50 protein-coding genes (1 of these 50 running past the window's edge) are annotated in these 57671 nt (G+C 63.7%); 30 read left to right on the top strand and 20 right to left on the bottom strand.

Translation table 11 applies throughout. The features are described from left to right. On the top strand, window positions 1-1661 hold the 3' portion of the coding sequence (locus ENJ19_05860) for an HAD-IIB family hydrolase (protein HHM05252.1). 502 nt of this gene lie to the left of the window's left edge; the window shows 1661 of its 2163 coding nt (coding positions 503-2163); its start codon lies beyond the left edge, outside the window; the stop codon is at window positions 1659-1661. Then, window positions 1658-4054, top strand: a complete 2397-nt coding sequence (locus ENJ19_05855) for a sucrose synthase (GenBank protein HHM05251.1) — start codon at window positions 1658-1660, stop codon at window positions 4052-4054. The genes ENJ19_05860 and ENJ19_05855 overlap by 4 nt, the downstream gene beginning before the upstream one ends. Before the next feature lie 2 nt (window positions 4055-4056). On the opposite strand, the gene ENJ19_05850 is transcribed toward ENJ19_05855, so the two are convergent. Together ENJ19_05850 and ENJ19_05845 are read right to left on the bottom strand one after the other, a co-directional pair. Beyond that, window positions 4057-4692: a hypothetical protein gene (locus tag ENJ19_05850; GenBank protein HHM05250.1), complete on the bottom strand. Its 636-nt coding sequence runs from the start codon at window positions 4690-4692 to the stop codon at window positions 4057-4059. A 5-nt stretch (window positions 4693-4697) separates the two neighbouring features. Then, complete coding sequence (locus ENJ19_05845; protein ID HHM05249.1) at window positions 4698-7109, bottom strand: penicillin-binding protein 1A; 2412 nt, start codon at window positions 7107-7109, stop codon at window positions 4698-4700. Between the two features lie 315 nt (window positions 7110-7424). Here ENJ19_05845 and ENJ19_05840 point away from each other — a divergent pair, with 315 nt between their 5' ends. The 20 genes from ENJ19_05840 to ENJ19_05745 all read left to right on the top strand — a co-directional run bounded on the left by ENJ19_05840 (window position 7425) and on the right by ENJ19_05745 (window position 32028). Then, on the top strand, window positions 7425-8492 hold the full coding sequence (locus tag ENJ19_05840; protein ID HHM05248.1) for a pilus assembly protein PilM: 1068 nt from the start codon (window positions 7425-7427) through the stop codon (window positions 8490-8492). Then, window positions 8489-9064 (top strand): pilus assembly protein PilN, encoded by a 576-nt coding sequence (locus ENJ19_05835; protein HHM05247.1) that lies wholly within the window; start codon window positions 8489-8491, stop codon window positions 9062-9064. The genes ENJ19_05840 and ENJ19_05835 overlap by 4 nt, the downstream gene beginning before the upstream one ends. Beyond that, complete coding sequence (locus ENJ19_05830) at window positions 9064-9672, top strand: pilus assembly protein PilO (GenBank protein HHM05246.1); 609 nt, start codon at window positions 9064-9066, stop codon at window positions 9670-9672. Before ENJ19_05835 ends, ENJ19_05830 begins: the two co-directional genes overlap by 1 nt. After that, entirely contained in the window at window positions 9672-10214 is a 543-nt protein-coding gene (locus ENJ19_05825) for a pilus assembly protein PilP (protein ID HHM05245.1), read from the top strand. Before ENJ19_05830 ends, ENJ19_05825 begins: the two co-directional genes overlap by 1 nt. Window positions 10215-10235: 21 nt before the next feature. Beyond that, window positions 10236-12404 (top strand): type IV pilus secretin PilQ, encoded by a 2169-nt coding sequence (locus ENJ19_05820; GenBank protein HHM05244.1) that lies wholly within the window; start codon window positions 10236-10238, stop codon window positions 12402-12404. Between the two features lie 94 nt (window positions 12405-12498). Further along, window positions 12499-14799: a DUF11 domain-containing protein gene (locus ENJ19_05815; protein ID HHM05243.1), complete on the top strand. Its 2301-nt coding sequence runs from the start codon at window positions 12499-12501 to the stop codon at window positions 14797-14799. 100 nt (window positions 14800-14899) lie between these two features. Then, a complete protein-coding gene (aroK, locus tag ENJ19_05810) occupies window positions 14900-15448 on the top strand; it encodes a shikimate kinase AroK (GenBank protein HHM05242.1) in 549 nt (182 codons plus the stop codon). Window positions 15449-15477: 29 nt separating this feature from the next. After that, on the top strand, window positions 15478-16560 hold the full coding sequence (locus ENJ19_05805; GenBank protein HHM05241.1) for a 3-dehydroquinate synthase: 1083 nt from the start codon (window positions 15478-15480) through the stop codon (window positions 16558-16560). Between the two features lie 4 nt (window positions 16561-16564). Continuing rightward, window positions 16565-17713 (top strand): deoxyguanosinetriphosphate triphosphohydrolase, encoded by a 1149-nt coding sequence (locus ENJ19_05800; GenBank protein HHM05240.1) that lies wholly within the window; start codon window positions 16565-16567, stop codon window positions 17711-17713. Between the two features lie 14 nt (window positions 17714-17727). After that, window positions 17728-17988, top strand: a complete 261-nt coding sequence (locus tag ENJ19_05795) for a hypothetical protein (GenBank protein ID HHM05239.1) — start codon at window positions 17728-17730, stop codon at window positions 17986-17988. 22 nt (window positions 17989-18010) lie between these two features. After that, window positions 18011-19591: a hypothetical protein gene (locus tag ENJ19_05790; protein ID HHM05238.1), complete on the top strand. Its 1581-nt coding sequence runs from the start codon at window positions 18011-18013 to the stop codon at window positions 19589-19591. A 148-nt stretch (window positions 19592-19739) separates the two neighbouring features. Then, window positions 19740-24209: a glutamate synthase large subunit gene (gltB, locus tag ENJ19_05785; protein HHM05237.1), complete on the top strand. Its 4470-nt coding sequence runs from the start codon at window positions 19740-19742 to the stop codon at window positions 24207-24209. A 101-nt stretch (window positions 24210-24310) separates the two neighbouring features. Then, window positions 24311-25765, top strand: coding sequence for a glutamate synthase small subunit (locus tag ENJ19_05780; protein HHM05236.1), 1455 nt, complete (start codon window positions 24311-24313; stop codon window positions 25763-25765). Between the two features lie 12 nt (window positions 25766-25777). Beyond that, a complete protein-coding gene (locus tag ENJ19_05775) occupies window positions 25778-26122 on the top strand; it encodes a hypothetical protein (protein ID HHM05235.1) in 345 nt (114 codons plus the stop codon). 79 nt (window positions 26123-26201) lie between these two features. Next, window positions 26202-26756, top strand: coding sequence for a hypothetical protein (locus ENJ19_05770; protein ID HHM05234.1), 555 nt, complete (start codon window positions 26202-26204; stop codon window positions 26754-26756). A 64-nt stretch (window positions 26757-26820) separates the two neighbouring features. Beyond that, window positions 26821-27885, top strand: coding sequence for a uroporphyrinogen decarboxylase (locus ENJ19_05765; GenBank protein HHM05233.1), 1065 nt, complete (start codon window positions 26821-26823; stop codon window positions 27883-27885). A gap of 34 nt (window positions 27886-27919) precedes the next feature. Further along, entirely contained in the window at window positions 27920-28780 is an 861-nt protein-coding gene (locus ENJ19_05760) for a hypothetical protein (GenBank protein HHM05232.1), read from the top strand. A gap of 48 nt (window positions 28781-28828) precedes the next feature. After that, window positions 28829-31114, top strand: coding sequence for an EAL domain-containing protein (locus ENJ19_05755; GenBank protein ID HHM05231.1), 2286 nt, complete (start codon window positions 28829-28831; stop codon window positions 31112-31114). Next, complete coding sequence (locus ENJ19_05750) at window positions 30933-31550, top strand: PilZ domain-containing protein (protein ID HHM05230.1); 618 nt, start codon at window positions 30933-30935, stop codon at window positions 31548-31550. Before ENJ19_05755 ends, ENJ19_05750 begins: the two co-directional genes overlap by 182 nt. Window positions 31551-31665: 115 nt before the next feature. After that, a complete protein-coding gene (locus ENJ19_05745; GenBank protein ID HHM05229.1) occupies window positions 31666-32028 on the top strand; it encodes a PilZ domain-containing protein in 363 nt (120 codons plus the stop codon). A 29-nt stretch (window positions 32029-32057) separates the two neighbouring features. On the opposite strand, the gene ENJ19_05740 is transcribed toward ENJ19_05745, so the two are convergent. Beyond that, a complete protein-coding gene (locus tag ENJ19_05740) occupies window positions 32058-33188 on the bottom strand; it encodes a sensor domain-containing diguanylate cyclase (protein ID HHM05228.1) in 1131 nt (376 codons plus the stop codon). 117 nt (window positions 33189-33305) lie between these two features. On the opposite strand from ENJ19_05740, the gene ENJ19_05735 reads away from it, so the two are divergent. Genes ENJ19_05735 through ENJ19_05725 form a run of 3 tightly spaced genes read left to right on the top strand, consistent with a single transcriptional unit; the run spans window position 33306 to window position 37201 of the window. Continuing rightward, window positions 33306-34850 carry a glycosyltransferase family 39 protein gene (locus ENJ19_05735; protein HHM05227.1) on the top strand — a complete coding sequence of 515 codons (1545 nt, stop codon included), beginning with the start codon at window positions 33306-33308 and terminating at the stop codon, window positions 34848-34850. An 18-nt stretch (window positions 34851-34868) separates the two neighbouring features. After that, a complete protein-coding gene (locus ENJ19_05730) occupies window positions 34869-36842 on the top strand; it encodes a membrane-associated protein (GenBank protein HHM05226.1) in 1974 nt (657 codons plus the stop codon). After that, complete coding sequence (locus ENJ19_05725; protein HHM05225.1) at window positions 36839-37201, top strand: diacylglycerol kinase; 363 nt, start codon at window positions 36839-36841, stop codon at window positions 37199-37201. The genes ENJ19_05730 and ENJ19_05725 overlap by 4 nt, the downstream gene beginning before the upstream one ends. Before the next feature lie 120 nt (window positions 37202-37321). Here ENJ19_05725 and ENJ19_05720 read toward each other — a convergent pair whose 3' ends face one another. From ENJ19_05720 to ENJ19_05705, 4 genes are read right to left on the bottom strand one after another with little or no spacing between them, the layout of a single operon-like run. Next, on the bottom strand, window positions 37322-37915 hold the full coding sequence (locus ENJ19_05720; protein ID HHM05224.1) for a peptidase S16: 594 nt from the start codon (window positions 37913-37915) through the stop codon (window positions 37322-37324). 2 nt (window positions 37916-37917) lie between these two features. After that, a complete protein-coding gene (locus ENJ19_05715) occupies window positions 37918-38520 on the bottom strand; it encodes a UbiX family flavin prenyltransferase (protein ID HHM05223.1) in 603 nt (200 codons plus the stop codon). Beyond that, window positions 38517-39890 carry a UDP-N-acetylmuramate:L-alanyl-gamma-D-glutamyl-meso-diaminopimelate ligase gene (gene mpl / locus ENJ19_05710; protein ID HHM05222.1) on the bottom strand — a complete coding sequence of 458 codons (1374 nt, stop codon included), beginning with the start codon at window positions 39888-39890 and terminating at the stop codon, window positions 38517-38519. The genes ENJ19_05715 and mpl overlap by 4 nt, the downstream gene beginning before the upstream one ends. 10 nt (window positions 39891-39900) lie before the next feature. After that, the gene (locus ENJ19_05705) at window positions 39901-40410 is read right to left on the bottom strand and encodes a hypothetical protein (protein ID HHM05221.1); all 510 of its coding nucleotides are present in this window, start codon (window positions 40408-40410) and stop codon (window positions 39901-39903) included. A 240-nt stretch (window positions 40411-40650) separates the two neighbouring features. Between ENJ19_05705 and ENJ19_05700 the strand changes: the two genes are divergently transcribed. Then, window positions 40651-41826: a phosphatidylserine/phosphatidylglycerophosphate/cardiolipin synthase family protein gene (locus ENJ19_05700; protein ID HHM05220.1), complete on the top strand. Its 1176-nt coding sequence runs from the start codon at window positions 40651-40653 to the stop codon at window positions 41824-41826. Between the two features lie 247 nt (window positions 41827-42073). After that, entirely contained in the window at window positions 42074-42331 is a 258-nt protein-coding gene (locus ENJ19_05695) for a DUF2892 domain-containing protein (GenBank protein HHM05219.1), read from the top strand. Here ENJ19_05695 and ENJ19_05690 read toward each other — a convergent pair. After that, complete coding sequence (locus ENJ19_05690; GenBank protein ID HHM05218.1) at window positions 42304-42768, bottom strand: hypothetical protein; 465 nt, start codon at window positions 42766-42768, stop codon at window positions 42304-42306. The two genes, ENJ19_05695 and ENJ19_05690, sit on opposite strands and share 28 nt — an antisense overlap. Before the next feature lie 157 nt (window positions 42769-42925). After that, complete coding sequence (locus tag ENJ19_05685; protein HHM05217.1) at window positions 42926-43135, bottom strand: acetyltransferase; 210 nt, start codon at window positions 43133-43135, stop codon at window positions 42926-42928. Window positions 43136-43485: 350 nt separating this feature from the next. Here ENJ19_05685 and tal point away from each other — a divergent pair, with 350 nt between their 5' ends. The 3 genes from tal (at window position 43486) to ENJ19_05670 (ending at window position 46107) form a co-directional block, all read left to right on the top strand. Further along, entirely contained in the window at window positions 43486-44628 is a 1143-nt protein-coding gene (gene tal / locus ENJ19_05680) for a transaldolase (protein HHM05216.1), read from the top strand. A gap of 75 nt (window positions 44629-44703) precedes the next feature. Beyond that, window positions 44704-45582 (top strand): fructosamine kinase family protein, encoded by an 879-nt coding sequence (locus tag ENJ19_05675; GenBank protein ID HHM05215.1) that lies wholly within the window; start codon window positions 44704-44706, stop codon window positions 45580-45582. A gap of 180 nt (window positions 45583-45762) precedes the next feature. Then, a complete protein-coding gene (locus ENJ19_05670) occupies window positions 45763-46107 on the top strand; it encodes a DUF1820 family protein (protein HHM05214.1) in 345 nt (114 codons plus the stop codon). 32 nt (window positions 46108-46139) lie between these two features. Here ENJ19_05670 and ENJ19_05665 read toward each other — a convergent pair whose 3' ends face one another. The 11 genes from ENJ19_05665 to hslV form a co-directional block, all read right to left on the bottom strand. Continuing rightward, window positions 46140-46583 carry an NUDIX domain-containing protein gene (locus tag ENJ19_05665; GenBank protein ID HHM05213.1) on the bottom strand — a complete coding sequence of 148 codons (444 nt, stop codon included), beginning with the start codon at window positions 46581-46583 and terminating at the stop codon, window positions 46140-46142. Continuing rightward, the gene (locus ENJ19_05660; GenBank protein HHM05212.1) at window positions 46555-47673 is read right to left on the bottom strand and encodes an ATP-binding cassette domain-containing protein; all 1119 of its coding nucleotides are present in this window, start codon (window positions 47671-47673) and stop codon (window positions 46555-46557) included. Before ENJ19_05660 ends, ENJ19_05665 begins: the two co-directional genes overlap by 29 nt. Window positions 47674-47678: 5 nt before the next feature. Next, a complete protein-coding gene (locus tag ENJ19_05655) occupies window positions 47679-48497 on the bottom strand; it encodes a carbohydrate ABC transporter permease (protein HHM05211.1) in 819 nt (272 codons plus the stop codon). After that, window positions 48494-49384, bottom strand: coding sequence for a sugar ABC transporter permease (locus ENJ19_05650; GenBank protein HHM05210.1), 891 nt, complete (start codon window positions 49382-49384; stop codon window positions 48494-48496). The genes ENJ19_05655 and ENJ19_05650 overlap by 4 nt, the downstream gene beginning before the upstream one ends. Then, window positions 49381-50688, bottom strand: a complete 1308-nt coding sequence (locus tag ENJ19_05645) for a sugar ABC transporter substrate-binding protein (GenBank protein ID HHM05209.1) — start codon at window positions 50686-50688, stop codon at window positions 49381-49383. The genes ENJ19_05650 and ENJ19_05645 overlap by 4 nt, the downstream gene beginning before the upstream one ends. A 39-nt stretch (window positions 50689-50727) precedes the next feature. Further along, window positions 50728-52389: a ubiquinone biosynthesis regulatory protein kinase UbiB gene (gene ubiB, locus ENJ19_05640; GenBank protein ID HHM05208.1), complete on the bottom strand. Its 1662-nt coding sequence runs from the start codon at window positions 52387-52389 to the stop codon at window positions 50728-50730. Between the two features lie 155 nt (window positions 52390-52544). Beyond that, window positions 52545-53240, bottom strand: coding sequence for a sterol-binding protein (locus ENJ19_05635; protein ID HHM05207.1), 696 nt, complete (start codon window positions 53238-53240; stop codon window positions 52545-52547). Further along, on the bottom strand, window positions 53180-53929 hold the full coding sequence (gene ubiE, locus ENJ19_05630; protein ID HHM05206.1) for a bifunctional demethylmenaquinone methyltransferase/2-methoxy-6-polyprenyl-1,4-benzoquinol methylase UbiE: 750 nt from the start codon (window positions 53927-53929) through the stop codon (window positions 53180-53182). Before ubiE ends, ENJ19_05635 begins: the two co-directional genes overlap by 61 nt. A gap of 2 nt (window positions 53930-53931) precedes the next feature. Beyond that, a complete protein-coding gene (locus tag ENJ19_05625; GenBank protein HHM05205.1) occupies window positions 53932-54300 on the bottom strand; it encodes a DUF971 domain-containing protein in 369 nt (122 codons plus the stop codon). Between the two features lie 146 nt (window positions 54301-54446). Then, window positions 54447-55772 carry an ATP-dependent protease ATPase subunit HslU gene (hslU, locus tag ENJ19_05620; protein HHM05204.1) on the bottom strand — a complete coding sequence of 442 codons (1326 nt, stop codon included), beginning with the start codon at window positions 55770-55772 and terminating at the stop codon, window positions 54447-54449. Between the two features lie 117 nt (window positions 55773-55889). Further along, the gene (gene hslV, locus ENJ19_05615; protein HHM05203.1) at window positions 55890-56438 is read right to left on the bottom strand and encodes an ATP-dependent protease subunit HslV; all 549 of its coding nucleotides are present in this window, start codon (window positions 56436-56438) and stop codon (window positions 55890-55892) included. Window positions 56439-57671: the final 1233 nt, after the last annotated feature.

The following is a 57671-nucleotide window of genomic DNA, read 5'->3' as shown; positions in this document are numbered from 1 at the left end:
GGCCGGAAACCATCGAACGTCAGTACAACATCACCCAGCGCATCGAGGCGGAAGAGTTCGCCCTGGACAATGCTGCTGTGGTGGTGGCCAGCACCAGCCAGGAAGTGGAGGGCCAATACGCCATCTACGACAATTACGATCCCAAGGCCATGGTGGTCATCCCCCCCGGCATCGATCTGGACCGCTTCTACCCGCCGCGCCGGGGGCGTTTCAGGCCGCCCGTCTTCGAGGAACTCAGCCGCTTTCTCAAAGAGCCGCGCAAACCCATGATCCTGGCCCTGTCCCGGGCCGATCCACGCAAAAACATCGCTACCCTGGTGCGGGCCTACGGCGAGCATCCCGGGCTGCGCGAGATCGCCAATCTGGTACTGATTGCCGGCAACCGGGATGACATCGAGGCGCTGGACAAGGGTGCCCGCACCGTGCTCAAGGAACTGCTGTTGTTGATCGACCGCTACGATTTGTACGGCCGGACAGCCTATCCCAAGCACCACCAATCCCAGGATGTGCCGCTGCTCTACCGCCTGGCCGCCAAGTCCCGCGGGGTGTTTGTCAATCCCGCCCTCACCGAGCCCTTCGGCCTGACCCTGATCGAGGCGGCGGCCAGCGGCCTGCCGGTGGTGGCCACCGAGGACGGCGGGCCCAAAGATATCCTCCGCTACTGCAAGAACGGTGTCCTTATTGACCCCCTGGACGCCGACGAACTGGGACGCGCTCTGTATGAGGCCTTGAGCGACAGCCGTCGCTGGACGCGCTGGTCCCGGGCGGGCCTGGCGGGCGTGGCGCGGCACTTCTCCTGGCAGGGGCACGTGGCCACCTATCTGCGCGCCATCAGAAAAGTGATCAAAAAGTCCCAGCGCAAACGCCTGACCACCCCGGCCAAGAGCAAGCTGCCGGTGTCCGACCGTTTTCTTATCTGCGATGTGGACAATACCCTGATCGGCGAGGAAGAGGCGCTCCGCGCCTTGTTGGCCCGGCTGCGGGAGCACGATGCCGAGTTCGGTTTTGGCATCGCCACCGGCCGTCGCCTGGACAGCGCGTTGAAAGCCTTGAAAGAATGGCACGTGCCGCCACCGGACATCATCATCACCTCGGTGGGCACCGAGATTCACTATGGCGCGCGCCTGATTCCCGACGTGGGCTATCAGCGCCATATCGATTACCGTTGGGAGCCCGAGCGTGTGCGCGCGGCGATGCAGGGCATCCCCGGTTTGCGTCTGCAGGGGGCGGAAGAGCAGCGCACTTATAAAATCAGTTATTTCATCGATACCAAGAAGGCCCCCTCGGTGGCCGACATCAGCCGCCATTTGCGTCAGCAGGGTTTGCATGTCAACGTGGTCTGCTCCCACCGCATGTTTCTGGACCTCCTGCCGGTGCGTGCCTCCAAGGGGGGGGCGGTGCGGTATCTGGCCATGAAATGGGCTCTGCCGGTGGATCGTATCCTGGTGGTCGGTGACGCCGGCAACGACGAGGAAATGCTCAGCGGCAACACCCTGGGGGTGGTGGTGGCCAACCACAGTCCGGAACTGGACCGTCTGCGCGGCCATGAGCGCATTTATTTCGCCGAAAAACCCTACGCCTGGGGTATTTTGGAAGGCTTGGACCATTACGATTTCTTTGGCGCCCTGCGGGCGCCGGAAGAGCAAAGCGAGGACGCATGATCGAAGCATCCATAACACAATTCATGCAGCGTTACCGCGAATCCGCTTATTTGTTGATGCGGCGCTACCTGGGCATAGGCCGGCCGTTTTTGTTGCGTTCGGAGCTGTGGGACACTTTCATTTCCTTTTGTGAAACGGAAAATGAAACCGCGCTGCTGGATTCACCCCTGGCCGAAACCATCCACAGCACCCAGGAGGCGGCGGTGGGCGCTCCGTGGATGTATATCGCCACCCGCCGCTATGTGGCGCGCTGGCGTTATTTCCGCATTCACGCCGAGACCCTGAAAGCCGAAGCGGTGTCGGTGTCGGATTACCTGCAGTTCAAAGAGCAGCTGGTATCGGGCCATCAGTCTCAACCCTGGACACTGGAATTCGACATCGGTCCCTTCAACCGGGAATTCCCCCGCCTGCGCGAGTCCCGTTCCATCGGCCGGGGAGTGGAGTTTTTGAACCGCCGTCTGTCCAGCGGCCTGTTCGAGGAGCTGGGCAAGGGCAACAGCCGTTTGCTGGACTTCTTGCGGGTGCATCAATGTCACGGTCAGCAGTTGATGCTCAACGAGCGCGTCAAAGACCTCTCCGAGCTGCGCCGCCGCCTGCGCCACGCCGACGAGTATCTGCGCAAGCACAGTGCCGACGACACCTGGGACACCGTGGGCCATCACCTCCAGGGGCTGGGGCTGGAGCCGGGCTGGGGGCGCACGGTGGAGCGCATGCGCGACACCCTGAGCCTGCTGTCCGACATTCTGGAAGCCCCTGATCCGACCCAGCTGGAGCGCTTCCTCAGCCGGGTGCCCATGATTTTCAACCTGGTCATCCTCTCGCCCCACGGCTATTTCGGTCAGGCCAATGTGCTGGGCTTGCCCGACACCGGCGGCCAGGTGGTCTACATTCTCGACCAGGTGCGGGCGGTTGAAAAGGAAATGCGCCGCCGCTTGCAGGAGCAGGGCCTGGATATTGAGCCGCAAATACTGGTGGTGACCCGTCTGATACCGGAGGCGCCGGAGAACACCAGTTGTCATCAGCGTCTGGAGGACATTCACGGCACCCGGAATGCCCGCATCCTGCGGGTGCCCTTTCGCAGCGAGAGTGGCGAGATCATTCCCCAGTGGATTTCCCGCTTCGAGATCTGGCCTTATGTGGAGCGTTTCGCCGAAGAAGTGGAGACCGAAATCCTGGCGGAACTGGGCCACCGGCCGGATTTGATCATCGGCAACTATTCCGACGGCAATCTGGTGGCCACCCTGCTGGCCCAGCGCCTGCGGGTCACCCAGTGCAACATCGCCCATGCGCTGGAAAAAACCAAATACCTCATGTCCGATCTGTACTGGCGGGACAATGAGCCCCAGTACCATTTCAGCTGCCAGTTCACCGCCGACCTCATCGCCATGAACGCGGCCGACTTCATTATTACCAGCACCTACCAGGAAATCGCCGGGCGCGAAGACAGCGTGGGGCAGTATGAAAGCTACAGCGCCTTTACCATGCCCGGTCTCTACCGGGTGGTGCGGGGCATGGATCCCTTCGATCCCAAATTCAACATCGTCTCCCCCGGGGCCGACGCCGAGGTGTATTTCCCTTACAGCGACAGCGAGCGGCGCCTGCACCGTCTGCATGAAGATATCGAAGCGCTGATTTTTCACCCCGGCCAGCCCCACAGCCGCGGCCAGCTAAGCGAACCGGACAAGCCCATAATCTTCACCATGGCCCGGCTGGACCGGATCAAGAACATCACCGGCCTGGTGGACTGGTACGGCCGTTCCGCGGCCTTGCGGGAACAGGCCAACCTGGTGCTGGTGGCCGGCTATGTGGACCCGGCAGAATCCGGCGACGCTGAAGAGCAGGCGCAGATCCACCGCATGCACGAGTTGTTCGACCAGCACGGCCTGGACGGCCAGGTGCGCTGGCTGGGCCTGCGGCTGGAGAAGCGTCTGACCGGCGAGTTGTATCGCTACGTGGCCGACCGCCGGGGCGCCTTCGTGCAGCCGGCACTGTTCGAGGCCTTCGGCCTGACCGTCATCGAAGCCATGGCCTCGGGACTGCCCACCTTCGCCACCCTCTACGGCGGTCCTTTGGAGATCATCGAAAACGGCGTCTCCGGTTTCCACATCGACCCCAACCACGGCGATATCGCCGCCGAGATCATGGCCGGTTTTTTCCAGCGCTCGGCCACGGAGCCGGATTACTGGCGGCAGATCTCTGAGGGCGCCCTCAGGCGGGTGGAAAGCCGATACACCTGGAAGCTGTACGCTGAACGGATGATGACCCTGTCACGGATCTACGGGTTTTGGAAATACGTGACCAATCTGGAGCGCGACGAGACCCGCCGCTATCTGGAGATGTTCTACGGCCTGCAATACCGCCCACTGGCCGCGCAGCTGCTGGAGCCGGGCTGAGTTCAGCCGCCCTTGTCGTCACACTCTTCCAGCAGCGCCCGCACCTCCCTGGCCGGGGCCCGCCGCTCAGCCCGCCCGTCCACCGGGCTGCGCAAAGGGCGGCTGATCCAGGTGGTGGGAAAGACCACCAGCTCCATGTCCACGTCGTTTGCCGCGACGCTGAAGGCCAGGGCCGTGCCGGCCGCGCCGCTCATCAGCGTGAAAGACTGTTCGTGATGAGCAAAGGGGATGTTGTTATTCAGCAAAAAGACGCTGACCTCTTCCGGGGTGTCGGCAAACAGGTGCAGGGTGACGGGGCTGTGCACCGTGGCGGTGCCCCGCAGCACCGGCCCCGTCAGCCGTGGCTGGAAGGCCTGAAAAAAGGCCATGGCTTCCAGGGCGACCCGGCGCAGCTGTTGGACCAGGGCGTGTTGGTCCTCCCCGAAAAACAGGCGCTGATAGTCCACCAGCGCCTGTTCGATCTCTTCGTTGCGGGGCAGATGGCGGGTATTGCTTGCCTGCAGTCGCACCGCGGCCCTGTGCTTGGCGCGATAAAAGTCCCCTTCCCCTTCCTCCGCCATGATGCGCGCCGCCTCCCGGGCCAGCAGCCGGCGCATGCGGCTGTCGCGGCCTGCGTCCCCGGAAGCATGCCTGCTCATGGGCGTCAGAACAGCTGTTCCGGGGCGGGGCTGCCGGTGCCGCCGCCGGACTGCGAATCCGGCTCAAGCTCCACCGCGCGGGCGCGGGGACTTCTGCGGGGTGGCACATGGCCGGCGCGGAATGTCTCAAACATCGCCTTGGGATCCGCCGCGTCAGTGACCAGGCCGGTGGCCGGGTCGATGCGCACCGTGACCAGGCCCGGCGGCTGTTCCAACGGCCGTTGGCGCAGATTGCGCAGGGCCACGCGCATGTAGTCGATCCACATGGGCAACGCGGCGCGGCCACCGGTCTCCCGGCCACCCAGGGGGCGGGTGTCGTCGAAACCCACCCAGGCCACTGCCACCACCCGGGGATTGAAGCCGGCGAACCAGGCATCCCGCTGGTCGTTGGTGGTACCGGTTTTGCCGGCGATATCCGTACGCCCCAGGCTGCGGGCGTGGCGTCCGGTGCCGCGGCGGATCACGTCCCGCATCATGGTGGTCATGAGATAGGCGTTCTGCGGGCTGATGACCCGCGGTGCCAGCGGCAGGCCGCGGCGGCCGGTGTCGCTCACATGCAGGGCCTCGCATTCCTTGCACACCGTGGCGGGGTGGGCCTGCTCCAGAGTCTGGCCATTTTCGTCCTCCACCCGCTGGATGTAATAGGGTTCCACCGCGAAACCACCGTTGGCGAACACGGCGTAAGCCCGGGCCAGCGTGATGGGCGCCACGGCACCGCTGCCCAGGGCCAGGGACAAATTGCGGGGCAGTTCCGCCTTGTTGAAGCCGAAGCGGGCGACGTGGTCCAGCGTGTTGTCGATGCCTACGGCACGCAACACCCGGATGGATACCAGATTACGGGAGTTCACCAGGGCCTCGCGCAAGCGGGTGGGGCCGAAAATCCGGCCGCTGTAATTCTCGGGTCGCCAGGCTTGTTCCAGGCTGGCGTCATTGAACACCACCGGGGCGTCGTTGATCAGCGTGGCGGGGGTCATGCCGTGTTCCAGCGCCGAGGAGTAGATGAAAGGCTTGAAACTGGAACCGGGCTGGCGCCGGGCCTGGGTGGCACGGTTGAACTTGTTGCGGTCGAAGTCGAACCCCCCCACCAGGGCCAGCACCGCGCCGTCGTCGGCCCGCAGCGAGACCAGTGCGCCCTCCACTTCGGGGATCTGGGCCAGCATGGGGGGCTTGCCCTGTTCCACCCGGATCACATCCCCCACCGCCAGCACGTCGGCGGCCGTTTTCGGCGCGCGTCCCATGCGTTTTTTGTCGATGCGCGGCCGGGCCCATTTCAGGCCCTTCCAGGGTATGATCACCGACTCCCCGGACGGCAGGTAGGCGACCGCCTGCTTTTGTTCGACGGCAATCACCACCGCGGGTTGCAGTCCTCCCACCACCCGGCGCGAGGCCAGAATCTTGTCCCACTGCTCAGGCCCGCTTTCGCGGCTCAGTTTTGCATGGCCTTCCGGGCCACGGTAGCCATGGCGGCGGTCGTAGGCCAGCAGCGCTTTGTGAAGGGCCTTGTTGGCGGCCGTCTGACGGTCGCCGTCCAGGGTGGTGTACACCCGGTAGCCGGCGGTGTAGGCGGCATTTTCGCCGTAGCGCGCCACAATGTCGGCCCGCACCTGCTCGGCTACAAAGGCGGCGTCCACTTCGATGGGCAGGCTGTGGAGGCGGGCGACGATGGGGCGGGCCCTGGCCTGCTCATACGCCTCCTGATCGATATGGCCCACCTCCAGCATGCGCCTGAGCACGTGGTTGCGGCGCTTGAGGGCGGCTGCGGGGTCCGTCACCGGGTTGTACAGCGAGGGCGCCTGGGGAATACCCGCCAGCATGGCCATTTCCGCCAGGGACAGTTCTTTCAGCGGTTTTCCGTAGTACACTTGTGCGGCGGCGCCGGCGCCGTAGGCCCGGTGGCCGTAGAAGATTTTGTTGAGATAAAGTTCCAGAATTTCCGTTTTGCTCAACTGGCGCTCAATTTTGAACGCCAGCAGAATCTCCGTGAGCTTACGCAGATAAGTTTTTTCCCTGGTGAGAAAAAAGTTGCGCGCAACCTGCATGGTGATGGTGCTGCCCCCCTGGGTTTTCTTGCCGGTCAGCAGCAATTTCCACGCCGCCCGCATCAAACCCTGGTAGTCGACGCCGGGATGATGGAAAAAGCGGTCGTCCTCCACCGCGGTGACCGCGTTGATCATGCCCGCGGGGACGTCCGCGATGGTGATAGGGGTGCGCTTCATTTCGCCGAACTCGCCAATCAGCCGTCCCTCGCGGGTGTACACCCTGAGAGGGACCTGGAAACGCACATCTTTGAGTTGTTCAATATCGGGGAGCTGGGGCGCCAGGTAGTAATATACCCCGGCTGCCGTGACGGCGCCGAGCAGCATCAATCCCAGCGCCATGTACACAGCGAAGCGGAAGACTTTGACTAGGGGACTCATAATGTGGGGATTGTGAACCGCATCAAGGGATAAGTATGCCGTCTCGTATTAAATAGCCCCGTCGGTCACCCGGCCGCCCGCTTTTCGCGGCAGTGCGACGTTGCGGCTCCGGCCTCTTGCCTGGGCCGGTGAGCGCGACAGCGACAGGGTCCATGCAGCAGGAGACAACACACTAGGAACTAAGGTTTAGTATAAAGGTTCCGATAACTTTCGGCGAACCGGATTGCAGCGGTTCTGTTAAGATTCATTATCTTGGAGCGATGGACGCCATGCGCAAGCCAACATTGCGTACAGAGGGAATTACGAAAGGGAGTTGTGGTGCAGCTCTTTAGCAGGAAGGCGTCGTCCATACTGGGTCTGGATATCAGTTCGACGGCGGTCAAACTGCTGGAGCTGGGCCAAAGCGGCTCCCGTTACCGGGTTGAAAGCTATGCCGTCGTTCCCCTCCCCCCCCACGCTGTGGTTGAAAAAAGCGTCGCCGATGTTGAAGCCGTGGGCCAGGCCATCGGCCGTGCAGTAAACCGCTCGGGCACCCGCGTCAGGCAGGCCGCTGTGGCGGTGGCCGGTTCCGCCGTGATCACCAAAGTCATCACCATGCCGGCGACCCTGTCGGAACATGAAATGGAAGGCCAGATTCAACTGGAGGCCGACCAATACATCCCCTACCCCATGGAAGAGGTCAATCTCGATTTCCAGGTGCTCGGACCCTCGGAAAAAAAGCAGGATATGGTGGACGTGCTGCTGGCCGCCTCGCGCAGTGAGAATGTGGACGTCAGGGTGGCGGCGGTGGAGCTGGGGGGGCTGGGCTGCAAAATCGTCGATGTGGAAGCCTTCGCTATGGAAACGGCGGTGGGCCTGCTGGGTCCCCAACTGCCGGAAGGGGGTGAGGGCAAGACCGTGGCGGTGGCCGACATCGGCGCCACCATGACCACCTTGAACGTTTTTCACGATTACAAAATCATCTACACCCGGGAGCAGGTCTTCGGCGGCAAGCAGCTCACCGAAGAAATCCAGCGCCGTTACGGCCTTTCTTATGAGGAAGCCGGCATGGCCAAAAAACAAGGGGGCCTGCCGGACAACTACGGCCCCGAGGTGCTGGAGCCGTTCAAAGAGGCCATGGTTCAGCAAGTGAGTCGCTCGTTGCAGTTCTTTTTTTCCTCCAGCCAGTACAACAATGTGGATTGCATTGTGCTTGCCGGTGGTTGCGCCGCCATTCCCGGTATTGAGGAACTGGTGGAGGAAAAAATTGGCACCACTGCCCTGGTTGCCAATCCTTTCGCTGACATGGCCCTGGCTTCAAGGGTCAAGCCCCACGAGCTGGCTGGTGACGCCCCTGCCCTGATGATCGCCTGCGGCCTGGCCATGCGGAGTTTTGATCAGTGACCCGCATCAATCTGCTCCCCTGGCGTGAACAACAGCGCAAAGAAAAAGAGCGCGAGTTCTACTCCATCGCCGGCGGCGCCGCTGTGCTGATGGTGCTGGTGGTGGTGTATGTGCATTTCCATATCTCCGGTCTTATTGATGAGCAGCATGTGCGCAATGAGTTTCTGGCCAAGGAAATCAAAGCGGTTGAGGGCAAGATCAAGGAAATCAAAGAGCTGGAGACTGCCAAGGATCAATTGCTGGCGCGCATGCAAATCATCGAGCAATTGCAGCGCCAGCGTCCCCTGGTGGTGCATCTGTTTGACGAACTGGTGAAAACCATTCCCGACGGTGTGTACCTGACCAGCATCAGGCAGGAGGGGGCAACCATCACGCTGGTGGGGGTGGCCCAGTCCAATGCCCGCGTGTCGGCCTTCATGCGCAACATCGATGCCTCCCCCTGGCTGGCCAACCCGCGCCTGGACGTGATCGAGGCCCTGGAACAGGCGGACAACGCCCGCGCCAGCAAATTCGTGCTGAACGTCACCCAGGTTTCGGGTGCCGGTGACGATGCCGCGGAGGACGCGGAATAATGGCCGTCAATATCGACGAACTCCGGCAGCAGCTCAGCAATCTGGACTTCAGCGATGTCGGCGGCTGGCCCATTGTCGCCAAAGGCATCGCCATCGTGGTCTTGTGTGCGGCGGTGCTGGGTCTGGGCTTTTACCTGGACACCAGCAACCAGCTGGACTTGTTGCAAAGCGCCCGTGATGAAGAGGAAAAACTGAAAAAAGACTTTGAGAAAAAACAGCACAAAGCGGCCAACCTGGGCGTTTATCAACGGCAGATGGAAGAAATGCGCGAATCCTTCGGCGCCATGCTGCGCCAGCTTCCCTCCAAGACGGAGATCGCCGAGCTGCTGGTGGACATTTCCCAGACCGGCCTGGCCAATGGCCTGGAGTTTCAGCTGTTCAAACCGGAAAAAGAAGCGCCGGCGGAGTTTTACGCCGAACTGCCCATCAAGATCAAAGTGACCGGTGACTACCATCAGTTTGGCAATTTCGTCAGCGGTGTGGCCGTCCTGCCGCGTATCGTGACCTTGCATGACATCAAGATCGAACATGCCAAAAACCCCGGCGGGCAACTGGTCATGGAAGCCACCGCCAAGACCTACCGCTATCTTGAGGAAGGGGCGGAATAATGAGGTGTTATCGCAAGGGGTGGCGGCAGGTCCTGGGGGTGGTGGGCCTGGGGCTGCTGCTCGCCGCCTGCAGCGGGGACAAGCTGGACGACCTGCGGCAATACGTTGCCGCGGTGAAAGCCAAAAAAGGCGGGCGGATCGAACCCATCCCCGAGGTGGCCCCTTTTGAGACCTTCGCCTACCACACCTTGGGGCGCAAGTCCCCCTTTGAGCCCTGGGTGACCGGGGTGACCAAGACCACCACCGAGAAAAAAACCAGCTCCACGGTGCGCCCGGATTTAGACCGCCGCAAAGAGCCCCTGGAGGCCTTTGCCCTGGACACGCTGAAAATGGTGGGCACGCTGGAGCGGGAGGGCCGGCGCTGGGCCATTGTGCTGGCACCTGACGGTTTGGTGTACCGGGTCACCCAGGGCAACTACCTGGGACAGAATCACGGACGAATACTGAGCGTCAACGAAGACAGAGTTGATTTGACGGAAATCGTGCCGGACGGCTTGGGAGGCTGGCAAGAGCGCCGCACCAAGCTGGCCCTGGCTGAGTGATCCAAAAGAGGGCTGGAACCCATGAGCGCACGAGTGGAGACGAGGTATCAACACACCGCGGGCAGCCGTGTCCGGTCGCGCCCGCGTCCGCCATGGGCCGCGGCTTTGCATCTGCTGTTGCTTTGTCTGCCGGCTGTGACCGTGGCGGCCAAGGAAGCCGCGCCTGCCGCTGCGCAATTGCTCAGCATCGGCTATTCCTCCCTGCCGGGGAACCGGGTGCAGGTGGAGCTGACCCTGGACGGGCCGGTGCAGCCTCCCCGCAGTTTTACCACCGACAATCCCGCCCGCGTCGCACTGGATTTTCCCGCCACCACCAGCGCCCTTAAGAAAAAAACGGAGACCATCGGCATCGGCGCGGTGCGCAGCATCACCGCCGTGCAGGGCAAGGGGCGGACCCGGGTGGTTGTGAATCTGGTGCGCATGGTCCCTTTCCAGACGCGGATCAATGACAACCGCTTCATCATCACCGTCGAAAGTGACACCGCCGCTTCCGCCGGTGCCGCCCCGCCCCCGGCGGGGTCCACGGTGGCGGTGCAGCCCTTCCGTCTGGAAGGCGTGGATTTTCGCCGTGGCGAACAAGGCGAGGGCCGGATTATCACCACCCTTTCTGATCCGGCGACACCGGTGAACATCCGGGAAGAGGGGGACAAGGTCATCGTCGAATTCGCCGGCACCTCGGTGCCGGAGGAACTGGAGCGCCGCCTGGACGTGGTGGATTTCGCCACGCCCGTAACCCAGGTGGATACCTTTGCCCGGGGGAATGACGTGCGTATGGTGATCAGCGCCACGCCGCCTTTCGAGCACCTGGCCTATCAGACGGACCGCCAGTTCACCATTGAACTCAAACCCATCAGCGAAGAGGAATTGCGCGCCGCTGAGGAGGCCAAGAAAGATTTCACCGGCGACAAGCTGTCGCTGACTTTTCAGGACATCCCCGTGCGCGCCGCCTTGCAGGTGATCGCGGATTTCACCGGCCTCAACATGGTGGTCAGTGACACAGTGAGCGGTTCCATGAGTCTGCGTTTGAAAGACGTGCCCTGGGACCAGGCCCTGGATATCATTTTGCGGACCAAAGGCCTGGGCATGCGCCGTCACGACAACATCATGCTGGTAGCGCCGGCGGAAGAAATTGCTGCCCGCGAACAGCAAGAGCTGGAGTCGCGCAAGAAAATTGTCGAGTTGGAACCCTTGCGCTCTGAAATCATTCAGGTGAATTACGCCAAGGCCCAGGATCTGGCTGACCTGCTGCAATCGAAGGATTCGTCTTTGCTCTCAGAGCGGGGCACCGCGACGGTGGATGAGCGCACCAATACCCTGCTGTTGCGGGATACCGCCTCCAACCTGGACGAAATCCGCAAAGTGGTGGCCACCTTGGACAAACCCGTGCGCCAGGTATTGATCGAATCGCGCGTGGTCATTGCCAACGACGACTTCACCCGTGAGCTGGGGGTGCGCTTTGGTGGCACGGTGATCAAGGAAAACGGCAGCAGCGGCATCGTCGGTCTGACCGGCTCCGCCCAAGGCAATGACGGCATCGTCAACAATGCCCTCACCAATCTGCAAAGCACCGGCCAGCAGTTCCCCGTCAGCGCGCCGTCCCTCAATGACCGGCTCAGCGTCAACCTGCCCGTGGCCTCGCCGGCCGGGGCCCTGGGGCTGGCCATATTGGGTCAGGACTATCTGGTGGATCTGGAATTGTCCGCCCTGCAGGCCGAAGGCCGGGGCGAGGTCATCTCCAATCCCAGGGTGATCACGGCCAATCAGAAAGAGGCCTTGATCGAACAGGGGGTGGAGATTCCCTACCAGCAGGCCACGTCCAGCGGTGCCACCGCCATCGCCTTCAAAAAAGCGGTGTTGTCTTTGAAGGTGACGCCGCAGATCACCCCCGATGACCGGGTGATCATGGATTTGCGGGTGAGCAAAGACAGCGTCGGCGAAGTGTTCCTGGGCGTGCCCAGTATCAACACCCGCGAGATCGACACCGAAGTGCTGGTGGAGAACGGGGAAACCGTGGTGCTGGGCGGCATCTATGAGCAGACCCGCAGCAACGAGGTGGACAAAGTGCCCCTCCTGGGTGATCTGCCTTTTCTCGGTGCGCTGTTCCGCACCACCCGCAATGTGGATGACAAAGTGGAACTGCTCATCTTCGTTACGCCAAAGATATTGAAGGAAAGCCTGGGACTGCGTTAAACGCGCCCGCCCCAGCGACCGATAAGCTTTAAACGCAAGACTTAAAGTTTGGCGGGGCAGGCGCCAACCCCGCCGCTGTCCGCCGGAGGTACACATGGTCCGCATCAGACAAGGTTTAGTGCTCGCCCTTTTGACGCTTACGCTGGTGGCGTGCGGCGGGGGTGATCAGTCGCTGACCAAGCAAACCACCACCACCACGGGCGATACCAGTGGCACCGGCTCGACGACCAATGGTGGCACCGTGGCCGACCCCGATTCGGTGCTGATGGGCAGCGGCACCGGTTCTGGCTTTACCGCCAATGTGCTGGCCGTGGCCGTCACTTCCCTGGCTGCCGGTGGCAGCACCAGCGTCACCGCTGTGCTGGCCGACGCCAGCGGCAATCCCTATGTGCCCAGCGTGGACGTGGCCTTTACCTCCACCTGCGCCGCCAGCGGCCGCGCCACCCTCACCCCGGCCACCGTCCCCACCGTGGCCGGCCAGGCCACCGCCACCTATTCCGCCCAGGGCTGCCAGGGCACGGACACCATCATTGCCACCGCCGACATCGACGGCACCGGTGTGAGCGCCTCCGGCACGGTCACCGTGGCCTCGGCGGACTTAGGATCCATCCAGTTCGTCTCCGCCGAACCCACCCTGATGTTTTTGAAGGGCACCGGCGGTGCCAACGGCAGCGAGACCTCCCGGGTCACTTTCCGGGTGGTGGACAAAAGCGGCGGTCCGGTGGCGGACAAGACGGTTACCTTCAGCCTCAACACCACGGTGGGCGGCCTGTCCCTGACGCCCTCCAGCGCCGTCAGCGACGACAGCGGCCTGGTGCAGACAGTGGTCCAGGCCGGCACTGTGCCCACCCCGGTGCGGGTCACCGCCACCGTCAGCGGCACCACGCCGGAAATCGGCACCCAGTCGGACCAGCTCGCCGTGACCACCGGCATTCCGGATCAGGACAGCCTGTCCGTCTCCGCCACCACCTTGAACCCCGAAGCCTGGGATGCAGACGGGGTGGAAGTCACCGTTACCGCCCGCGCCGCGGACCGCTACAACAATCCGGTGCCCGACGGCACCACCGTCACCTTCACCGCCGAAGGCGGCTCCATTGATGGTTCCTGCACCACGGTGAATGGTGCCTGCAGTGTTACCTGGCGCAGTCAGTCTCCCCGGCCCTGCGGCGAAACCCTGGGTAATCCGACGCTGCAGGATGATGTTGCGTTGAACCAATGTCTGGCGGACACGGGGAGCAATCCCACCGAGCCCCAGGAAGGCACCGCACCCCTGGGCCAGCCCTACGGCGGCCGGGTCACCATCCTGGCCACCATGGTGGGCGAGGAAAGCTTCGATGACCGCAACGGCAACGGCGTGTTCGACGACGGCGACACCTTCACCGACCTGCCCGAAGCCTGGCGCGACGACGACGAGGACGGCACGCGTGATGCTCAGGAGATCTTCGTGGATTTCGATGAAGACGGCGGCTATGACGCCGCCGACGGCCTGTACAACGGGGTGCTGTGCCAGCATTCCAGTTTGTGCAGCAGCAAGACCACCCTGACGGTGCGCGATTCCCTGACGCTGGTGATGTCCGGCACCACCGCCAATGCCTTCATCCGCCCCGCCAGTTACACAGACAACAACGGCAACGGTATTTTTGACAGCGGGGATGTGGTCGACCCCGCCACGTATCGCGACGGCGATGGCGACGGCCGCTACGATGAGGGCGAGTCCATACTGATGCCCAATGATGGCAGCGTGAGCATCACTGTGGTGGTGTCCGATTTGCACAATCAGCCCATGCCGGCGGGCACGACTTTCGCATTCAGCACCACCCAGGGCAGCGTCGCCCAGGGATTCGGCACATACACCGTGGCCAATCGCGCCGGCAACAACGCCGATGTGGTGACCGTGCCGCTGGAGGGGGCGGGGCCCGACAGTGAAGAGGGCGGGATTTTCTCCGTGACCGTGACCACCCCCGGCGGATCGGCGCAAACCTTCGGTGTCAGCGTGGTTGAACTCGGGCCGCCGTCAGTGGACATGGCGGTCACATCGGTGTCGGCCTCTCCCAGCGGGTCCGTTACCAACGACGGGACGGGAACCGGTGATTTGGTGACGTACACCTTTACTGTGGCCAACCAAAGCAGCGACACCGCCGCCACCGGGGTGGTGTTGACCGTCACGCCGCCCGATTCCACGGTGGCCACCTACAACAGCTCCAGCGGCTGTTTCGGCACCACCTCTCTGACCTGCGCCATTGGTACCCTGGCGGCCGGTGCCAGTACTACCGTCACCGTGACCTTCAATCCCATTGCCGCCGGCACCATGGCGGTGACCGGCAGCATCGCGGCCACCGAAGATGACAACAACAGCGGCAATAACAGCGGTGGCATGAACACGCTCGTCAACTGACCCGGCGACCCCAGGCCTGTCCCTGCACCCGGCGGCGCCCACCCGGGCACTGCCGGGTGCTCCCTTGCACTTGCCGCCAGCCATTGACATAGTGTCGCCCATGACCCCCGGCGACAACATCTTCCTCATCGGTCCCATGGGGGCGGGCAAATCCACTATCGGCCGCCAGCTCGCCCGGGAGCTGGGCTGGGCATTTCTGGACAGCGATCAGGAAATCGAGCGCCGCACCGGCGCCAGCATTCCGCTGATCTTCGACGTGGAGGGCGAGGCCGGTTTCCGCCAGCGCGAGGCGCAGGTGATCGACGAACTCACCCGGCGCGAGCGCATCGTGCTGGCCACCGGCGGCGGCGCGGTGTTGGATCCGGCCAACCGCGCCCATCTCAAGTCCCGCGGTATTGTGATTTTTCTGAGCGCCTCCCTGGACCAGTTGTATGAGCGCACCGCCCGGGACCGCAACCGCCCCCTGCTCCAGACCGACGACCCCCGCGCCCGCTTGCAGGCCATCCTGGCCGAGCGCGAGCCCTTGTACCGGGACGCCGCCGAATGGGTGATAGAAAGCGGCCGGCGCAGCGTGCGCCAGGTGGTGCGCGACATCCTGCGGCGGCTGCAGAAACGGGCCGAACGCCGCCAGCGCCGGGACGGTCCTTGACAGGCCGTCACTTCGGTTACACTAAGCCCATGAAAACGTTGACTGTGGATTTGGGGGCGCGCAGCTACCCCATTTACATCGGCGCCGGCCTGCTGGGCGAGCCCCGCCGGCTGGCCCCCCATGTGGCCGCCCGCCAGGTGATGATCGTCACCAACGAGACCGTCGGACCCCTGTATCTGGCGCCGGTCCGCGCCGCCCTCGGCGGTTTCGCATGCCACGAGGTGGTTCTGCCCGACGGCGAGCAATACAAAACCCTGGATACCCTCATGCCGGTTTTCGATGCGTTGCTGGAGACCCGCTGCGACCGCCGCACCACCGTCGTGGCCCTGGGCGGTGGCGTGGTGGGGGACATGGCCGGCTTTGCTGCCGCCTGTTACCAGCGTGGCGTGCCCTTCATTCAGGTTCCCACCACCCTGCTGGCCCAGGTGGACAGCTCAGTGGGGGGTAAAACCGGTGTCAACCACCCCCTGGGCAAGAACATGATCGGCGCCTTTCACCAGCCCGCCTGCGTCCTCATCGACACCGGCACCCTGCACACCCTGCCCGAGCGGGAGTTGTGCGCCGGCCTGGCCGAAGTGATCAAATACGGCCTCATCCGCGACGCGGCTTTTTTCGCCTGGCTGGAGCGCCACCTGGACGCCCTGCTGGCGCGCGAGCCCGGTGCCCTGGCCGAGGCCATAGAGCGCTCCTGCCGCAACAAAGCCGAGCTGGTGGCGGCCGATGAGCAGGAACGCGGCGTGCGTGCCCTGTTGAACCTGGGCCATACCTTCGGTCACGCCATAGAAACCGGTCTGGGCTACGGCCGCTACCTGCACGGTGAAGCGGTGGCGGTGGGCACGGTGCTTGCCGCCCGTCTGTCCCAGGCCCTGGGCTGGCTGGACAGCGGCGCCGTGGCGCGGATCGAGGCCCTGTTGGCCCGGGCTCGGCTGCCGGTGCGCTGTCCCGCCGGGCTGGCACCGGGCCGCATGCTGGAACTCATGGCGGTGGACAAAAAGGCGCAGGACGGCCGCATCCGCCTGGTGCTGCTGCGCGCCATCGGCGAGGCCGTGGTGAGCGACGACTACGATCCGGCCCTGCTCGCCACCGTCCTCGCCCAGGGGCGGGCGGCTTAAGGCCGTGGCGCTGGCGCCCTATGCCGCCACCGAGGCCCGTTCCCGCGGCCGCCGCCACGCCGAAGCGCCTCCCGCCTACCGCAGCGAATACCAGCGCGACCGCGACCGCATCATCCACTCGGCCGCCTTCCGCCGGCTGGAATACAAAACCCAGGTCTTCGTCAATCACGAAGGGGACATGTTTCGCACCCGCCTCACCCATTCCATCGAAGTGGCGCAGATCGGCCGCACCACCGCCCGCGCCCTGGGCCTGAACGAAGATCTTACCGAAGCCATTGCTCTGGCCCACGACCTGGGTCACACCCCCTTCGGCCACGCCGGCCAGGATGCCCTTAACGCCCGGATGAAGGACCACGGCGGCTTCGAGCACAATCTGCAGTCGCTGCGGGTGGTGGATGAGCTGGAAGAGCGCTATGCGGCCTTCCGCGGCCTCAATCTCACCTTCGAGACCCGCGAAGGGATACTCAAACACTGCGCCCCGGACAAGGCCCGGGAGCTGGGGGCGCTGGGCCAGCGCTTTGTGGACCGGCGCCAGCCCGGCCTGGAGGCGCAGCTGACCAATGTGGCCGACGAAATCGCCTACAACAGCCACGACGTGGACGATGGTTTGCGCGCCGGGCTCATCACCGTGGAGCAGTTGCAGGAGGTGGCCTTGTTCCGCGAGCACTATGGGGCCGTTCGCCAGGCCCACCCCAGGTTGCCGGGGCGGCGGGCCGTATACGAAACTGTGCGTCGCATCATCAACGCCCAGGTCACCGACCTGGTGGAAACCAGCCGCGCCCGTCTGGCCGAGATCCGGCCCGCCGACATCGAGGCCGTGCGCCGCCACGGCGCTCCCCTGATCGGCTTCAGCGCGGCCATGGCGGCGCAGAACCTGGCCTTGAAACGTTTCTTGCGGCGGGAGCTGTATCAACACTACCGGGTGCGGCGCATGAGCGCCAAGGCGGCACGGCTGATCGGCGCCCTGTTCGAGGTCTTCATGGACGATCCGCGCCTGCTGCCCCCCGAGCAAAACGCCCAGGCCCGGCGCCTGGACGCTGAATTCGGTCCCCGCGGCCGCGCCCGCGCCGTGGCCGATTACATCGCCGGCATGACGGACCGCTACGCCATCGCCGAATACCATCGTTTGTTCGATCCCGTGCAGCTTACCTGAAGCGGAGGGGCCCCATGCGCATCTACATGCAGCGGCCGGCCGCCGACCGGCGTTCGTCCCGCTATTTTCAGTTATTATTGCAGGAGGACTTACTGGGCGGCTGGACCGTGATCAGTGAATCCGGCAGCGACGGCGGCGGTCGGCGCGTCAACCAAACCCACTACGCCCTGCGGGAAGACGCGGAAAGTGCTATGGCCGCTGCCCGTGATGATTACCTCAGGCGGGGCTACCGGGTGGTTTTCGTGGAAGGTGCGCGGCCGGACGGTCAAGGCTAAGCGATGACATGAGGGGTCAGGTATGGATACAGAACAAAGCGGGCAGCAGGGTGCGCAAGCCTCCTCGCGTTACGCCGAACTGGGATTGAAGTCCGATCCTTTTACCAGCGCCAACAACGACTTTTTCGCCGATGCCCACCGCGAACAGCGTCTCGCCCTGATGCACCACCTGGCGCCTTACAGCCAGGTCTTGCTGATCACGGGCGAGGCCGGCTCGGGCAAAACCGCTTTGCTGAATCAATTTGCGCAGCACGCCAACAGCGCCTGGCAGCTTTGCATCCTGGACAGTGCGACTGTGGCGGACGAGTCGGCCGCCTTGCAGGTCATGGCCGCATGTTTCGGCGTGGATGCCGCCGAGCACCCGAATGAGGCCCTGGGCGAGGTTCTGGCGGAGCGTCTGCGGGAGCTGCGTCAGGGGGGGCATGTCCCCATGCTGTTGGTGGACGATGCCCAGTTGTTGCCGCCCCCAGCTTGGGCGCTGCTGGACAAGCTGACCGAAAACAGTGGTGGCGACGGTACGCATACGCTGAGTGTGTTGTTGTTCGCCGAGCCCGGTATTGAAGAACGCTTGAGCGAGCCCTCCCAGAGCGCGCTTCGAAGCCGCATTGCCCACAGCTTTGACGTGCCCCCGTTTTCGGAGGCGGACACCGGGCGCTATCTGCGCCAGCGCCTGGAAGCTGCCGGAGTCTTTGCCGGGGACCCGTTCGACGCGGCCGAAGTCCGCCGGATTCACCGTGAGTCGGGGGGAATGCCCGGCCGCATCAAGCAGTTGGCTCACGATTTCCTCATGGCGCCCCCCAGCGCCACGGCCAAACCGGGCGCAGCGCCGCTGCAGCACATTCTGGCGGCAATTCAGGATCCCTCCCGGCGCTGGCTCACCCTGGGTGGCGCGGGCGGTGTCCTGGTGGTGCTGGCGGTGCTGGCCTACGCCTTGAGCGGCTTGTTCGGAGACAACAGTCCGCCGGTGGCGCCGCCCGCTGCGCCAGGTCCCACCGTGACCCTGCCCCGGCCCCTGGGCAAGCCACCCGGAGCGTCATTGGTTCAGCGGGTGCCGGCGGCCCAGCCTGAGCCGGTGCTTGAGCCGGCCGCGCCGCCCCCTGAGATCACACCGCCGGAAGTGGCGCCGGGTGGCGCGTCCGCGCCCCCGCCCCCGCCGGAGCCGGCCCCGCCACCAGCCGGGCCCGTTCCCACGACGACCCCGGCGGTGAGCAAGCCAAAGGCCGGACCAAAGCCTGCCACCGCGCCCGCGCCAGCGCCTCCCAAGCCGGTGGTGGCGCCCAACAAAGCACCGCCCCCCGCCGATTCCCTCAAGGGGCAAGCCTGGCTGGCGCGACAACCGTCCGCGCACTTTACTTTGCAGGTTCTCGCATCCAGTGACGAAAAGAAAATCCGGGCCTTGATCCGTGACCACCGTTTGCGGGGCAAAGCCGCCTACTTCCCCGTAAAGCGTAAAGGCCGCACGCTGTATGCCTTGGTTTATGGCAGTTACCCGTCGCGGGAGGCGGCTGAACAGGGCGCGCGCAAGCTGCCCGCCGCTTTCGCCGGCACCAAGCCCTGGATACGCCCCTTCGCCGCTGTGAAAAAAGCGGCGAAATCAAGATAGTTTATTGATTTAAAAATAATAATTATCAACCCGGGGCTTCTGTCTGGTGCCTCGATCGGGATACCGTGTATACTCCTGTCCCATTTCGCCCCTTGCCAGGGGTCGCTTTTTCGTGCCCGTTTGGTGACCGCGCCGGGAAATAACGACTATGAACGACACCGACAACAAGCCCATTGGCAACACCGGCCTCTACCGGCCCGGTTTCGAAAAGGACAACTGCGGTTTCGGCCTCATCGCTCATATGGACGGCGAGGCCAGCCACTGGCTGGTGCAGACCGCCATTAATTCCCTGGCCTGCCTGACCCACCGTGGGGCGGTGGCGGCGGACGGCAAATCCGGTGACGGTTGCGGTTTGTTGCTGCGCATGCCGGACGCCTTCATGCGCGCCGTGGCGGCCGAGGCGGGTCTGGTCCTGCCGCCGCGCTACGCCGTCGCCATGGTGTTTTTCAACCGGGACGGGTCCAAAGCCGAGCTGGCGCGGGCCCGTTTGGTGGATGAGCTGGGCACGGAGGGCTTCCAGGTGCTGGGCTGGCGCACAGTGCCTGTGGATCCCGGTGCCTTGGGCGAGGAAGCGCTCAACTCCCAGCCGCGGATTGAACAGCTGTTCGTGGGAGTACCGGAGGCCATGGACGATGCCGAGGGTGAGCGCCGGCTTTATGTGGCCCGCCGCCGCACCGAAAAAGCCATCCGGCCCCAGGATCCCACTTTCTATATCCCCTCCTTGTCGTCGCGGGTGATGTCCTATAAGGGCCTGGTGATGCCGGCCAACCTGCCGGTGTTTTACCGGGACTTGAACGACTCCCGCCTGGCGTCCAGCATTGCGGTGTTCCACCAGCGCTTTTCCACCAACACCTGGCCGGAGTGGCGTCTGGCCCAGCCGTTCCGCTATCTCGCCCACAACGGCGAGATCAACACCATCCGCGGCAACCGTAACTGGTCGGTGGCGCGGGGCAACAAATTTGATATTCCCGGTGTCAATATTGCGGACATCCGCCCGCTGGTGTCCATGAGCGGGTCCGATTCATGCAGCCTGGACAATATGCTGGAGGCGCTGCTGGCGGGGGGCATGAGTGTGTTCCGCGCCATGCGTCTGCTCATTCCGCCGGCCTGGCAGAACGTGCAGACCCTCGACCCCGAACTCAAAGCGTTTTACGAATACAACTCCATGCATATGGAGCCCTGGGACGGGCCTGCCGGCATTGTGCTCACCGACGGCCGCTACGCCGCCTGCTCTTTGGACCGCAACGGCTTGCGCCCTGCCCGCTGGGTGGTCACCAAAGACCGCCACATCACCCTGGCCTCGGAAATCGGCGTGTACGCTTACGCACCGGAGGACGTGGTGGCCAAGGGCCGTCTCAAGCCTGGTCAGATGATCGCCGCCGATACCGAAACCGGTGAGCTGCTGTTGCCGGAAGACATCGATAACCTGCTGAAATCCCGGCGGCCTTACCGCCAGTGGCTGAACGACCATTGCCGCAAGCTGGAGGCGGCGCTGGACGAGGCGCCTCCCGAGACCTGGGATGACGACACCATGGCCGTCTACCAGAAGCTGTTCCAGGTCACCTTTGAAGAGCGCGATCAGGTCCTGCGGGTGTTGGCCGAGGCCGGCCAGGAAGCGGTGGGCTCCATGGGCGACGACACCCCCCTGCCAGTGCTGTCCCGGCGGGTGCGCTCGCTTTACGACTATTTCCGCCAGCAGTTTGCCCAGGTCACCAACCCCCCCATCGACCCGCTGCGCGAGCAGATCGTCATGTCTTTGGAAACCTGCCTGGGGCGGGAGCGCAATCTGTTCGGGGAAACGCCGGAGCATGCCGCGCGGCTGGTGATCGACTCACCGGTTTTGTCTGGGCCCAAGTTCGCCCGGCTGCTGCAAATGGACGGGCAGGGTTATGCCCACTGCCGCATAGAGCTGCACTATGCGCCGCACCTGGGACTTGAAGCGGCCGTGCGACAGGTCTGCGCAAAGGCGGCAGCGGCGGTGCGCGGCGGCTGCGTGATTCTGGTCTTGTCTGACCGTGGGGCGGGCGCGGACACACTGCCCATCCACGCCCTGCTGGCCACCGGCGCCGTGCACCATCATCTGGTGAACCAGGGCCTGCGCTGCGATGCCAACATCGTGGTGGACACCGCCACGGCCCGCGACCCGCATCATTTCGCCTGCCTGATCGGCTACGGCGCCACGGCGGTGATGCCTTATCTGGCCTATCAGTGTTTGTACGACATGGTGCGCACCGGGGAAATCCGCGGCAAGGAACTGGCCGATTTAAGCCGCGCCTACCGTAAGGGCATTAACAAGGGCCTATACAAAATCATGTCCAAAATGGGCATTTCCACCATCGCCAGTTACCGCGGCGCACAGCTGTTTGAGGCGGTGGGCCTGCACGAGGAGGTGGTCAAGCTGTGCTTTACCGGCACCGTCTCCCGCATTCAGGGTGCCCGCTTCGAGGATTTGGAAAACGATCAAAAAGAACTGGCGCGGGTGGCCTGGCTCAAGCACAAACCCATCCAGCAGGGCGGCTTGCTCAAATTCGTCCATGGCGGCGAGTACCACAGCTACAACCCCGAGGTGGTGAATACCCTGCGCCGGGCGGTGCAAACGGGTGATTACAGGATCTACCAGGACTACGCCACTCATGTGAACCAGCGTCCGGTGAGTGCCCTTCGCGATCTGTTCAAGCTGCGCGGTGCCGCCCGGCCTGTTCCGCTGGATGAAGTGGAGCCGGTGGAGGCCATCGTCAGGCGCTTCGACAGTGCCGCCATGTCCCTGGGTGCCCTCTCGCCCGAGGCCCACGAAGCCCTGGCCATTGCCATGAACCGCCTCGGTGGCCGTTCCAACTCTGGCGAAGGCGGTGAAGATGCGCGCCGCTTTGGTACGGAAAAAGTCTCCAAAATCAAGCAGGTGGCCTCGGGCCGCTTCGGGGTGACGCCGCACTATCTGGTCAACGCCGAAGTGCTGCAAATCAAAGTGGCCCAGGGCGCCAAGCCCGGCGAGGGGGGGCAGCTGCCCGGCCACAAGGTCAACGGCCTCATTGCCCGTTTGCGTTTCGCCCGCCCTGGAGTGGCGCTGATCTCGCCGCCACCCCACCATGACATCTACTCCATCGAGGATCTGGCCCAGCTCATTTTCGATTTGAAGCAGGTCAATCCCGGGGCCCTGGTGTCGGTGAAACTGGTCTCCGAGCCGGGAGTGGGCACCATCGCCGCCGGCGTGGCCAAGGCCTACGCCGACCTCATCACCATCGCCGGTCACGACGGCGGCACCGGCGCCAGCCCGCTCACCTCGGTGAAATACGCCGGCTGTCCCTGGGAGCTGGGCCTGTCCGAAACCCAGCAGGCGCTGCGCGCCAACAATCTGCGCGGCAAAGTGCGGTTGCAGACCGATGGTGGCCTGAAAACTGGGCTGGATGTCATCAAGGCCGCCTGTCTGGGGGCGGAGAGTTTCGGTTTTGGCACCGGCCCCATGATTGCGCTGGGCTGCAAGTATTTGCGCATCTGCCATCTCAACAATTGCGCCACCGGGGTGGCCACCCAGGACGAGGTGTTGCGCCGGCAGCATTTCATCGGCCTGCCGGAGATGGTGATGAACTATTTCCGTTTCATCGCCCAGGAGATTCGCGAGCATCTGGCGGCCCTGGGCGTGCGTTCCCTGGCTGAGATCATCGGCCGCACAGACTATCTGGCGTTGCGCGAGGGCCAGACGCCCAAGCAGCAGCGGCTTGATCTCAGCCCCATCCTGTCCGATGCCGCGGTACCTGCGGACAAGCCGCGCCACTGCATGGCGCCCCGCAATGCGCCCTGGGACAAGGGCGAGTTGGCGGAGGAGATGGTGCGTGCGGCCCTGCCTGCCATCGAAGCCAAAAGCGGCGGCACCTACCGCTACGCTGTGCGCAATGTGCACCGCGCCATCGGCGCGCGCCTGTCCGGTGAAATCGCCAAGCGCCACGGCAACCAGGGCATGGCGGGCTCGCCCATCGAGTTGCGTCTCACGGGTACCGCGGGGCAGAGCTTCGGCGTGTGGAACGCCGGCGGTCTGCACATGTATCTGGAAGGCGACGCCAACGACTACGTGGGCAAGGGCATGGCCGGCGGCAAGCTGGTGGTTCACCCGCCCGCGAACAGCAGCTTTGAGTCGCGCAGCACCACCATCATCGGCAACACCTGCCTTTATGGCGCCACCGGGGGCAAGCTGTTCGCCGCGGGCCTGGCGGGCGAGCGCTTCGCCGTGCGCAACTCCGGGGCCCAGGCGGTGGTGGAGGGCTGCGGTGACCACGGCTGTGAATACATGACCGGCGGCGTGGTCACCGTGCTGGGCGAGACCGGCATCAATTTTGGTGCCGGCATGACCGGCGGTTTCAGTTTCGTGCTGGATTTGGACAAAGGCTTCGTGGACCGCTACAACCACGAGCTGGTGGACATTCACCGCCTCACCACCGAGCCCATGTCCGCCCACCGGGCTTATCTGCGGCAAATGATCGAAGAGTTCGCCGCGGAGACCGGCAGCGCCTGGGGGCGGAAGATTCTTGACGACTTCGGCAACTATCTGTCCCACTTCTGGCTGGTGAAACCCAAGGCAGCGGAGATTGAAACCCTGCTCGACACGCTGCGCCAGGCCGCTTGATTTGTGCCGCGGAGGATGCCGGTGTGCACGGCGTGTTGAAACGGGGCCATGACTGACCTTTCCGTGTTCTTAAGTGGTGACAAAAAATGAGTTCCACACCCATGACCAAGAATTTTGAATTTCTTGAAATTCCCCGCCAGGACCCGGCCAAAAAAGCCGTGCCGGTGCGCATTCGTGAATACAAAGAGATTTACGGCCAGTTCGACCCGGAAGCCGCCGGCCATCAGGCATCCCGTTGCCTTGCCTGCGGCAACCCGTACTGCGAGTGGAAGTGCCCGGTGCACAACTACATTCCCAACTGGCTGAAGCTGCTTGCTGAGGGGAATATCTTCGCAGCGGCGGAGCTGTCTCATCGCACCAACTCCCTGCCGGAGATCTGTGGCCGGGTGTGTCCCCAGGACCGACTGTGCGAAGGTGCCTGCACCCTGAACGACGGCTTTGGCGCTGTCACCATCGGCGCCATTGAAAAATACATCACCACCGAAGCGCTCAAGCGCGGCTGGCGGCCCGACATGTCGCAAGTGGTGGCCACAGGAAAAAAAGTGGCCATTGTCGGCGCCGGTCCCGCGGGGTTGGCCTGCGCTGATGTGTTGGTGCGCAACGGCGTCAAGCCGGTGGTGTTCGACCGCTATCCCGAAATCGGCGGCCTGCTTACCTTCGGCATTCCCGAATTCAAGCTGGAAAAGAAAGTGGTGCGGGTGCGGCGCAACATTCTGGAAGAGATGGGTGTCAGATTCGTGCTGGGCACCGAAGTGGGCAGGGACGTCGCCTTCCAGCAGTTGCTGGACGAGTACGATGCCGTGTTCCTTGGCATGGGCACCTACACCTCGATGAAAGGGGGCTTTTCCGGCGAGGACCTGCCCGGGGTGTTCGAAGCCCTGCCCTATCTGATTTCCAACGTAAATCATTGTCTGGGACTGGAGCAGGATCCGGCGGACTTCATCGACATGAAAGGCCAGCGGGTGGTGGTGCTGGGCGGCGGTGACACCGCCATGGATTGCAACCGCACCGCTGTTCGCCAGGGCGCCGCCAGCGTCACCTGCGCCTATCGCCGCGACGAGGAAAACATGCCCGGCAGTGCGCGCGAAGTGGCCAATGCCAAGGAAGAAGGCGTGCAGTTTTTGTGGCACCGCCAGCCGGTGGCGGTGGTGGGGGATGGCAGGGTGGAAGGGGTGAAAGTGGTCACCACCAAGCTGGGTCCACCGGACGCCCGCGGCCGTCGCACCCCGGAAGTGGTCTCCGGCTCGGAAGAAATCATTCCCGCCGACCGCGTCGTCATCGCCTTCGGTTTCCGCCCCAGTCCGGCGCCGTGGCTGGCCGATTTCGGTGTCGAGACCGATGAGCGGGGCCGGGTCAAAGCATCGCGGCAGGGCGCGTACAAATACCAAACCACCAACCCCAAAATCTTTGCCGGGGGCGACATGGTGCGGGGTTCCGATCTGGTGGTCACCGCCGTCTTTGAAGGCCGCGGCGCGGCGGAAGGTATATTGGATTATTTGGGCGTGCAAACTATATTTGCCTCAAAGTATGGCATTGTCGCCAGCAAGAGCGGCTAAAGTTGGCTTTGTATGTCCGATAATAAAAAAGACAACCAACTTTCCGGAGAGCAGCGTTTTCATCTTTGGGTGATGCTGGTTGGTCGTGGTGCCAGTATTCTGATGTTCGGAATCAAAGCCGCGGTTGCAATAAGTTTCGTTCTTGGCCTGGCGCATATCGTTCATGCCTTCGCTGGGAGAGCCACCAGCGCTGATTTGAACCTCAATATTGATGCGGAAGGTGACCTTTTTGTCCGATTCTGGTCGGGCTTCGACGAGGCATGTAAATGGGCCTGGCAGTGGTGTCTATGTTGTACGGCCTTTTTGAGCGGGAGCTGCGCCGTCGTAAAACGAAATACTTGCAAGATCGGATTATAAAGTTGGAAGAGCGGCTTGACCCGAACAGAGAGTCAAGTGGTCTTACTCCACGAGGTGAAACCCGCCCGGAGGACAAAGCATGAGCGATCTTGAAATCAGCGCTTTTTTCGCTTTGTTTACGCTTGGTCTGGGGTTTTTATTTTTTTATTGGGTGTGGCAACAATATGTCATCGATTCAACGCGCCAACAGCTTTTTGAGTTGCGCGATGCACTTTTTGATTTAGCTTCCGATGGAGAGATTTCGTACGATAGTGAAGCCTATGTTATCTTGAGAAAGATGTTTAATACCTATATCCGATTCGCACATGAACTGAATTGGATCCATGTTGTTGCGTATATGATGCTGGCGCGTCAGAAACGTGGCGAAATCAGCCGGAGCGCCTTGCGGGTCGAACACCTCATCAAAGAGATACTGGATCGGCGCGCTCGCAAGAAAGTGGAAGAGATGGTTGCTCAGCTACACATGGTTTCCATGTGGCATATCGTTAGAAGATCCTTGTTGTTGATGTTGATGGTGCCGATTGTTTTCATAATCTCTTTCTTTTTTATGGCCAGCGCAAATGTAGTGGCAAAGCTGTATAAAAAGCTTGGCGTTATTCTGGATGCAAAGGCCTATTCAGAAGCAACGAGCTAGTCACCGGTTCCCGCCGTAACTCATTTTCCGCTGTTATGGTAGTTTCATATAAGAATTGGACTCCATGAACGTTCTGAAAAACGACCGTTTCCTGCGCGCCCTGCTGCGCCAGCCCGTGGACCGCACGCCTGTTTGGATCATGCGCCAGGCGGGCCGCTATTTGCCCGAATACCGCGCCACGCGGGAAAAAGCCGGGTCTTTCATGAACCTGTGCACCAACCCCGAGCTGGCCTGCGAAGTCACCTTACAGCCCCTGGAGCGCTTCGAGCTGGATGCGGCGATTTTGTTTTCCGATATCCTCACCGTGCCCGATGCCATGGGCTTGGGGCTGGAGTTCGTCGCCGGTGAAGGCCCGCAATTCAAGCGCCCCGTGCGCAGCGCCGCGGACGTGGAAAAACTCCCCGTGCCCGATCCCGAAAGTGAGCTGCGCTACGTGATGGACGCCGTGCGGCTGATCCGCCGCGAACTGCGCGGCCGGGTGCCCTTGATCGGTTTTTCCGGCAGCCCCTGGACCCTGGCCACTTACATGGTGGAAGGCAGCGGCAGCAAGGAATACGCCCACGTCAAAGGCATGCTGTTCGACCGGCCCGGGCTGCTGCACGCCTTGCTGGACAAAACCGCCCAATCGGTAACGGCTTATCTCAACGCCCAGATTGCCGCCGGCGCCCAGGCCGCGATGATTTTCGACACCTGGGGCGGTGTGCTCAGCCCGCGGGATTATCAGGAATTCTCCCTGCGTTACATGGCCCAGATCGTGGACGGCCTGAGCCGCGAAAACGACGGCCGCCGTGTGCCGGTGATTTTGTTCACCAAAGGCGGTGGCGCCTGGCTGGAAGCCATGGCCGCCACCGCTTGTGACGCACTGGGTCTGGACTGGACCGTGGACATCGGCGCTGCCCGCGCCCGCGTTGGCGATCGGGTGGCGCTGCAGGGCAATATGGACCCTTGCGTGCTCTACGCTTCCCCCGAACGCATTCGCAGTGAGGTGGCCACCATTGTGCAAGCCTACGGCAAGGGCAGCGGGCATGTGTTCAACCTGGGGCACGGTATTCACCAGCACATCAATCCCGAGCACGTGAAAGTGTTGGTGGACGCGGTGCATGAATTGAGCGAGCCGTATCACACTTAAGGTGCGTACCGCATTTTCGAGCAGCAGAGTCACGATGATCGAACACTTCGAACCCCTGCGTAACATGGAAGCCTTTACGGAAGACATGTTCAACCGCATTATCGATTTCCAGGAACGCAAGCATCCGGCCTGGGATGAGAGTTTGTCTTTTGCCGAGCGCATCAAGGGCTTGCCGCTGCACAACCTGGTGTTCAGTAACCCCGACCGTGATCCTGCCAGATTCGGCCCCACGGTGGCGCCGTATTTTCCCCTGCGGGACGAGATACGCCGTATCGTGGCTTACGCCAGACAAGTGGCCGAAGCGCCGGTGTTTTGCGATGTGCACGCGGGCAACGGTTTCATCGGCAGTTTGATTGCTCAGGAAGAGGTCAACGTGATCGGCGTGCGCGATCCTTCTGCCAAGCCCAATCAAATCCGCGATTTTTACGACCGCGAGCGTTACCAGATGCGGGAGACGGCCATCGCAGCCATCGACTTTGCTTTCGATGTGGCTTTCTCCTCCTGGATGCCTTCGGGTAAAAACTACACGCCGGAGATCGTGAAACACCGGCCCAAGCTCATCGTCTTCGTGCATACCCAACACATCAACGAAGAGACCGGCGAACCCCAGACCGGCGTGCCCGAGGCCTTTACCGACTTGCCCGAGCACTACACCCTGATCCATGAGTGGGGCACCATCCGGCCCAGGGACTTGTTCCACGAAATCTGGGGCGACCTCACCCCCAGCATCGAAGAGACCCGCTATACCAAGGTTTACACCGACGTTCCTTACGTTGATATTTCGGTGCCTGATTACCTGCCCCCCGCCCATCCCTACGATTGGGAAAAAGAGCTGGAAATGGCCTTGCTGGCTTTGCAGGCCAAGGAGCATTTGCGCGCCCAGGGGATGATCTAGCCCGCGGACTCCGCCGGCAAAGAGCACGCATGCCTACAGGCCGGTGGCATGGCCCTCGCCGCGAGGGGGCAAGGCCGTTGTTGTTCTATAAAGGTCCATATATTCCGTCCGATAGCTCTTTTACGCAAACCAGGGCGCAAGGCGGTAGCGGGCGCCCTTGACCACAATCACAATCGGTGGCGAGGCATGAACATCGCGCCCAATATGAGCCGCCTGGATCAGTCTTTCCGCTTCGTCGCCGGCTCGTTCCTGGTTTACATCGGGTTTGTCCACGGGGGTGTGTTTGCCGACCCGGTATCGTCGGTACTGGTGGGGGTGTTCGGTCTGGCCAATGTGACCGCCGCCGTGATGCGCCACTGCTACTTTTACCGCTTCGCCGGCATCGACACCCATTGTGCCAGCGCCACCTTGCCGTTCCGCTCCCAATTGCTGTGGTCGTTTATCGCCGTTGCCGCCTTGGTGTTGCTCGTCTTCGGCGGTGTCAGTTACTACCTGGCGCTGGATTCCGGAGGCTTGAAACAGGCGGCGTTGTGGCATGATTTTGCCGCCGGCCGGGCGGCCGGCCTGTCTGCAGCGTCTGACGCCCCGGCCCTGGCGGTGCAGCTGCGCCGGGTAGACTACGCTCCTGTGGACAACGAGCTGACGGCGGTGGTGGATAGTGCGGGACAAGCCCTCACCGGCCCGCCTCTGACGGCGTTCCCGGATGTGGGTCAGCCGCTGTTCCTGCCCGGTGCCAGCGAGGCGGCCCGCCATCGCTTCGGTTATGTGCGGCGCAAGGCGCATGTGTTGCTGTGGGCGACGGCGCCGGTTCCCGGCAGCGGGCTGACGCTGGTCACTCTCCATCGCGCCCGTCCCATCGCCACGGAATTGCTGGAAACCCTGGGCATGCGGCTCCTGGTGACGGCGGGACTGGTGATCTGGATCGCCATCTGGGGGGCCTTGATACTGTCCCGGGCTATGGCCCTGCGATTGGAAAAGCACCAACAAGCCATGCTCCATCAGGCCATGCACGATCCCCTCACCGGTCTGCCCAACCGTGCCCAACTCTATCGCCGCTTGTCGCTGCTGGCGGCGGGTGATTCACCAGCGTTCACGCTGATCGTGATGGATCTGGATCGCTTCAAGGACATCAACGACACCCTGGGCCACGATTGCGGCGACCGTTTGCTACAAGGTATTGGCGCCCGCCTGGGCAACGCGCTGGCCGGGGATGAAATGGTGGCCCGCCTGGGGGGGGATGAATTCGCCGTATTGATCCCTGGGCTCGACCACAGCGCGGCGTTCACGCGGGCAAAAGAAATGCAGGCGGTTCTGAGGCAACCCTTTCCTTTAAGTGGCATCGACATTGTCGTCGATGCCAGTTTGGGCCTGGCCCATTACCCGGACCAGGGGCGTGATGCCCGTGTGCTGATCCAGCGGGCGGAAGTGGCCATGTACCACGCCAAGCAGCACCATTTGGGCTGTGTGGCCTATTCGGCCGAGCTGGATCCGTACACGGTGCGACGTCTGACCATTATGGGCGACTTGCAGCGTGCCATCGAGGAGGATCAGCTTGTGCCCTACTACCAGCCCAAGGTCAACCTGCGTTATCAGCGCACCGAGGGGGTGGAAGTGCTGCTGCGCTGGCGCCATCCGGTCCTGGGTCTGCTCGGGCCGGAAGACTTCATTCCCCTGGCCGAACAAAGCGCCCTGATCCGGCCCCTGACGGAATGGGTCCTGAACGCCGCCCTCTGCCAGTGCCGCGCCTGGCGGGAGGCGGGTATGGGTCTGGGCGTGGCGGTGAATCTTTCGCCCAAAAACCTGCATGATGTCTGTCTGCCGGTCAAGGTGGCTGCATTGCTGGAACGGTGGCAGGTGCCGCCTTCCGCCCTGACCCTGGAGATTACCGAAACCGCTCTTATGGCGGATCCGCGCCACGCCCTGAAAATCCTCACCCAGCTGCACACCATGGGTGTCAAGTTGTCCATAGACGATTTCGGCACCGGCTACTCCTCCCTGGTGTACCTGAAAGAATTGCCGGTCTCCGAGATCAAAATCGACCGGTCTTTTGTGTTGGACATGCTTCACGATGACAACGATGCCGTTATCGTCCATTCCACGTTGGATTTGGGTCACAACCTGGGTTGCCGGGTGGTGGCGGAAGGGGTGGAGAATGACGCCACCCTGGAGCGATTGCGCCAATTGGGTTGCGATTCGGTGCAAGGCTATTATTTCAGCCATCCCCTGCCCGTGGCGCAGTTCGAGGACTGGCTCAAAACCACGTCTTGGCCCGGCGTTCCGCTGGCTGCGGGTCAGGCTGCGGCGGGTTCCCGTTCCCGCTACGTCCGTTCCTGAAACCGCTTCTGCCACAGTGGCAAAATACGGCTATAATGGCTTCACCCAATCTCGGCCATGGACCATAACAACAAGAAAAGGAAGCACTATGCTGAGGGAAGGCCGCGAACACGAACGCAAGCATCTCACCGTCGAGCACGACGACACCTGTTTTTACATCGAAACCCCCACCGGGCAGTGGCCGTGTGACGACATTTCCAATGTGACAGTTCACGGCGCCGGTGTCCGTTTGCCTGTCTTTCTGGCGGTGGGCACGGCGATGGTGCTGGATTGCCACCTGGGTGAACATCACGTCCGCGTCCAGGGGCTGGTCATGTGGTGCCGGTCCGAAGACAGCCGCTGTGGCGACAGCGCGTATCGCGTCGGCTTGCGCTTCAATCCCCGGGATGTTCGCAACAGTTCCTTGCTGTTTTTGGCGCTACGGTCCTACGGCTAGCCGGCTTTGCGCCTGTTTTGGGAGCCCGCCGCTTGGCGGGCGTGTCCCGCCCTACAGAAATGTCCACCCGGGGCCGATATCTCCGGCTGTAGCACTTTGACGAGAAGGGAACGCTATGGTTGAAAACCAACGCCGTCACGACCGGCACACGCTGCGGACGGAAGAAATAGAAGGCCGGTTCAAGCTGAACGTTGCAGGCGAGTGGCATCCCTTGATGCGTATCAACGATGTGTCCGTCTCGGGCATGGGGCTGTATTTCGCCGCGCCCCTGGAGGCGGGCACGCCGGTCAAGGTGTCTTATGAGGCGGACGACATGCATGTAATGGTCTCCGCCACCGTGGTCTGGCACAGCCCGGATGACACTGCGGAAGACGGTGTCCCCAGCTACCGCCTGGGGCTGCAATTCAATCCCTTGGACGCCGATACCAATGTATTGATGTTCATGGCCTTGAGAAAATATCTGGACGCGTTCGAATAGCGGGTTCAGGCCCTGCTGAGCCCGCGCGGTCAATACCACTCCTCTGCCGCGGCACTTACCGCCTCCCTGGCGATGATCACCCGGTTGCGTCCGGCCGATTTGGCTTCGTACAGCGCCCGGTCCGCGTGTCCCACCAGCACTTCGCCGCGGGGTTGGGCGTCCAGATCCATGGGCTGCCGCGGACAATAGGCCGCCACGCCAATGGACAGGGTCACCTGGAAGGGAAGGCCGTCCTGGGTGGCAAAACGGTGGCAGGCTACATTGTCGCGGATGCGTTCGGCCACCTCCGCCGCCTCGGCGGCCCGCAGCCGCGCCAGCAGAGCGGCGAATTCCTCCCCGCCGTAGCGGGACAGCACGTCACTGCCCCGGAGCTGGGCCCGGATCAGGGCCGCCACTTCCCGCAGCACCTGGTCGCCGGTCTGGTGGCCGTAGTTGTCGTTGACCTTCTTGAAATGATCCACGTCCAGCAGTAGGCAGCTCAGCGGCAGGCCGTCGCGGGCGGCGCGGTCCAGTTCCTCGGTGAGGCGCTGGTCGAAAAAGCGCCGGTTGTTGATGGCGGTGAGGGTGTCGGTCAGCCCCTGGCGCTTGAGGCGTTCCAGGTTGGTGGCGTTCTCCACGCAAATGGCCACCACCGCTGCCAGGTGTTCGAGAAAATCCGTGCGCACCCCCTTGACAAAGCGTTCGGCGTTGTAACTGCCGATGTTCAGGCTGCCGATCAGCTTGCCACGGCGCACCAGGGGCAGCAGGGCCACACTCTTGGGGGCGCGGCGGGTGGCGCCGAACAGGGCGGCGTGGTGCTGGGGCTGGTAGGGGCCCAGATAGGCGAACAGGGAGACGGGAAACATCACATCCAGATCGTTGGGGTGGGCGGCGAAGCTCAAGGCGGGATGGTCCGCCAGATTCACCCCTTCCTCTTCCAGAATGCGGCGGATTTCGTATTCCGGGTCCAGCAGCAGCAGGGTGACGAGATCCCAGTGGAACACGGCCGGATCCGGGTAGAGCACGTTCTGGATCAGCTCGAACAGGGAGTTGAGGCTGATCAGGCGCAGCTCGTGGGTTTGAAAGCGCCGCAGCTTGGCCTCGTTGCGGTGGGCCTGGGCGATGTAATCGTCCAGGCGCCGGCGCAGCATTTTGTTTTCAGCGTAGAGGTCTTTGGCCATGGCAGGGGGTGAGCCGGGGGACGTTTCGAGACTTTCTCAGCATAGCACAGCGTCCGGCGGGAGGCGGCTGCGGGAATCCGATATAATCCGCCCCTGCCCGGCGCGGCCCCAACCGAGATGTCCATGACCCGACCCCCTTATGCCCTGCGCGGCCTGCTGGCCCTGGCCATTGTGCTGGGCTGTTACTACCATCTGGGCGCCGTGCCCCTGTTCGATCTGGACGAAGGGGCCTTCAGCGAGGCCACACGGGAGATGTTGCTGCGGGGGGATTTGATCTCCCCCTATTTGAATGGCGTCCCCCGCTTCGACAAGCCGGCCTTTATCCACTGGTTGCAGGCGGCCGGCGTGAGTCTGCTGGGGTGGAACGAGTTCGCCCTGCGCCTGCCTTCCGCCGTGGCGGCGACCCTGTGGCTGGGGGTGGTGTATGCCGCCGTGCGACGCCTGCGGGACGAGCGAAGCGCCCTGTGGGCCGCTTTCACCATGGCCGCCTCCCTGGAGATTTCGGTGATGGCCAAAGCCGCCACCGCCGATGCCCTGCTGAATCTGTTCATCACCAGCGCCATGCTCAGCGCTTTTTTGTATTTCCGCCTGGGCCGGCCGGCTTACCTCTACGCCACTTACGCAGCCATGGCCCTGGGTTTTCTCACCAAGGGGCCGGTGGCCGTGGTGATCCCCCTGGCCACGACGTTTTTGTTTTATCTGAGTGAGCGCCGCCTGGGCGACTGGTGGCGGGCGGTGCTGCATCCCCGGGGCCTGGTGCTGTTCGCCCTCATCGCCCTGCCCTGGTATGTGGTCCAGTATGCCAAGGAGGGGGAGGCCTTCATTCAGGGCTTCTTTTTTAAGCACAATCTCAGTCGCTTTCAGGATCCCATGGAGGGTCACAGCGGCAGCCTGTTTTACTACCTGCCGGTGATCCTCATCGGCGTGCTGCCCTACACCACGGTGCTGCTGGTGACCCTGGCGCGGGGCCGGGCCATCCTCCGTGATCCCCTGGGGCGTTATCTGGCCATCTGGTTTGTTTTCGTGCTGGTGTTGTTTTCGCTCTCCGGCACCAAGCTGCCCCACTACATTGTCTACGGTTATACCGCCCTGTTCGTGTTGATGGCGCTGTGGGGGGAGCCCTGGCCCCGTCGGGGCTGGCTGCTGCTGCCGCCTTTGTTGCTGTTTGTGTTGTTGCTGGTTCTGCCGGAGCTGCTCACTGCGGCGCTGCCCTATGTCAGGGATGCTTTCGCCCGCAGCATGCTGGCGGAGGCTGCGGCCGAGTTCAGCGCGGCGTACCGCGTCTATTTTGCCCTGGCCGCCCTGGCCATGGCAGGACTGATGCTGTGGCGGCCCATTGCGCCCCGCCAAGCCCTGGCAGCGGCGGGTCTGGCCACTGTGTTCGGCCTGGCCCAGTATGTGATCCCGGTGGTGGCCGCCGTGCAGCAAGCGCCCATCAAGGAAGCGGCACTGCTGGCCAGGGCCCGTGCTGAGCGGGTGGTGATGTGGCGCTTGAACACCCCCAGTTTCAGTGTCTACAGTGAGCGCCTGGTGGCCCGGCGGGCGCCCCGCGCGGGCGAGGTGGTGCTGACCAAAGCCCTTTATCTGGCCGATCTGGGTGAGGTGGAGGTGCTGTATCAGAAACACGGCATCGTGTTGGCCCGCGTCAGTGCCGTGCCCTGAGGACTGAACCGGCCGGACATGGACCTAAACACCCTGCAACCCTTGCTGGACTGGATTGCCGCCCACCCCACCTGGGCGGGGGTGGCGGTGTTGCTCATCGCCATGGCGGAGTCCATGTTGATTCTCGGCGTGTTGGTTCCCGGCGCCCTGATGATGTTCGGTGCCGGCGCCCTGGTGGGGGCCGGCAAGCTGCCGATGGTGGAGACCTTGCTGTGGGCCATGGCCGGCGCCGTGGCCGGCGACAGTGTCAGCTTCTGGATCGGCCGTTATTTCAAGGAGCGCCTGAAACGCGTCTGGCCGTTCAAGCATCACCCCAGCATGATAGCGCGCAGCGAAGCCTTTTTTCAGCGCCATGGGGGCAAGAGCGTGTTGTTCGGCCGCTTCGTCGGGCCGGTGCGGGCGGTGATTCCCGCCGTGGCCGGCATGATGGGCATGCCCCCGGGACGCTTTTTGTTCGTCAACGTTGTCTCCGCCATCCTGTGGGCGCCCTCCTACATCCTGCCGGGGGTATTGTTCGGTGCCTCCCTGGGCCTGGCGGCCCAAGTGGGCATGCGCCTGGCGCTGTTTTTGTTGGTCATCGTGATCGTCCTGTGGCTCACCGTGTGGCTGGCGCGGCGCCTGTTTTCCCTGTTGCAGCCCCATGCCGCGGCATTGATGGAGCGCCTGCTGAGCTGGGGCCGGCGGCATCCCTACCTGGGAGGCTTCGTCACTGCCGCCTTGGATCCGCGCTGCCCCGAAGCGCCGGGCCTGGCGGCGGCGGGGGCGTTTTTGGTGGTGACCGCCTGGACCGTCATGTCCCTGGGGGGGTTGTTGGACAAGGCGCCGCCCAGCGCCACGGACACCAGTGTGTTCAACCTGTTGCAGGGCCTGCGCACCCCCTGGGCTGACCGCATCATGCTGGCCATCAGCGCCCTGGGTGAGCCATTGGTGCTGGGGGTGGTGCAAGGGGGGGGGCTGCTGTGGCTGCTGTGGCGCCGGCGCATATTGCCAGCCTTGCACTGGCTGGCCGCCGGTGGCTTTGCCCTGGTGCTGGCTTTTGCCCTGCAGGGCCGGGCCCCTTCGCCCCTGGGTCCGGAGGTGCCCTGGTGGGACAGCAGCCCGCTGGTGCTGGTCTGCGGGGTGCTGGGATTTTTGGCGGTGATGATGGCCCCCGGCATCCGCAGCAGTTTGCGCTGGTTGGTTTATGCCGGCGCCGGTGCGGCGGTGGTGGCCGTGGCCGTGGCCCAGCTCTATCTGGGTGGCCTGTGGTTTTCCCAGGCCCTGGCCGGCATGGTGCTGGGGGTGGCCTGGGTGGTGCTGCTGGGGGCGGCCTATCGGCGCCACAGTGACCGCCCCCTGGCACCAGCGCCCCTGGGGGGAGTGGTGGCGCTCAGCCTGGTGGTGGCCGCCGGGGTTTATGGCAGCGACTATCTTGAGGGGGGCGGCAGCCGCTATCAGCATCCGGTCCGGGAAATCCGCCTCGGCAGCGCGGCCTGGCAGGCGGGCGCCTGGCAACGCCTGCCCAGCCACCGGCGCGACCTGGAAGGTGAATTCGAACAGCCCCTGACCCTGCAGTGGGCCGGTGATTTGAGCGCCATTCGTGCCGCACTGCTGGCCCGGGGCTGGCGGGAACCTGTTGCTCTGACGCCCGTCAATGCCGTGCGCTGGCTGCAGCCGGATCCGCCCCTGGAAGATTTGCCTGTGCTGCCCCAGGTGCACGACGGCCGCCACGAGGCTTTGCTGCTGATCCGGCCCCTGCCCGGGACGGACCGGGAAGCGGCGCTGCGCTTGTGGCCCACTGCGGTGCGTGTGGACGGGGCCGGGCGCCCCCTGTGGGTGGGTAATGTGTCCACCTTGCAGGCCTACCGGCCCCTGCCCTGGCTCACCGTGCCTGTGACGGGCGAGGACTTCACCACCCCCTTGAGCCGCCTGGCGCGGGAGCTGGCAGACTGGCAGCGGCGGTGGGTGGACGGTCCCGGTGGCCGCCGCACCCTGCTAGTATTTCCGCCGTGAAAAACAAACCCTTCATCAGCCGGCTGGGCTTCGCTCTGGAAGGATTGAGGGCGGCCTTTCGCACCGAGCGCAGCTTCCGCACCCAGGCGGCGGTGGCGGCAGCCTTGTTGGCGCTTCTGGCGCTGTTGCAACCGCCGCCCCTGTGGTGGGCCCTGGCGGGGGTGATGGTGGCCCTGGTGCTGGCTGCCGAACTCATCAACACCGCTCTGGAGGGCCTCGCTGATCACCTGCACCCGGAGCGCCATCCGCAGATCAAACTGGTCAAGGACTGTGCTGCGGGTGCCGTGCTGGTGCTGAGCGTGGGGGCCTTATGGGTGGGGCTGTGGATGTTGTGGTCCTTGTGGTCGGGCGGGGCGTAGCCGATGTTGCCTCCGCGCCGGGTTCAGCTTGCAGCTTTCAGTGGGCGGCGGGGGAGACGGGGTTTTGGTGAGCGGTATCGATATTGTTTTCCAGAGGAGGCGCTGGTCTGCCTGCTCTTTTCAAACACCGCCGTCATCCTGCCGCGCCCGCCACATGCCCACCAGCCGCTCCAGCCGCACCATGGGATCGTTCAGTTGCAGCAGGTATTGTTTCTGGGCGGCGTCCAGGGGGGTCCAGTCCGCCAGCCGGGCCAGCAGCAGTGTGGCGTCGTGGGCGGGCCAGTCGCTGTCTGTGGTGTCGCCGGCGGGGAAAGCGTTTTCCCACAGGTCGCGCAGTGCCGTCAGCAGCGGTGGCGGCACGGGCGCGGCGGGGGTTTCCTCCAGCAGCGCCACCTCGGCGCGCAGAAGCCGGTCGCGTTCCACCTGCCGGGACAGGATGCGGAAGCGGCGGTGGCCCAGCACGGTGATGGCGAGCACACCGTCTTCTCCCGCTTGCCAGTCTGATATCTCCACTACGGTGCCCACGTCGTACGGCAGGGCCGGGGCACCGGCTTCCCGGCCTTCTTTGATGAGGCACACGCCGAAGCCGCTGCCCTCACGCATGCAACGGCTGAGCATGTCGAGATAACGTGGTTCGAACAGGCGTAAGTCCAGGCGTCCCCCCGGAAACAACACGCAGTGCAGCGGAAACAGGGGGAGCGTGGTGGTGGACATGCTTATCCCCAGCGCGCGACGAGCTCGTGCTCCAGATGCAGCTGGTCCAGTATCCTGGCGACGATGAAGTCCACCAAGTCTGCCACCTTGTCGGGGCGGTGATAAAAGCCCGGCGAGGCGGGGAGGACGGTGGCACCCATGCGGGCCAGTTTGAGCATGTTTTCCAGGTGAATGACCGAGTAGGGCGCTTCCCGCGGGACCAGAATGAGCGGGCGCCTTTCTTTCAGCACCACGTCGGCCGCCCGTTCCAGCAAATCGTTGCTGTGGCCCTGGGCGACCGCGGCCAGGGTGCCGCTGGTGCAGGGGCAGATGACCATGGCGCGGGGTACGCTGGAGCCGCTGGCCAGCGGGGCGGTCCATTGATCGCGGCCGAAGACGGTGAGTTGACCGGGGCGGGCGCCGTAGTGTTTGCTTAAGCTTGCTGCCATGGCGGTGGGACGGGCGGGGAGTTTCCGGTCGGTTTCCATGCTGATGACCACCCGGGCCGCCGCCGAGACCAGGAAATACACCTGCTGGTCCAATTGCAGCAGGCATTCCAGCAGGCGCAGGCCATAGGCGGCGCCGGAAGCGCCGGTCATGGCCAGGGCAATGGCATGGCGGCTCATGGTCCCCCCAATGCTTCGAGCAGGCGTTCGTGGATGCCGCCAAAAGCGCCGTTGCTCATCACCAACACGTGGTCGCCGCTGCGGGCCGATGCCAATACGGCGGCCACAATGGCGGAGACATTGTCGAAAACCTGCGCCGGGGCCGGGCTGCTCCGGGCCACGCCGTGGATGTCCCAGGTCAGATCCGGCGGCTGGAAAATCAATACTTCGTCGGCGCCGGCAAAGGCCGCAGCCAGGCTGTTTTGATGTACGCCCATGCGCATGGTGTTGGAGCGTGGTTCGAGGATGGCGACGATACGGCCGGCCTGGCCTACCCGGCGCCGCAGCGCCGCCACCGAAGCTGAAACCGCGGTGGGGTGATGGGCGAAGTCGTCGTAGACCGTCACGCCACGCGCCTCGCCCCGCCGCTCCAGGCGGCGCCGGACTCCGGTGAAGGCCGGCAGGGCCGCCAGGGCCTGCCGGGGGGGTACTCCGGCGTGGCGGGCCGCTGCCACCGCAGCCAGGGCGTTGTGCACATTGTGGGCGCCCCATTGTGTCCAGCTCACATCGCCCTGCGACTCCCGGCCCCAAAACAGCTCGAAACGGCTGCCGTCCGGCTCCAGCAGGCGGGCCGTCCATGTACCGTCACGGGGCGTTGCATCCACCGCGAAGCGTTCTACCGGTGTCCAGCAGCCTTGCTGCAGCACCCGGCCGAGGGCCTCATCGCCGGTGGGGGCCAGGAGCAGGCCGGTGCCGGGCACGGTGCGGACGAGATGATGAAATTGCCTCTCGATGGCGGCAAGATCAGGAAAAATATCGGCGTGATCGAACTCCAGGTTGTTCAAAACGGCAGTGCGCGGCCGGTAGTGGACGAACTTGGAGCGTTTGTCAAAAAAGGCGCTGTCGTACTCGTCCGCCTCCACCACAAAGAAAGGTGCCTCGCCCAGGCGGGCGGAGACACCGAAGTTTTGCGGCAGGCCGCCGATCAAAAAGCCCGGTTTGAGGCCGGCATAGTCCAGAATCCAGGCCAGCAGGCTGCTGGTGGTGGTCTTGCCGTGGGTGCCCGCCACGGCCAATACCCAGCGGCCCTGCAGGACGTGGTCGGCAAGAAAAGCCGGCCCGGAGGTGTATGGCAGGTCCCGGTCCAGCACATGCTCGACAGCAGCATTGCCCCGGGACAGGGCGTTGCCGATGACCACCAAGTCCGGTTCCGGTGACAAATGGGACGGCAAATACCCCGATTGTACGGCGATGCCCTCCTGCTTCAACAAGGTACTCATGGGGGGGTAGACATGGGCATCAGAGCCGCTTACTTCAAAACCGAGTTCCCGCGCCAGGAGGGCGAGCCCCCCCATGAAGGTGCCGCAGACGCCGAGCAGGTGTACGTGCATAAATTATTGATCAGTAGAATAAAACAGTCGTCAGCCGGTAGGCGATATACGCATACACCAGGGCCAGTGCCGCACCAACGTAGAACACCGTTGACAAAGCGTGGCGCAGGATGTAGGCAATCACCGCCAGATCCCAGGCCATCCAGGCCAGCAACATCAAGGCCGGCAGGCTGGCATCACTGCCAGAGGCCTGGGCGCGCTGATGCCAGGCCACCACGGGTACGGCAACCAGGCCCAGCAGGGCGCCCGTGCCGGTGAGCGCAGTCAGGGTTTGAACGAAGCGTTCGCCGAACATCCTCACCCATAACACCGCCCGCGTGAGCGCGCTGAGCAGCACCACGTCCAACAGGGCCGCAGGAAAGGCATGGGCACCGCCCAGCTGTAGCGCCGCAATCATCAGGCTTACCGCAAAATACCCAACAGCGGTGATGCCCAGCAGGGTCCACGATGCGGGCAGGTTCTGGGGCGCCGAATTGAAAGTGCAGATGGTCCAAAATGCCTTGATAAAACCTGTCAACATCCGTTCCCCGCCTTAAGCTGGCGCCGATCCCCTGCCGCCCCGTGCGTGGAGGTCCATGTGGCGCGCGCTGGTTTTAGTCCACCAAGTATAAATTCTTAGCAGGCTGAACACTAACAAAGCCTGTCTCAATCTTCTGATGGGGGGATCCCCGTGGGCGTGGTGGTTGACCTTGGGCCGTCCTCCCTGGATCATGCACCCAGCCTCGCCGTGCCCAGTGTTATGTCCCACCCACCTCGTTCCATGCCTGACCCCAAACGCGCTTTTCCGTGGCGCAATGACAATTGCTTCGAGTTACTGAGCGAGGGCGAACGGTTTCTCCCCGTCATGGTGGCCGCCATCGGTGCTGCCCGCTCCCATGTTCTGCTGGAGCTGTATTTGTTGACGTCGGGCCGGGTGTTGAACCGATTCATCGAGGCTTTGCTGGGGGCCAGCCGGCGGGGTGTGCGCTGCTGGGTTTTGGTGGACGGCTTCGGGGCCAGGGGCTTGCGGCCCCGTGATCAGGAGCGCTTGCGTCAGGCCGGCGTGGCACTGGTTTGGTACAACCCCCTGCGCTATGGTGCCCTGTTCGGCAATTTCGTGCGCGATCACCGCAAGATTCTGGTGATCGACGGGCGTGTGGCCTTCACTGGCGGATTCGGTTTTACCGATCACTTTATCCCGGCGGGGTCTGCGCGTTCGTATTGGCGCGAAGTGGCGGTGCAGGCCGAGGGACCGGTCGTGTCAGACTGGCAGGCTCTGTTTGCTGCCACGTGGAAACGGGTGACCGGCGAGACGCTCAGACTCCACGCGCCGGCGGTGGTCGTCAGTCCGGCCGGTCAGGTGGGGCGGGTGGCTTGCAGCCGGGGATTTCTGTTGCCCGATATCCAGCGTGCCTGGCTCCATCACATCAGCCGGGCCACGCGGCGGGTGTGGCTGGCCACGGCCTATTTCGTACCCTCCATGAAAATGCGCCGTGTCCTCAAACGGGCCGGTCGCCGCGGTGTGGACGTGCGCCTGTTGCTGCCCGGACCGATTACCGATCACCCGGCCGTTCGTCACGCCGGGCGCCGTTTTTACGGGCGGTTGTTGCGCCACGGTGTGCGTATCTTTGAGTACCAGCCCCGTTTTGTGCACATGAAAATCACCCTGTGCGACGATTGGGTGAGCCTGGGTTCGGCCAATGTGGACCACTGGACGGCACGCTGGAACCTGGAAGCCAACCAGGAAATCTTCGATGCCGGTTTCGCCGCTGAGGTGGCGGCCATGTTACTGCAGGATTTTGCCGCATGCCGGGAAATCACCTGGGAATACTGGTCCCACCGGCCTTGGTACCGGCGCTTGTTGGAGCGCTTCTGGGGTTGGGCGGATGTGTGGGTGTTACGGCTGTTCGGGCGGGGCCGCTTGCACCGGGCGGTAGTCAAACGCCTGGGCCGGTAAGTGTGGTGAACTTGATCTGTACTATTAACCCGGCAATTAGGATTGTCGGGTTAATAGCGCGGCACAGGGATGTGCCGCCATTGGCGCAAGTCAGTGCGAGCCCGCGAAATACCAGCCATTTCGCACAATGGCGCCCGTATTTCGCGGGCGGCAATCAAACAGGTCAGCACGACCTGTTTGATTGCCGGGTTAATAGAATATTCTGAAGTTCCATTGTTTGCCTGTCGGCGCTGAGGAGGCGTTCACCATGACCACCGAGCGACTGATCAGAATCATCGCAGGGGGGATTATACTGCTGTCCCTTCTGCTCGCCGCCCTGTTCAACGGCGTCGAACTGCTGAGCGGGCCCACCTGGCTGTGGTTTACCGCCTTCGTGGGCGCCAATCTGCTGCAGTCCGGTTTTACCTGTTGGTGCCTGATGGAAAGTTTGTTACGGAAAATGGGTGTGAAGCCCGGCTGCGGAGAGCAGAAGCGTACTCACCATTCGCCGTCTACGCCAAGGTAAACGGAAGGTTCGAGCAGGCGCTGCTGCCCCTCATCCACCATCATGCGCAGTTCCAGGCCGCCCAGTTCCATGCCCATTCCGGCGCCGCTGTGGTCCACTTTGAGATTGAACTCCAGCCGGGACGACAGGCGGCGGTACCAGCGCCAGGCCGCCTCGCTGGCCCGGTCGCCGAGGCTGGCAGATGCCGGGGAGGAGGGGGGCTTGTACATTGGGGGCGGGAGCGGGGTGACGGTGGGCCCGAGGTAGTCGGCCGTCAAGGGGGACAGGGAAATGCAGGGGGCGGAACCCAGTCTGGTGCCGTCGCACCACACCAGGGCCTTTTTGACCACCATGGCGGCTTCGGCCTGCGCGGCCGTTGTGACCACGACCCCCAGACCAACCAGTATGGCCAGTATCAGCAGCCAGTCGGGTTTGCGATGGATGTTACGGTGACGCATAGCGAATCTACCCACATACGGTTTGCGTCTGCGCGTCCGTCCAGACCTGTGACCCGCTCCTTCGAGGCAAAGTATCTATCGGACACAAAAACGCTTCCGTTAACCGGTTCTCGTTTTGGTCATTGCTGCATCGCAGCACGATGGGGCTGAATTGGTACTAGTTATGCTTGTAGTTTGGGTCGAGCCAGCAGCGGGGCAGCGCCTCGCCAGAGGGAAAGATCAGCTCTGCCTTGGCGAAATCCGCCGCTTCCTGCAGTTCCTCTCCGGCGTGAAAACGGCCTTTTACGGTGGCGTGGCAGGGATCGGCCAGGGCAGCCGTATCCAACACCTCCACCAGGGAACCGCTGCTGCGATGCTTGAGGTACATAACCGTTATTCTCCCGATCAAACGGTCGTCACAATCACAGGTCAGGCTGCTGGGCTGCCGCAAACTATAACCACTTTTATTGTGAGTGTATAGCCCTCCATGCACAAAAACCGACAATATTTTTTATTTTTCGGGTTTTTTCGTGGTGACGCTGGATTTCCCGCCCCCAGACTTTGTCATACCAGGGGCGTGTGCAGGGAATACGCCCGCCAGCCGGCGCTAACGTGGACCATTGCGCCACCTGCACCGGAGCGACAAAACAGTATGTGAATTTTGTGACTGGATAATTAAGCCCGGCAGTCGATAAAGCAAGCGAGTTTTTTCGCGCCCCAAGTCAGGAGACACAGAATATGAACCCATTGCTACAGCTTAGAGAATTTGGACAAAGCGTGTGGTATGACAACATCCACCGTGGTCTGCTGCGGTCCGGCGAATTGGCGGCCCTGGTGCGCGACGACGGGGTGCGGGGTGTGACCTCCAACCCCACTATCTTTGAAAAAGCCATCGCCGGCAGCAAGGAGTACGATGAAGCCCTGGCACAGCTGGCGGGGGGCTGCGCTGCGCCGCGAGATGCGTTCTTTGCCGTGGCGGTGGCGGACATTCAACAGGCCGCCGATATTCTGCGTCCTGTGTATGATGAGAGTCAGGGTCACGACGGTTTCGTCAGCCTGGAAGTCTCGCCGGATCTGGCCTACGACACCGCCGGCACCATTGCCGAAGCCAAACAGCTGTGGGAGCGGGTGGACCGGCCCAATCTGATGATCAAAGTTCCCGCCACCGCGGAGGGTGTGGTGGCTTTCGAGGCGCTGGTGGCCGAAGGCATCAACGTCAACGTGACGCTGTTGTTCGCCGTGTCCCGCTACAGGGAGGTGGTGGACGCTTATCAGGCCGGTCTGGAATCGCGCATGCGCCGCGGTCTGCCGGTGGCGGGTATTGCCTCAGTGGCGAGCTTTTTTGTCAGCCGCGTCGACAGCGCCGTGGACAAAGCCCTGGCGGACAAGCTGGCCGCTGGTGCTTATGAAGACAGCGAGCAGGTGCGCCGCCTCATGGGCAAGATCGCCATCGCCAATGCCAAAGTGGCCTATGCCTGGTATCAAACCGCCTTTTCCGATGCGCGCTTTGAAAAACTCAGTGCCGCCGGCGCCGCGCCCCAGCGCCTCCTGTGGGCCAGCACCGGCGTCAAAAACCCGCACTACAGCGACGTGCTCTACGTCGAAGCCCTTATTGGCGACAACACCGTCAACACCATGCCGCCAGCGACACTGGCCGCCTTTCGGGACCACGGGCGGGTGGCAGCGACCTTGACCCAGGGTCTGGACCAGGCCAAAAGTCAACTTAGCGCCCTGGGCGCCTTGGGCATCGATCTCGGTGCGGTGACTGACAAACTGGAAGAGGACGGCGTCACGGCCTTCGCCAAATCCTTCGATGGTGTATTGGCGGCGGTGGCGGAAAAATGTGCTCCCGCCGGTCTCAAACACCACGCCGCCGGCTGATCTCCGGGCCGGCTTGTCTTAGAATGTGAGACCCCGCAACTGAGCGGGGTCTTGTTTATCAAGCGTCCTCTATTCATGCCAGAGTGGACTGACATCGCCCGGCAACTGTCTGAAGCCACCCGCACCGCCTTCACGCCGCGTGAGCAGCGCCCCGTAAGCGGCGGCTGCATCAATCGCGCCTACGTTATCGGCGATGGGCGGCGGCGTTACTTCGTCAAGCTCAACGACGCTGCCGCCGTGGACATGTTCGCCGCGGAAGCCGAAGGCCTTGAGGCCATTATCCAAAGTGGCACCGTGCGGGTGCCCCGTCCCTGGTGCTGGGGGGTGAGCGGCCGTGAGGCCTTTATTGCCCTGGACTATCTGGACTTCACCGGCCGTTCCGGTGGCGATGCCGAGTTGGGGGAGCGCCTGGCCGCCATGCACCGCCACACCCGGACCCGCTATGGCTGGCACCGGGACAACACCATCGGCGCCACGCCCCAAATCAATACCGAGGAGGATGACTGGGTTACTTTTTGGTCGCGCCACCGCCTGAAGTGGCAGTTGGATCTGGCGGCCGGCAAGGGTTATGGTGGTAATCTGCAGCGACTGGGGGAACGGTGCCTTGCTGCCCTGCCGGCCTGGTTCCGCGGCTACAGCCCGCCGGCGTCTTTGTTGCACGGCGATCTGTGGTCCGGCAATTACGCCTTCACTGCCGCCGGACCGGCCGTTTTCGATCCCGCTGTCTACTACGGTGACCGCGAAACGGACCTGGCCATGACAGAGTTGTTCGGCGGCTTTGCCCCGGATTTTTATGCCGCCTACCGTGCGGCCTATCCCCTGGATGCCGGCTACAGCGTACGCAAGACGTTGTACAACCTCTATCACGTCCTCAATCATCTTAATCTGTTCGGCGGCGGTTATCGTTCCCAGGCCGAAAACATGCTGGCGCGGCTGCTGAGCGAGATGACTTGACAGTTGTTGAAATGCGCCGTTGTTCAACAAGCTGTGTGCGGTGTATAGCTGCACTGTCATGTTCAATGACGATAAGTCATTGAAAATGTGAGGCCGCCGCCAAGGCCTTGGCGGCAGCCGGCGTTGAAAAAGGCCAGGAGGGCTTTTTTCAACATCCTGTAATATAGAGGCTGTCATCACATGCCAGAGAAGAACCAGATTTTCAAAGTCATTTTTTACAATCAAGACAAGCTTTACGAAGTTCATGCCCGGCAGGTGCACCAGGCCCCCATACTGGGCTTTGTGGAACTGGAGGACTTGATCTTCGGCGAGAAGTCCGGCGTGCTGGTGGATCCCAGCGAAGAACGCCTGAAAGCCGAATTCGCCGGCGTCAAACGCACCTGCATTCCCCTGGGTGCCATCGTCCGCATCGACGAAGTGGCGCGCGAGGGCGCCAACAAAATTCACCCCGCGGGCGGCAGAAGCAGTAACGTCACCCCTTTCCCTTCGCCCTTCTTTACCCCGCCTTCCGGCGACAACAAGTAAAGCTGCCTGACGCGGCGGCAGGGTGCAGCGGTTCAGCCGCTGTGCATGCGGGCCTCGGCCCAGTCCAGTACGGGCTGGAGGCGGCCGCCCAGCAGCGTTCTGGCTTCGGCTGGCGAGACCCAGCGAAATTCGTGATGCTCGGGACGGCCCAGTTTCGGGTTGACGGGGAGACGGACCTCGCCCCGCGGCGCTTCGGCCAGGTAGTAGCGGGCCACTTTACCGCGGCCATAAGGGCCCGTTTCGATGTAATCGTGGCCCCAGGTGAACACCAAGTCGGTGAGCCCCGTTTCCTCTTGGACTTCCCGTAGCGCCCCCTGTAAGGGGGCTTCGTGGGCTTCCACCAAGCCCTTGGGGAAGTCCCAGTGGCGATAGGCACGCAGTAGCAGGTAGCGCCGCGCGGGGCCGTGGCCGCGGAGTACCACCACCCCGGCCGACAGGGTGCGGTCCTCAGCATTCAAGACGCTGCCCCCCGGCATCGAACCAATGGGCCTCGTCCAGCCTGAGCCCCAGCTCCAGGCGTTCGCCGGGGCGGACGGTGGCGGGCCCGGGCAGGCGTGTGGCGAACACGGCCTCGGTGCCCGTGGCCGCTTCCTCTTCCGGTGTGTACGGGGCGAAGGGGGCGGGGAAATAGACGATTTTCTCGAAACCCAAGGATTCCACGGTGGCCACTTCCACGCTTACCCGGGCCGGGGCCTCACCCGTCACGAAGGCCTCCGGCCGCAGGCCCAGCACCAGTCCGCTTCCCGCCGTCAGGTCCGGCGGCAGTCGCGGCAGGGGCAGGCGGCGCTCGCCCCAGCGCAGCACCCAGCCCGCCTCCGCCCGTGCCAGGACGGGGTGAAAGAGGTTCATGGGCGGGCTGCCCAGGAAGCCGGCGACGAAGGTGTTGGCGGGGCGGCGGTAGACGTCGTCGGGCGGACCCAGTTGTTGCAGCACGCCGGCGCGCAATACCGCCACCCGCTGGCCCAGGGTCATGGCCTCCACCTGGTCGTGGGTGACGTAGAGGGTGGTGACGCCCAGGCGCTGCTGCAAGGCGGCAATCTCGGCGCGGATGCGCACCCGCAGCTTGGCGTCCAGATTGGACAGGGGCTCGTCCATCAAAAAGGCTACGGGATCGCGCACCAGGGCCCGGCCCATGGCCACCCGCTGGCGCTGGCCGCCGGAGAGTTCGGCGGGGCGCCGCGCCAACAGTCCGCTCAGGCCCAGCAATGCGGCGGTGTGTGCCACCCGCGCCTGTTGTTCGGCCTTGGGCAGTTTCCGCATGCGCAGGGGAAAACGCAGGTTGTCGCGTACGCTCATGTGAGGATAGAGAGCATAGTTCTGGAACACCATGGCCAGATTGCGGCGCTGGGGCGGCAGCGCGTCGACGCGGCGGCCGTCGATGAGGATGGCGCCGGCGCTGGGTGTCTCCAGCCCGGCCAGCAGGCGCAGCGCGGTGGATTTGCCGCAACCGGAGGGTCCCAGCAGCACCAGAAATTCGCCGTCCGCCACCTCCAGGGAAAGCTCCCGCACGGCCCAGGTGCCGTCGGGAAAGCGCTTGCTCACCTTCTGCAATGCGATGGCCGCCACCGCCTTCAGCCTTTGATGCCCGTGGCCGCCACGCCGCGCACGAACCAGCGCTGGAACAGCACGAACACCACCAGCACCGGGCTCACCATCATCACCCCGAAGGCCAGAATGTCGCCCCAGGCCAGGGGTGGCAGGGTGTAGAACATGGCGATACCCAACGGCAAGGGGCGTACCGCCTCGCCGCTGGTGACCAGCAAGGGCCACAGGAACACCCCCCATTGCATAAGGAAGCTGAGCACCGCCACGGTGGCGAATACCGGTCTGGCGTTGGGGGCAATGACGAAGAAGAAGGTGGCCAGGGGCCCGGCGCCGTCCAGGCGGGCGGCCTCGTCCAACTCCTTGGGCAGGTCCAGGAAGAAGCTGTAGAAAAGATAGACGGAGAAGGCGTTGGCCACGAAGGGCAGGATCTGCACGAGGTAGGTGTCGCGCCAGCCCCACAGGGTGACTTGGTAGAACAAGGGCACGGCGATGGCCTCGAAGGGGATGATCAACAGGGCCAGCACCAGGGCGAACAAGGCGTCGCGGCCGGGCCAGGTGAGGCGGGCGAAGGCGTAACCGGCCAGGGCGTTCACCACCAGCCCGGCAGCGACGATGCTGCCGCTGATGACGGCGCTGTTGAAGAAATAGCGCAAAAAATCCACCCGCCGGAATACATCAAGGTAATTTTCGAAGGTGAGAGGTGCGGGCAGAAAGGCCTTGAGGCTGCCCGCCTCCACCAGCACCCGTTCATCGGGTTTCAGACTGCCGGCCACCATCATGGCGATGGGGGCGACGGACAGCACCGCCCCCGCCGCCAGCAGCAGATAAAACGCCAGCCGCTTCATTCCAGTGCCCGCTCCTGCCGCACCAAGTGGCGCTGTACCCCGGTGACGGCCAGCACGATGAGGAAGAACACCACGCTCATGGCGGCGCCCAGGGCCACCTGCTGGCGGGAGAAGGCCGCCTGCACCGCCTCGTACATCACTGTGGTGGTGGCGTACCGGGGCCCGCCCTGGGTCATGATCTGCACCTGATCGAACAGCCGGAAGGCCAAAATGGTGGTCACCAGCATTACGAAGATCAAGGTGTTGCGCAGCCCCGGCAGGGTCACGTGCCGGAACTGGGCCCGGCGCCCGGCTCCGTCCAGGGCCGCCGCCTCGTAGCGCTCCTCGGGGATGGCCTGCAAGCCTGCCAGCACGATCACCATCTGAAAGCCCACCCCCTGCCAGATGGAGGTCAGCATAATGGCGGGCAAGGCCCAGTCGGGATCATGGAGAAAATCCCGCGGTGTCCAGGCCCCCAGTGTCACGGCGCCCATAAAGGCGTTCAACATGCCATTGGGGCCGGGGGCGTAGATCAGGATCCACACCACCGCCACCAGCGACATGGGAAACACCACCGGCAAAAAGAACAGGGTGCGAAACAGCACCCGCCCCCGCAAGGGCTGATTGAGCAGCAAGGCCAGCGCGAGGGCCAGGGCCGTCTGCAGCGGCACCACCACCGCCGCGAACAGCGCGTTGTTGGTGAGGGCGCGGACAAAGACAGGGTCTTCGAGCAGGCGGCGGAACTGGGTCCAGCCCACCCATTCCAGGGGCAACGGTGAGCCCAGGCGGGCGTTGGTGAAAGCCAGCCCCACCGCCAGCAGGAAGGGCCCGGCCACGAACACCGCCAGGCCCCCCAGGGCCGGGGCGCAGAGCAGATATGCGGCCAGGGCCTCGCGGCGGCGGCTCATGGCGGCGGATAGCCCCGGTTGTCGGCGATGTCGCGGTCAATCAGGGCTGCCGCCCGGCCGAGGGCGGCAGCCGCGTCGGCGCCGTTGCGGATGTCCACAAAAGCCTGCTGAAAGGCGCTGGTAATGGCCGGATAGGCCGGGGTGGGCGGGCGCGGCACGGCCTGACCTGCCAGCAACTGGCGGGCGAACAGGCGCAGCGGTCCGCCCTCGCCATACCGCGGCGAGCGGCTCAGGGCGGTGCGGGTGCCGGGCACGGCGCTGTTGGCCGCGGTCATGGCCAGCACTTCTTCCGGCCGCAGCAGGAACTGCAAAAAGGCTGCGGCCTCCCGGGCCCGGGCGCTGTCCCGGCGCACGGCCCAGGCCCAGGAACCCTGGCCGGTGCGGCTGCCGTGGCCGAAATCAGGCAGCGGCAGTACCACCAGATCCGCCCCCGCCGCCTCCCGGTAGCGGCGGTATTCCCAGTGTCCCGCCCAGGACAGGGCCACCCGGCCGCTGGTGAAGGCAGCGTCGTCCACGTTGGGATCCACGTAAGCCCCGTTGAGCCAGCCCTGCACGCGGCGCAGCGTCGCCACCGCCGCCGGGCTGTCCAGTACCCCGCGGGCGTGGCGGTAATCGCGGCGGTCGATGAGATCGGCCCCGGCGGAGACCAGCAGCGGTGAGAAGGCGTAGGTGTACCACTCGCCGCCGTAATTGAGTTTGAGATCCAGCACCGCACCGTCGGTATCCCGCGCCGCCAGGGCCGCGAGAACGGCGTCGAATTCGGCCGCTGACCAAGCCTCCTCCGCCCCGGCGGGCAGGCGCAGCCCCGCTTCTTCCAGGGCGCTGCGGCGGCCGTAGAGGCCGAGTCCGGAATCGAACACCCCCACTGCGTAGAGCCGTCCGGCGTAGCGCCCCTGGGCCTGGAGGCTGGGCAGCAGGTCCGCCACCAGCGTCGCGGGCAACAGCCCGTCCAGGGGGGCGATGTGACCCTGCCAGGCGTAGTTGGCCACGTAGGGCCCGTCCAGCTCCAGCACGTCGGGCAGTTCCCCCGCCAGGGCCGCGGCCTGAATCTGGGCGTTGTAGGTGCGCTCGGGCAGGAAGCTGAGACGCAGCGCCAGATCCGGCCGTGCCTCCTGGAAACGCGCCACCTGGGCCTGCAGGGTGGCGCGTTCTGTCTCCTGGCCGGCGTGGGCCCAGACGGTGAGGGCCGCCGGGGCGGGCCCCTTGGCCGGTGGCGGTTCGTCGGATTTGCCACAGCCGGGCAGGCCCGGCGCCAACAGCAACGTCAGGGTGGCCCAGGCGACGATGTGGCCTGCCTTGTTCATGGCCTCTCCTTTGCCCGGCCCGACGCGCCGGGTTATTGTTTAATCGATGCGCCGCGGCCAGGCCAGCATCAGCAACAACAGCCCGCAGCCCCCCAGGGCCCAGGCCGCCAGCGGCGCCGGGCCCAGCATGCGCGGGGCGAAGCCGTCCAGACCGGTGAGGAGGGCGGCGCCCACGATGAGGCTGCTGCCCACGATGGCCAGGAACAGGCGTTGATGGCCCTGGCGCACGGTGCGCCGCAGGGACTCCAGTTCCGGACTGCGGCTGACGACCTGCAGCTGGCCGGCATCGGCCCGTTTGAGCACCTCATAGGCCAGGGTGGGGATTTCCGGCAGATGTTCCGCCCAGCGCGGGGCGTTTTCTTTGACGCCGCGGGCGAAGGCTCTGGGTCCCAGCTGCTCGTTCATCCAGCGTTCGAGAAAAGGCTTGGCGGTTTTCCACAAATCCAGTTCGGGATAAAGCTCGCGTCCCAGGCCCTCGATGTTGAGCAGGGTTTTTTGCAGCAGCACCAGTTGCGGCTGCACCTCCATATTGAAGCGGCGGGCGGTCTGAAACAGGCGCAGCAGCAACTGGCCGAAGGAGATTTCCTTCAGCGGCCGCTCGAAAATAGGCTCGCACACGGTGCGGATGGCGGACTCGAATTCGTCCACCCGGGTGCTGGGCGGCACCCAGCCCGATTGCACATGCAGCTCGGCCACGCGGCGGTAATCGCGGTTGAAGAACGCAACGAAATTTTCCGCCAGATACCGCTGATCCATGGGATGCAGGGTGCCCATGATGCCGAAGTCCACGGCGATGTACTGGCCTTGCGGGGAGGCGAAAATATTGCCGGGGTGCATGTCGGCATGGAAAAAACGGTGCACGAACACCTGGGTGAAAAAGATTTCCACGCCCCGGTCGGCCAGCAGCTTGAGGTCCACGTTTTGTTTTCGCAGGGTCTGGATGTCGCCGATGGGAATGCCGCTGATGCGCTCCATCACCATCACCTCGCGGCGGCTCAGGGGCCAGTGCACCTCGGGCACGTAGAGCAGGGGGGAGTTCAGAAAATTGCGGCGGAGCTGCGAGGCGTTGGCCGCTTCGCGCAGCAGGTCCAGCTCGTCGAGGATCGTTTTTTCGTATTCGTTCACCACTTCCACGGGCCGCAGGCGGCGTCCCTCGGGCCAGTAGCGCTGGGCCAGTTCGGCGACGATGTAAAGCAGGCTCAAATCGCGCTCGATGGTGGCGCGGATGCCGGGCCGCACCACTTTGACCACCACGTCGCGGCCATCGTGCAAACGCGCCGCGTGCACTTGGGCGATGGAGGCGGAGGCCAGCGGCGTTTCATCGAACGCCGCAAACACGCGGTCGGTGGATTCGCCCAGCGCTTTTTCCACGATGGCGCGGGCGTCCCGGCCCGGAAAGGGCGGTACTTGGTCTTGCAGGCGGGCCAGTTCGAGTGCGATGTCCTCGGGCAGCAAGTCGGGCCGGGTGGACAGCATCTGGCCGAATTTGACAAAGATCGGTCCCAAATCCTCCAGCGCGCGGCGGATGCGTACGCCCCGCCCGCCCTCGGGCCGGCGCAGCCAGTTCCACGGCAGGAGCACCAGCAGAAAACGGACGGGGCGAAACAAGTGGGCGGCGAGCACGATTTCGTCCAGGCGGTGGCGCACCAGCACGCGGTTGATGTGCAACAGACGCCAGAACTGGCGGGGGCGGACGAAAATCAACGGCTTGTTCTCCTTGTTGGACCGCTCACCGGCGCTTTAACCGGCGACAAAAGTGTTACTCGCACAAGGTGCATCACGCCGTCTTGATTCCCCTCCTTGAAAAGGGGGGTTGACAGTCGGCACCGTCCCTACCAACGGATTTCCCGCCGCGCTCAGTTCTGCGCGCGCGCAGCCAGAGTGTTACGCAAACGCTGCACCCGCGCCGCCAGGCGATCACTATCCGCCCGCAGCCGGTCCACCAAGGCGAGGAATTCCTCCACTTCCCGCCGCTCCGGCAGGGCGCGGGTTTCTTCCTGCAGGTACTCCGCCACGTCCTGTCCCAGGCTGTCTGCCGCCTGCTTTCCCCAAGAGAGCACGCCGCGAACGAAATTGCCCACTTGATGGGCCGTCACATCGCCCACGATGCGGGAGAGTTGTTCCTCCCAGTCGATGTTCACCTCCCTGAGGACGTCTTCCATGGTCTGGCCGAGTTCAAGATCGCCGAGAATTTCCACATCACCCGCAAGCAGCGGACCGCGTTGCCCGCCGCCCAAACCCAATCGCGCCATGGACAGGGGGGTGCCGCGTAGTGTGGCGTGCGGCGCGCCCTCAAAGTCCGACAGCAATTGGATGCCGCCGGGACCGGGTGCGAGATAGAACACGAGATTGAGGCCGCGCAGTTCCACGGCGATGACTTTGCCCGCCACAGCGGCCAGGCGGGGTGCCACAGACGGGTCCAGCAGCAGACAGCGGTTCAGCGCCGCTTCGATGCCGGCCAGGGCCAGTGTGGGAAGCTTGAGCGCCTCGCTCACAATTTGTAACCCCGGTGCAGGGCCACTACGCCGCCGCTCAGGTTGTAATAATCGCACTGGCCAAAGCCAGCCGCCTCCACCATGCCCTTGAGGGTGTTTTGATCCGGGTGCATGCGGATGGATTCGACCAGATAGCGGTAGCTGTCGGCATCTCCCGTCACCACCTTGCCCAGGCCGGGCAGCAGTTTGGAATACGCGTCGTATAACGGACCCAGACCCGGCAGCGCCGGTTTGGAGAATTCGAGCACGATCAAACGGCCCCCCGGTTTGAGCACGCGGTGCATGCTGCTGAGGGCCATGGGAATGTCGGTGACGTTGCGCAGGCCGAAGGCGATGCTGACACAATCGAAGCTGGCGTCGGCGAAGGGCAGGTACTGGGCATTGGCCTGTACGTAGCCGATGTTGCCCACCAGGCCCTTGTCGGTCAGCCGTTCGCGGCCTCGCCCCAGCATGGCGCCGTTGATGTCGGTGGCCACCACCAGGCCGCTGTCTCCCACGCGCCGGGCGAATTCGGCGCTGAGATCGCCGGTGCCGGCGGCCACGTCCAACACCTGTTGCCCGGTGTGCACGCCGCTGAGCTCGATGGTGAACCGCTTCCACCAGCGATGAATGCCCAAAGACATCAAGTCGTTCATTACATCGTAGCGGTCCGCGACTGAATCAAACACGGCGCCCACTTTGCGGGCTTTTTCTTCCACCGGCACTTCTTCGTAGCCGAAGTGGGTGGTGCGGGGTTTTTCTTCCACGCTCACGTGCCGGGTTCCTTGCGCTGATAACCGGAGGCGGCCAGTTGGTTTAAATACGCAGGCCACAACTCATCGTACCCGGCGCCAAGTTTGTACAACCAGGCCCAGGTGTAAAGGCCGCTGTTGTGGCCGTCACTGAAATGCAGCTTCACGGCGTATTGGCCGATGGGTTCGATAGCGGTGATGTTCACCTCTTCTTTGCCGATCTGCAGCACCTCCTGGCCGGGGCCGTGACCCTGCACCTCGGCGGAGGGGGAGTACACCCGCAAGTATTCGCACGGCAGCTTGAACCGGGCGCCGTCGTCGAAGACGACTTCCAGCACGCGCGAGGCGCGGTGCAGGCGGATGTCGGTGGGTGTGGCGTTGCTCATCAATAGTTTTCGCAGTCTGTGTTCTTCCCCCTTTTGGGGGGAAGCTTGGGATGGGGGTGGGCACATGGAACGCTGTGCCGGCCTTGGGTTTTCCACCCCTTCCCTCACCCACCCCCTTAAGAGGGGGAGAGAAGAATAGATCACGGTCACAAAATATACCGGCTCATGTCTTCATCTTGCGCCAAGACTTTGAGCTGTTGATCGACGAAGGCGGCGTCGATGGACAAGGTTTCACCGGAGCGGTCGGCGGCGTCAAAGGACACTTCTTCCAGCAAGCGTTCCATGACGGTATGCAAGCGCCGCGCGCCGATGTTTTCCGTGCGTTCATTGACCGACCAGGCGATCTCGGCGATGCGTTTCAAACCGTCTTCGGTGAAGGTCACGTTCATCCCCTCTGTGCCCAGCAGCGCCGTGTATTGCTCGGTGAGTGAGGCATCAGGTTCGGTGAGTATGCGCACGAAGTCGTCCACGGTCAGCGCGTTCAGCTCCACCCGGATGGGCAAACGCCCCTGCAGCTCCGGCACCAGATCCGAGGGCCGGGACAAATGAAAGGCGCCGGAGGCGATGAACAAGATGTGATCGGTTTTCACCATGCCGTGCTTGGTGGATACGGTGGAGCCTTCCACCAGCGGCAGCAAATCCCGCTGCACCCCTTCGCGCGACACGTCCGGGCCGCCGGCATCGGAGCGGCGGGTGATTTTGTCGATTTCATCGAGGAAGACGATGCCGTTTTGTTCCACGTTTTCCAGGGCGCGGGCTTTGATGTCTTCCTCATTGACCAGCTTGGCCGCCTCGTCGTCGGTGAGCAGCTTGATCGCTTCCCCCACCCGCATGCGCTTGCGCTTGGTGCGCCCGCCGGAGAGGTTCTGGAACATGCCCTGCAGCTGGCTGGTCATTTCCTCCATACCGGGCGGTGTCATGATTTCCACCCCCACCGGCGCGGCGCTCACTTCCACCTCGATTTCCTTGTCGTCCAGCTCGCCCTGGCGCAGCTTCTTGCGGAATACCTGCCGCGTGCCCGAGGCCTCCGCCGGCTGCTGGATATTGGTGCCCCCCCGTGCGGGAGGCAGCAGGGCGTCCAGCACCCGTTCTTCGGCTGCGTCCTCCGCCCGGTGGCGGACTTTTTTCATTTCCTGCTCGCGGGTGAGCTTGATGGAGATTTCCACCAGGTCGCGGATGATGGCTTCCACATCCCGGCCCACATAGCCCACCTCGGTGAATTTGGTGGCTTCCACCTTGATGAAAGGCGCATTGGCCAGCTTGGCCAGGCGGCGGGCGATTTCCGTCTTGCCCACCCCGGTGGGGCCGATCATCAGAATGTTCTTCGGCGTGACCTCGGCCCGCAGGGCCTCATCCAGCTGGGCACGGCGCCAGCGGTTGCGCAGGGCAATGGCCACCGCCCGCTTGGCGGCCGCCTGGCCGACGATGTGTTTGTCCAGCTCCTGGACGATTTCTCGGGGTGTCATGGACATAGACAAAGCATTCCTCGTAAGCCGCAAACAAACAGTCCCCCGCTCCTCAAAGAATGGGAGAAGGCGACTTTATTTCAATGTCGCCCGGATGCGGCGCGGCGGAATCCGGGAACAGGATTATTCCGCCGCCGTTCCCAGTTCCTCAATGGTCAGATTGTGGTTGGTGTAGACGCAAATATCCGCGGCGATCCCCAAGGCTTGTTCCACAATGGAGCGTGCATCCAGCTCGGTATTCATCATCAAGGCCCTGGCGGCTGCCTGGGCGTAGGCCCCGCCGGAGCCGATGGCCATCAACTCGTGCTCGGGTTCCACCACATCGCCGTTGCCGGAAATCATCAGCGAGGTCTCGCTGTCGGCCACCACCAGCATGGCTTCCAGGCGCCGCAGCATGCGGTCCGTGCGCCAGTCCTTGGCCAGCTCCACGGCGGAGCGCACCAGATTGCCGGAGTGCTTCTCCAGCTTGCCCTCGAAGCGCTCGAACAGGGTAAAGGCGTCCGCCGTGCCCCCGGCGAAGCCCGCCAGCACCCGCTCGTTGTACAGCCGGCGCACCTTGCGGGCATTGCCCTTCATCACCGTGGACCCCAGCGACACCTGACCGTCACCGCCCACCACCACGTGGCGGCCACGGCGTACCGATAAAATTGTTGTGCCTCGAAATTGTTCCACTGGCCTGCATCCGCTCAAAAGAGCGTTATTTTAGACACTATGTTCTGGCCTGCCCAACTTCAACGTGCGTGGCTTATGTTGGGGACGGGAAATCAGTCCCGACACAGAGTCACATTGAGGAGGACAGGTCACGGCAGAGTTTAACGTAAAAGAGGTACGGATAGAGACAGTAGCGGCCGTGGGCTTGGTCCGGCCGTCGGACCCGGGACAGCGGTACGCCGCGCATGTGGGGCCGGGCGTGCCCCAGGCGACGATCGCCGTGGCGGTGGCCGGGTTTGGGCGGGATGAGCCCGGGTACTGGGGAAGATCAAACACCAGTGCGGACGCTGCCGCAAGCTCACCCGGGCCGGCTGGAACACCAGGCTGGTATGCGTGGCCTCGCCCGTGAGCTGATGGGGTTTATCTGGGACATCGTCTGCCGGGAGATGGCGAAAATGAAGGTGGCAACGCACTTGGCGGGTGACCATCAAACAGCTCAGGGCGGGTTGTTTGATGGCCGAGTCAATAACTAAAAAGAGGCCCCCAGGCGCAGGTAGAGGTGGTTGCCGCCCCCGGAGTCGAAGCCGTGGGCGTAGCCCAGGCGCAGCCGGAAATTGAGCAGATAGAACACATTGGCATCGGCCACCAGCTCCACCCCGGCGCCGGTGGCCCAGCCCTCGGGGCCGCCGTCTCCATCCCAGGTGGCGCCGCTGTCCACGAACAGCTTGCCGGACAGTTGCTCCAGGCCCATGGGGGGTGCCATGATTCCCCGTTCGATCAGGCTGAGCGGAAAGCGCCACTCCCCGCTTGCCAGGGCCAGGCGGCGGCCGCTGAGCCGGGGTAGGCCCTCGGGATAACCCCGCAGGGCATAGGTCCTCTGATTGAACGGTGACGGCTGCAGGGCCGCAGCCGCGGCGTTGGGCACCACGGCGGTGCCCCGGGCGCTGTCGCTGCCGCCCAGGCGAAAGGGCCGGGGCGCCGCCGTGCCCCAGCCGGCCACGCCCCGCAGTGCCAGGGTGTGGCGCTGACCCAGGGGAACAAATTCGCGCCAGTCCAGAGTATAGACGGCGCCAGTGTAATCCCCCCCCAGCACCTCGCTGTCTTCCGCTACCAGGGTGATATTGCGCCCCTCGGCGCGGCTGATGGCCAGGGGTGGGAAGTGGGTGGAGTCGTAGCTCAAGGCCAGGCCCAGCACATTGTCTTCGGTATCTGCCAGCGCGCCGACGCCAGGCGCGGTCCAGGCGTCGCTCTTTC

It is taken from the genome of Gammaproteobacteria bacterium (assembly GCA_011375345.1).
Lineage (GTDB): Bacteria > Pseudomonadota > Gammaproteobacteria > DRLM01 > DRLM01 > DRLM01.
This window is presented reverse-complemented; position numbering and strand designations above follow the sequence as displayed.

What these genes read in the sequence shown, in the direction of transcription:
- ENJ19_05855 (HHM05251.1), top strand. Translation starts at nt 1,658, where the DNA reads ATGATCGAAGCATCCATAACACAATTCATGCAGCGTTACCGCGAATCC.
- ENJ19_05850 (HHM05250.1), bottom strand. Translation starts at nt 4,692, where the DNA reads ATGAGCAGGCATGCTTCCGGGGACGCAGGCCGCGACAGCCGCATGCGC.
- ENJ19_05845 (HHM05249.1), bottom strand. Translation starts at nt 7,109, where the DNA reads ATGAGTCCCCTAGTCAAAGTCTTCCGCTTCGCTGTGTACATGGCGCTG.
- ENJ19_05830 (HHM05246.1), top strand. Translation starts at nt 9,064, where the DNA reads ATGGCCGTCAATATCGACGAACTCCGGCAGCAGCTCAGCAATCTGGAC.
- ENJ19_05825 (HHM05245.1), top strand. Translation starts at nt 9,672, where the DNA reads ATGAGGTGTTATCGCAAGGGGTGGCGGCAGGTCCTGGGGGTGGTGGGC.
- ENJ19_05820 (HHM05244.1), top strand. Translation starts at nt 10,236, where the DNA reads ATGAGCGCACGAGTGGAGACGAGGTATCAACACACCGCGGGCAGCCGT.
- ENJ19_05815 (HHM05243.1), top strand. Translation starts at nt 12,499, where the DNA reads ATGGTCCGCATCAGACAAGGTTTAGTGCTCGCCCTTTTGACGCTTACG.
- aroK (HHM05242.1), top strand. Translation starts at nt 14,900, where the DNA reads ATGACCCCCGGCGACAACATCTTCCTCATCGGTCCCATGGGGGCGGGC.
- ENJ19_05805 (HHM05241.1), top strand. Translation starts at nt 15,478, where the DNA reads ATGAAAACGTTGACTGTGGATTTGGGGGCGCGCAGCTACCCCATTTAC.
- ENJ19_05795 (HHM05239.1), top strand. Translation starts at nt 17,728, where the DNA reads ATGCGCATCTACATGCAGCGGCCGGCCGCCGACCGGCGTTCGTCCCGC.
- ENJ19_05790 (HHM05238.1), top strand. Translation starts at nt 18,011, where the DNA reads ATGGATACAGAACAAAGCGGGCAGCAGGGTGCGCAAGCCTCCTCGCGT.
- gltB (HHM05237.1), top strand. Translation starts at nt 19,740, where the DNA reads ATGAACGACACCGACAACAAGCCCATTGGCAACACCGGCCTCTACCGG.
- ENJ19_05780 (HHM05236.1), top strand. Translation starts at nt 24,311, where the DNA reads ATGACCAAGAATTTTGAATTTCTTGAAATTCCCCGCCAGGACCCGGCC.
- ENJ19_05775 (HHM05235.1), top strand. Translation starts at nt 25,778, where the DNA reads ATGTCCGATAATAAAAAAGACAACCAACTTTCCGGAGAGCAGCGTTTT.
- ENJ19_05770 (HHM05234.1), top strand. Translation starts at nt 26,202, where the DNA reads ATGAGCGATCTTGAAATCAGCGCTTTTTTCGCTTTGTTTACGCTTGGT.
- ENJ19_05765 (HHM05233.1), top strand. Translation starts at nt 26,821, where the DNA reads ATGAACGTTCTGAAAAACGACCGTTTCCTGCGCGCCCTGCTGCGCCAG.
- ENJ19_05760 (HHM05232.1), top strand. Translation starts at nt 27,920, where the DNA reads ATGATCGAACACTTCGAACCCCTGCGTAACATGGAAGCCTTTACGGAA.
- ENJ19_05755 (HHM05231.1), top strand. Translation starts at nt 28,829, where the DNA reads ATGGCCCTCGCCGCGAGGGGGCAAGGCCGTTGTTGTTCTATAAAGGTC.
- ENJ19_05750 (HHM05230.1), top strand. Translation starts at nt 30,933, where the DNA reads ATGACGCCACCCTGGAGCGATTGCGCCAATTGGGTTGCGATTCGGTGC.
- ENJ19_05745 (HHM05229.1), top strand. Translation starts at nt 31,666, where the DNA reads ATGGTTGAAAACCAACGCCGTCACGACCGGCACACGCTGCGGACGGAA.
- ENJ19_05740 (HHM05228.1), bottom strand. Translation starts at nt 33,188, where the DNA reads ATGGCCAAAGACCTCTACGCTGAAAACAAAATGCTGCGCCGGCGCCTG.
- ENJ19_05735 (HHM05227.1), top strand. Translation starts at nt 33,306, where the DNA reads ATGTCCATGACCCGACCCCCTTATGCCCTGCGCGGCCTGCTGGCCCTG.
- ENJ19_05730 (HHM05226.1), top strand. Translation starts at nt 34,869, where the DNA reads ATGGACCTAAACACCCTGCAACCCTTGCTGGACTGGATTGCCGCCCAC.
- ENJ19_05720 (HHM05224.1), bottom strand. Translation starts at nt 37,915, where the DNA reads ATGTCCACCACCACGCTCCCCCTGTTTCCGCTGCACTGCGTGTTGTTT.
- ENJ19_05715 (HHM05223.1), bottom strand. Translation starts at nt 38,520, where the DNA reads ATGAGCCGCCATGCCATTGCCCTGGCCATGACCGGCGCTTCCGGCGCC.
- mpl (HHM05222.1), bottom strand. Translation starts at nt 39,890, where the DNA reads ATGCACGTACACCTGCTCGGCGTCTGCGGCACCTTCATGGGGGGGCTC.
- ENJ19_05705 (HHM05221.1), bottom strand. Translation starts at nt 40,410, where the DNA reads ATGTTGACAGGTTTTATCAAGGCATTTTGGACCATCTGCACTTTCAAT.
- ENJ19_05700 (HHM05220.1), top strand. Translation starts at nt 40,651, where the DNA reads ATGCCTGACCCCAAACGCGCTTTTCCGTGGCGCAATGACAATTGCTTC.
- ENJ19_05695 (HHM05219.1), top strand. Translation starts at nt 42,074, where the DNA reads ATGACCACCGAGCGACTGATCAGAATCATCGCAGGGGGGATTATACTG.
- ENJ19_05690 (HHM05218.1), bottom strand. Translation starts at nt 42,768, where the DNA reads ATGCGTCACCGTAACATCCATCGCAAACCCGACTGGCTGCTGATACTG.
- ENJ19_05685 (HHM05217.1), bottom strand. Translation starts at nt 43,135, where the DNA reads ATGTACCTCAAGCATCGCAGCAGCGGTTCCCTGGTGGAGGTGTTGGAT.
- tal (HHM05216.1), top strand. Translation starts at nt 43,486, where the DNA reads ATGAACCCATTGCTACAGCTTAGAGAATTTGGACAAAGCGTGTGGTAT.
- ENJ19_05675 (HHM05215.1), top strand. Translation starts at nt 44,704, where the DNA reads ATGCCAGAGTGGACTGACATCGCCCGGCAACTGTCTGAAGCCACCCGC.
- ENJ19_05670 (HHM05214.1), top strand. Translation starts at nt 45,763, where the DNA reads ATGCCAGAGAAGAACCAGATTTTCAAAGTCATTTTTTACAATCAAGAC.
- ENJ19_05665 (HHM05213.1), bottom strand. Translation starts at nt 46,583, where the DNA reads ATGCCGGGGGGCAGCGTCTTGAATGCTGAGGACCGCACCCTGTCGGCC.
- ENJ19_05655 (HHM05211.1), bottom strand. Translation starts at nt 48,497, where the DNA reads ATGAAGCGGCTGGCGTTTTATCTGCTGCTGGCGGCGGGGGCGGTGCTG.
- ENJ19_05650 (HHM05210.1), bottom strand. Translation starts at nt 49,384, where the DNA reads ATGAGCCGCCGCCGCGAGGCCCTGGCCGCATATCTGCTCTGCGCCCCG.
- ENJ19_05645 (HHM05209.1), bottom strand. Translation starts at nt 50,688, where the DNA reads ATGAACAAGGCAGGCCACATCGTCGCCTGGGCCACCCTGACGTTGCTG.
- ENJ19_05625 (HHM05205.1), bottom strand. Translation starts at nt 54,300, where the DNA reads ATGAGCAACGCCACACCCACCGACATCCGCCTGCACCGCGCCTCGCGC.
- hslU (HHM05204.1), bottom strand. Translation starts at nt 55,772, where the DNA reads ATGTCCATGACACCCCGAGAAATCGTCCAGGAGCTGGACAAACACATC.